35 protein-coding genes and 1 tRNA gene are annotated in these 43592 nt (G+C 39.1%); 27 read left to right on the top strand and 9 right to left on the bottom strand.

What is annotated here, in order from left to right:
- The 12 genes from BN67_RS12035 to BN67_RS08985 form a co-directional block, all read left to right on the top strand.
- Positions 1-364: EF-Tu C-terminal domain-related protein (locus BN67_RS12035; protein ID WP_019222540.1), on the top strand; the 364-nt coding region annotated here is incomplete at its 5' end.
- A 55-nt stretch (positions 365-419) separates the two neighbouring features.
- Positions 420-495: transfer RNA gene (locus BN67_RS09045), tRNA-Trp, on the top strand.
- Between the two features lie 205 nt (positions 496-700).
- The gene (gene secE, locus BN67_RS09040; RefSeq protein WP_019223790.1) at positions 701-913 is read left to right on the top strand and encodes a preprotein translocase subunit SecE; all 213 of its coding nucleotides are present in this window, start codon (positions 701-703) and stop codon (positions 911-913) included.
- A gap of 20 nt (positions 914-933) precedes the next feature.
- Positions 934-1464 (top strand): transcription termination/antitermination protein NusG, encoded by a 531-nt coding sequence (nusG, locus tag BN67_RS09035; protein ID WP_019223789.1) that lies wholly within the window; start codon positions 934-936, stop codon positions 1462-1464.
- A gap of 142 nt (positions 1465-1606) precedes the next feature.
- Positions 1607-2035, top strand: a complete 429-nt coding sequence (rplK, locus tag BN67_RS09030) for a 50S ribosomal protein L11 (RefSeq protein WP_019223788.1) — start codon at positions 1607-1609, stop codon at positions 2033-2035.
- 4 nt (positions 2036-2039) lie between these two features.
- A complete protein-coding gene (gene rplA, locus BN67_RS09025) occupies positions 2040-2744 on the top strand; it encodes a 50S ribosomal protein L1 (protein WP_019223787.1) in 705 nt (234 codons plus the stop codon).
- Positions 2745-3106: 362 nt separating this feature from the next.
- Positions 3107-3625, top strand: coding sequence for a 50S ribosomal protein L10 (gene rplJ, locus BN67_RS09015; RefSeq protein ID WP_026088257.1), 519 nt, complete (start codon positions 3107-3109; stop codon positions 3623-3625).
- A 102-nt stretch (positions 3626-3727) separates the two neighbouring features.
- Positions 3728-4099 carry a 50S ribosomal protein L7/L12 gene (gene rplL, locus BN67_RS09010; protein WP_019223784.1) on the top strand — a complete coding sequence of 124 codons (372 nt, stop codon included), beginning with the start codon at positions 3728-3730 and terminating at the stop codon, positions 4097-4099.
- A gap of 285 nt (positions 4100-4384) precedes the next feature.
- Entirely contained in the window at positions 4385-8536 is a 4152-nt protein-coding gene (gene rpoB, locus BN67_RS09000; RefSeq protein ID WP_019223782.1) for a DNA-directed RNA polymerase subunit beta, read from the top strand.
- A 171-nt stretch (positions 8537-8707) separates the two neighbouring features.
- Positions 8708-12919 carry a DNA-directed RNA polymerase subunit beta' gene (rpoC, locus tag BN67_RS08995; protein WP_019223781.1) on the top strand — a complete coding sequence of 1404 codons (4212 nt, stop codon included), beginning with the start codon at positions 8708-8710 and terminating at the stop codon, positions 12917-12919.
- A 1550-nt stretch (positions 12920-14469) separates the two neighbouring features.
- Positions 14470-15147, top strand: coding sequence for a nitroreductase (locus BN67_RS08990; RefSeq protein ID WP_019223779.1), 678 nt, complete (start codon positions 14470-14472; stop codon positions 15145-15147).
- 353 nt (positions 15148-15500) lie between these two features.
- Positions 15501-16898 carry an L-serine ammonia-lyase gene (locus BN67_RS08985; protein ID WP_019223778.1) on the top strand — a complete coding sequence of 466 codons (1398 nt, stop codon included), beginning with the start codon at positions 15501-15503 and terminating at the stop codon, positions 16896-16898.
- A 1660-nt stretch (positions 16899-18558) separates the two neighbouring features.
- On the opposite strand, the gene BN67_RS08975 is transcribed toward BN67_RS08985, so the two are convergent.
- Positions 18559-18837, bottom strand: a complete 279-nt coding sequence (locus tag BN67_RS08975) for a hypothetical protein (RefSeq protein ID WP_019223776.1) — start codon at positions 18835-18837, stop codon at positions 18559-18561.
- 31 nt (positions 18838-18868) lie between these two features.
- Entirely contained in the window at positions 18869-20218 is a 1350-nt protein-coding gene (locus BN67_RS08970; protein ID WP_019223775.1) for a D-alanyl-D-alanine carboxypeptidase, read from the bottom strand.
- A 234-nt stretch (positions 20219-20452) separates the two neighbouring features.
- Here BN67_RS08970 and clpS point away from each other — a divergent pair, with 234 nt between their 5' ends.
- Together clpS and clpA are read left to right on the top strand one after the other, a co-directional pair.
- Positions 20453-20824, top strand: a complete 372-nt coding sequence (clpS, locus tag BN67_RS08965) for an ATP-dependent Clp protease adapter ClpS (protein ID WP_026088256.1) — start codon at positions 20453-20455, stop codon at positions 20822-20824.
- A 6-nt stretch (positions 20825-20830) separates the two neighbouring features.
- Positions 20831-23182 carry an ATP-dependent Clp protease ATP-binding subunit ClpA gene (clpA, locus tag BN67_RS08960; RefSeq protein WP_019223773.1) on the top strand — a complete coding sequence of 784 codons (2352 nt, stop codon included), beginning with the start codon at positions 20831-20833 and terminating at the stop codon, positions 23180-23182.
- Positions 23183-23189: 7 nt separating this feature from the next.
- Here clpA and BN67_RS08955 read toward each other — a convergent pair whose 3' ends face one another.
- Both BN67_RS08955 and BN67_RS08950 read right to left on the bottom strand, forming a co-directional pair.
- Positions 23190-23612 carry an HIT family protein gene (locus tag BN67_RS08955; protein ID WP_019223772.1) on the bottom strand — a complete coding sequence of 141 codons (423 nt, stop codon included), beginning with the start codon at positions 23610-23612 and terminating at the stop codon, positions 23190-23192.
- Between the two features lie 137 nt (positions 23613-23749).
- Positions 23750-24211 (bottom strand): RidA family protein, encoded by a 462-nt coding sequence (locus BN67_RS08950; protein WP_019223771.1) that lies wholly within the window; start codon positions 24209-24211, stop codon positions 23750-23752.
- Between the two features lie 143 nt (positions 24212-24354).
- Here BN67_RS08950 and BN67_RS08945 point away from each other — a divergent pair, with 143 nt between their 5' ends.
- The 13 genes from BN67_RS08945 to lpxB all read left to right on the top strand — a co-directional run bounded on the left by BN67_RS08945 (position 24355) and on the right by lpxB (position 38407).
- The gene (locus BN67_RS08945) at positions 24355-25179 is read left to right on the top strand and encodes a cell envelope integrity EipB family protein (RefSeq protein WP_019223770.1); all 825 of its coding nucleotides are present in this window, start codon (positions 24355-24357) and stop codon (positions 25177-25179) included.
- A 158-nt stretch (positions 25180-25337) separates the two neighbouring features.
- Positions 25338-26126 carry a 30S ribosomal protein S2 gene (rpsB, locus tag BN67_RS08940; protein WP_019223769.1) on the top strand — a complete coding sequence of 263 codons (789 nt, stop codon included), beginning with the start codon at positions 25338-25340 and terminating at the stop codon, positions 26124-26126.
- A gap of 105 nt (positions 26127-26231) precedes the next feature.
- Positions 26232-27155 (top strand): translation elongation factor Ts, encoded by a 924-nt coding sequence (gene tsf / locus BN67_RS08935; protein ID WP_019223768.1) that lies wholly within the window; start codon positions 26232-26234, stop codon positions 27153-27155.
- Between the two features lie 156 nt (positions 27156-27311).
- Positions 27312-28031, top strand: a complete 720-nt coding sequence (pyrH, locus tag BN67_RS08930) for a UMP kinase (protein WP_019223767.1) — start codon at positions 27312-27314, stop codon at positions 28029-28031.
- 37 nt (positions 28032-28068) lie between these two features.
- Positions 28069-28629, top strand: coding sequence for a ribosome recycling factor (gene frr / locus BN67_RS08925; protein ID WP_019223766.1), 561 nt, complete (start codon positions 28069-28071; stop codon positions 28627-28629).
- A 674-nt stretch (positions 28630-29303) separates the two neighbouring features.
- Entirely contained in the window at positions 29304-30119 is an 816-nt protein-coding gene (locus BN67_RS08915) for a phosphatidate cytidylyltransferase (RefSeq protein ID WP_026088255.1), read from the top strand.
- Positions 30120-30134: 15 nt separating this feature from the next.
- A complete protein-coding gene (gene rseP, locus BN67_RS08910) occupies positions 30135-31283 on the top strand; it encodes an RIP metalloprotease RseP (protein ID WP_019223763.1) in 1149 nt (382 codons plus the stop codon).
- A gap of 202 nt (positions 31284-31485) precedes the next feature.
- A complete protein-coding gene (gene bamA / locus BN67_RS08905) occupies positions 31486-33882 on the top strand; it encodes an outer membrane protein assembly factor BamA (RefSeq protein ID WP_019223762.1) in 2397 nt (798 codons plus the stop codon).
- A gap of 66 nt (positions 33883-33948) precedes the next feature.
- Entirely contained in the window at positions 33949-34995 is a 1047-nt protein-coding gene (gene lpxD, locus BN67_RS08900) for a UDP-3-O-(3-hydroxymyristoyl)glucosamine N-acyltransferase (protein ID WP_019223761.1), read from the top strand.
- Position 34996: 1 nt separating this feature from the next.
- Positions 34997-35464 carry a 3-hydroxyacyl-ACP dehydratase FabZ gene (fabZ, locus tag BN67_RS08895; RefSeq protein WP_019223760.1) on the top strand — a complete coding sequence of 156 codons (468 nt, stop codon included), beginning with the start codon at positions 34997-34999 and terminating at the stop codon, positions 35462-35464.
- A gap of 24 nt (positions 35465-35488) precedes the next feature.
- On the top strand, positions 35489-36313 hold the full coding sequence (gene lpxA / locus BN67_RS08890; protein ID WP_019223759.1) for an acyl-ACP--UDP-N-acetylglucosamine O-acyltransferase: 825 nt from the start codon (positions 35489-35491) through the stop codon (positions 36311-36313).
- 2 nt (positions 36314-36315) lie between these two features.
- Positions 36316-37188, top strand: coding sequence for an LpxI family protein (locus BN67_RS08885; protein ID WP_019223758.1), 873 nt, complete (start codon positions 36316-36318; stop codon positions 37186-37188).
- On the top strand, positions 37181-38407 hold the full coding sequence (gene lpxB, locus BN67_RS08880) for a lipid-A-disaccharide synthase (protein WP_019223757.1): 1227 nt from the start codon (positions 37181-37183) through the stop codon (positions 38405-38407). Before BN67_RS08885 ends, lpxB begins: the two co-directional genes overlap by 8 nt.
- Here the strand turns inward: lpxB and BN67_RS08875 are convergent.
- From BN67_RS08875 to BN67_RS08850, 5 genes are all read right to left on the bottom strand, one after another.
- Positions 38404-39177 carry an amino acid ABC transporter ATP-binding protein gene (locus BN67_RS08875; protein WP_019223756.1) on the bottom strand — a complete coding sequence of 258 codons (774 nt, stop codon included), beginning with the start codon at positions 39175-39177 and terminating at the stop codon, positions 38404-38406. The genes lpxB and BN67_RS08875 overlap by 4 nt on opposite strands.
- A 78-nt stretch (positions 39178-39255) precedes the next feature.
- The gene (locus BN67_RS08870) at positions 39256-39963 is read right to left on the bottom strand and encodes an ABC transporter permease (protein ID WP_019223755.1); all 708 of its coding nucleotides are present in this window, start codon (positions 39961-39963) and stop codon (positions 39256-39258) included.
- On the bottom strand, positions 39960-40682 hold the full coding sequence (locus tag BN67_RS08865) for an ABC transporter permease (protein WP_019223754.1): 723 nt from the start codon (positions 40680-40682) through the stop codon (positions 39960-39962). Before BN67_RS08865 ends, BN67_RS08870 begins: the two co-directional genes overlap by 4 nt.
- Positions 40683-40760: 78 nt before the next feature.
- Positions 40761-41513 carry a transporter substrate-binding domain-containing protein gene (locus tag BN67_RS08860; protein WP_019223753.1) on the bottom strand — a complete coding sequence of 251 codons (753 nt, stop codon included), beginning with the start codon at positions 41511-41513 and terminating at the stop codon, positions 40761-40763.
- 597 nt (positions 41514-42110) lie between these two features.
- Complete coding sequence (locus BN67_RS08850) at positions 42111-42884, bottom strand: transporter substrate-binding domain-containing protein (protein WP_019223751.1); 774 nt, start codon at positions 42882-42884, stop codon at positions 42111-42113.
- Positions 42885-43592 lie beyond the last annotated feature (708 nt).

Raw genomic sequence — 43592 nt, 5'->3', positions numbered from 1 at the left:
CATTGGAGCTCTTCTACGTGGTGTTGATCGTGAGGGGATTGAGCGTGGTCAAGTTTTGGCGAAGCCCGGTTCTGTTACGCCTCACACTCGTTTTAAAGCAGAAGCTTATATTTTGACGAAAGATGAAGGTGGTCGTCATACTCCGTTTTTCACGAATTATCGTCCACAATTTTATTTTCGTACAACGGATGTTACAGGAATTGTGACCCTTCCCGAGGGAACGGAGATGGTTATGCCAGGTGATAATGTTGCTATGGATGTTTCTTTGATTGTTCCGATTGCTATGGAAGAGAAGCTTCGTTTTGCTATTCGCGAAGGTGGTCGTACTGTTGGTGCAGGTATAGTTTCTAAGATCATTGAATAAAGAATGGTGAGTAAAAGACGTCTTTGTCGTTAAAGATGACTTAGTTTTGGAAGTTAGGGGTATAGCTCAGTTGGTAGAGCGGCGGTCTCCAAAACCGCAGGTCGCGGGTTCAAGTCCTGCTGCCCCTGCCAAAGGTAAGTAAGATTCTAACGATAAAGAGGTAGATTTTAATACCCTTTTTCGCTTTTTTCTGTATAGGGCTTGTTTTTTTGTATGTGAATCGGTATTGAATAATGAATGAGGAAGCTGTAGAAGGCTAAGGGTTAGCTTTTCGCATTTTTTCGTATTCATTTTGTTGTGTGATACAATAAAGCTAGAAAGAGTATAGTGTGACCGATGGCATCTAAAACCAATCCAATTGCCTTTTTAAAGCAAGTTTATGCAGAAACAGCTAAGGTGAAGTGGCCAACGCGTCGTGAAACGGTGATTTCCACTGTGATGGTGTTGTTTGTGACGCTATTGGCTTCAGCTTTCTTTTTTGTTGTGGATCAGGCTATGCATTTTGGTGTTTGGCGAGGTATTGATTTTTTAAAATATCTTTTCGGTTGATAGTGCAAGGAAGTGTGACTGTGACTGCTCGTTGGTATATTGTTCAAGCTTATTCAAATTTTGAAAAGAAAGTAGCTGAAGCTATTGAAAAAGAGGCTGCACAAAAAGGGCTTGAACATCTTTTTGAAAAAATTCTTGTTCCGACGGAGCGTGTTGTTGAGGTTCGTCGTGGACGCAAAGTTGATACCGAGCGGAAATTTTTTCCTGGTTATATTCTTGTTCGTGCTGATTTAACAGATGAAGTTTATCATCTCATTAAGAATACGCCTAAGGTGACAGGCTTTTTAGGTTCAGATTCGCGTCCTGTTCCTATTTCTGATCGGGAAGTTGAGCAAATTCTGAAACAGGTTCAAGAAGGTATTGAAAGCCCTAAATCTTCTGTCATGTTTGAAGTGGGGGAGCAAGTTCGCGTTGCGGATGGTCCTTTTATTTCATTTAATGGGATTGTTCAAGAAGTTGAGGAAGAACGTTCTCGTCTTAAAGTAGAAGTGTTGATTTTTGGGCGTCCTACGCCTGTTGATTTGGAGTTTGGTCAAGTTGAAAAACTCTAGTAGAGCTTAAGGTGGTGTTATCACTTTAAGAAATTAGTGGGAGATAAGTTATGGCTTTTGTCGGCTTAATGAATCGAACCACTCAACTGCAGCCGGTAGCGGATAAGTTGTTCTCTACCAGTGAAATAGAAGGCAGATTATTATGGCAAAAAAAAGTATAGGTCAGCTCAAGTTGCAGGTTCCTGCAGGAGCGGCTACTCCGTCTCCACCAATTGGTCCTGCCCTTGGTCAGCGCGGTATTAATATCATGGAGTTCTGCAAGGCGTTTAATGCCGCTACGCAGGAAATGGAAAAGGGTGCACCAATTCCAGTCGTTATCACTTATTATCAAGATAAGTCTTTTACTTTTTCTCTCAAGACGCCTCCTGTATCGTTTTTCTTGAAAAAAGAAGCGAATTTGAAGTCTGGTTCGAAAGAGCCAGGCAAAGTGTCTGTAGGAAGCATTTCTCGTGATAAGGTTCGTTCGATTGCAGAAGCAAAGATGAAGGATCTGAATGCAAATGACATTGAAGCGGCGATGCGTATGGTTGAAGGTTCTGCCCGCTCTATGGGCTTAGAAGTGGTGGGCTAGTGTTATGGGAAAAGTAGCAAAAAGAATAAAAAATATTCGCAAAAATATTGATTTTAATGAACTTTATGCTTTAAAAGATGCCGTTTCAATGGTTAAAGAGCGTGCAGTTGCCAAGTTTGATGAAACAATTGAAATTTCAATGAATTTGGGTGTTGATCCTCGCCATGCGGATCAAATGGTTCGAGGCGTTGCTCATTTGCCTAATGGGACAGGTCGGAATATTCGCGTTGCTGTTTTTGCACGTGGAGATAAAGCTGAGGAAGCTAAGGCTGCTGGTGCTGATATTGTGGGGGCTGAAGATTTGTTTGAAAGCATTAATGGTGGGACGGTTGATTTTGATCGTTGTATTGCGACACCAGATATGATGCCTCTTGTTGGTCGTCTTGGTAAAATCCTTGGTCCGCGGAGTTTAATGCCAAATCCAAAAGTTGGTACTGTGACGCTTGATGTTGCGAGTGCTGTTAAGGCTTCTAAGGGTGGTGCTGTTGAATTTCGTGTTGAAAAAGCTGGTATTGTGCATGCTGGTATTGGGAAGGCTTCTTTTGGGGTTGAGAAAATAGTGGAAAATATTAAAGCTTTTGCTGGTGCTGTTATTAAAGCTAAGCCACAAGGCGCAAAAGGTGAATATATTAAACATGTTGCTGTTTCTTCGACTATGGGAGTTGGAATTAAAGTCGATCCTGCAACAGTTCGTTCAGAGCAGGTGTGAAGGGAGTTGTAATTTTGTTGTGAGGTGTGTGAATAACAAAATTGTACTTACTAGTGTCGGTTTTTGTCGGCACTTGGCTATCTAAGCTCTATTGAGCTTGGGTTGTAGCGGAAGAAATTCCGGAATATCCTGTCCGAGATTGTGGGTGATGCTATTTGGGCATCTTAATCAAAAAAACCTGCATGAGACTGGGGTAAGAACTGTAGAGTTAAAAGACTTTAAAGGGTTTGAGCCAGGGTTGCCTTTGATCGCTGTGGCGTGAAAAAGGGGACAGGATCCTCATCGGTAACATAGAATATTTTATGTTATCAAAGGTAACCAACGGGTTTGTGTTAAACAAATCTGTTAAATGGAGAGAGACAGTGAATAGAGCGGAAAAACGCGAATTTGTTACATGGCTTAACGAGGCTTTTCAAAGGTCTGGTTCCGTTATTGTTGCACACTATTCCGGTCTGACAGTTTCACAAATGAACGACCTTCGTTCGAAAATGAGTGAAGCTGGTGGTGCCGTAAAAGTCGCCAAAAACCGTCTTGCTAAAATCGCTCTTCAGGGCACGGATTCTGAATCAATGGTGGGTTTGTTTACTGGGCAGACGCTTATTGCTTATTCAGAAGACCCAATCACAGCACCGAAAGTTGCTGTTGATTTTGCAAAAAGCAATGACAAATTTATCATCCTTGGCGGTACAATGGGTGCAACGAGTTTGAGTGTAGATGCTGTGAAGTCTTTGGCTTCGTTGCCTTCACTCAATGAGTTGCGGGCGAAGCTCGTGGGTATGATTTCTACCCCCGCGACTCGTATCGTACAGGTTGTTAATGCGCCCGCTGGTCAGGTTGCTCGTGTTATTGGTGCATATGCTCAGGAGGATAAGGCGGCTTAAGGCTGTTTTTATTCACGTTTATGGAAGAGTTTTTATGCTTTTCTGTTTTGTTGAATAAATTTTTAACAATGGTTCAAATCTTTTTATTGAAGGAATTTTAAAATGGCAGATCTAGCGAAGATCGTAGAAGACCTTTCTAACTTAACCCTTTTGGAAGCTGCTGAGCTTTCTAAATTGCTTGAAGAAAAATGGGGCGTTTCGGCTGCAGCTCCTGTAGCAGTTGCTGCTGTTGCTGGTGCTGCTGCTTCGGCTGTTGAAGAAAAAACAGAATTTGATGTTGTTCTTGTTGAGGGTGGTGCGCAGAAAATTAATGTTATTAAGGAAGTTCGTGCTATTACTGGACTTGGTCTTAAAGAAGCGAAAGATCTTGTTGAGGGAGCGCCTAAACCTATTAAAGAAGGTGCTTCTAAGGAAGAAGCTGAAAAAATTAAATCTCAACTCGAAGCAGCTGGTGCTAAAGTTGAACTTAAGTGAATTTTATGTGATCGGCGGGCATATATGTTCGCCGCTTTCCTTTCTCTTTAAGAAAAGGGAGATGATGAATGAGGGCTTTTCCCAACGCTTTTGTAGCTGTAATGGGGGTGGCTTTTACTCTTAGTTTTTTCACTAGAGCCAAGCAAAGAGATGGCTTATGTGAGTGGGATAGAGTAATAATACCCATTATCGGGTATCAAAGTGAACTGGTCTGCATGTGCAGGTTAATGACATAAGGTTTTCAAGGTTTAGTCTACCTTGAAGAGTAAAAATCAAGGAGCGACGATGGCTCAGACCCCAGCGATGATGTCTCAATTTAATGGTCGTAAGCGCGTACGCAAGTTTTTTGGTAAGATTCCTGAAGTAGCAGAAATGCCGAATCTTATTGAGGTTCAAAAAGCGTCATACGATCAGTTTCTCATGATTGAGGAACCAAAAGGTGGACGACCAGATGAAGGTTTGCAGGCTGTTTTTAAATCGGTGTTTCCTATTTCGGATTTTTCCGGTACGGCTATGCTTGAGTTTGTTGGTTATGAATTTGATTTACCAAAATTTGATGTTGAAGAATGTCGTCAGCGTGATTTAACCTATGCTGCACCGTTAAAAGTGATATTGCGTTTGATCGTTTTTGATCTTGATGAAGATACTGGTTCAAAAGATATCAAAGACATTAAAGAGCAGGGCGTTTATATGGGTGATATGCCCTTAATGACGACGAATGGTACTTTTATTGTTAATGGTACAGAGCGTGTGATTGTTTCACAAATGCATCGTTCTCCTGGTGTTTTCTTTGACCATGATAAAGGAAAATCGCATTCATCGGGAAAGTTTCTTTTTGCTGCTCGTGTGATTCCTTATCGTGGTTCATGGCTGGATATTGAGTTTGATGCTAAGGATATCATCTATGCACGTATTGACCGGCGACGTAAGATTCCTGTGACAAGTCTTTTGATGGCATTAGGGATGGATGCTTCAGATATTTTGTCGACTTTTTATAATAAGGTGACTTATGAACGAGATGGAGATGGATGGCGTATTCCTTATTCTGTTGATCGCTTTAAAGGAATGAAGCTTGTTTCTGATCTCATAGATGCAGACAGTGGTGAAGTTGTTGCCGAAGCTGGTAAAAAGCTCACGGTTCGTGTCGCAAAGGCTTTGGCTGAAAAAGGTCTAAAGTCTATTAAAGTCAGTGAGGATGATTTATTAGGATCCTATCTAGCGGAAGATATAGTCAATTATCAAACGGGTGAGATTTATCTTGAAGCTGGTGATGAAATTGACGAAAAAATATTAAAGATTTTGTTTGAAGTGAATGCGGATCAAATTAATATCCTCGATATTGATCACATGAATATTGGGGCTTATATCCGCAACACCTTAAAGGTTGATAAGAACGAAAGTCGGCAAGATGCGTTATTTGATATTTATCGCGTGATGCGTCCAGGTGAGCCACCAACAATGGATACAGCAGAAGCTATGTTCCATTCGTTATTTTTTGATCCAGAGCGTTATGATCTTTCCGCTGTTGGCCGTGTGAAGATGAATTTGCGTATGGATCTTGATTGTCCAGACACAGTGCGTATTTTGCGCCAAGAGGATATTCTTGCTGTTGTTAAGATGCTGGTTGAATTGCGTGATGGTCGTGGTGAAATTGATGATATTGACAATCTTGGCAATCGTCGTGTTCGTTCTGTTGGGGAATTGATGGAAAATCAATACCGTGTTGGCTTGCTGCGAATGGAGCGTGCAATAAAGGAGCGTATGTCGTCGGTTGAAATTGATACAGTCATGCCTCAGGATTTGATAAATGCAAAACCTGCGGCGGCAGCGGTTCGTGAATTTTTTGGATCTTCGCAATTATCACAGTTTATGGATCAAACCAATCCGTTGTCAGAGATTACCCATAAGCGCCGTCTATCTGCTCTTGGTCCGGGGGGCTTGACACGTGAACGTGCAGGTTTTGAAGTTCGTGACGTGCATCCTACGCATTATGGGCGTATTTGTCCGATTGAAACGCCAGAAGGTCCTAATATTGGTTTGATTAATTCTTTAGCGACATTTGCGCGGGTTAATAAATATGGTTTTATCGAAAGTCCATACCGCAAAATTATTGATGGAAAAGTAACAACAGAAGTTATTTATCTATCAGCTATGGAAGAATCAAAACATTATGTAGCGCAAGCCAATTCTTCATTAGATTCGGAAGGACGCTTTATAGAAGAATTTGTTGTTTGTCGTCATGCTGGTGAAGTCTTGATGGCACCGCGCGATCATGTGGATTTGATGGATGTTTCGCCAAAGCAGTTGGTCTCTGTTGCAGCAGCTCTTATTCCGTTTTTGGAGAATGATGATGCGAATCGTGCGTTGATGGGATCAAACATGCAGCGTCAAGCCGTTCCGCTTGTACGTGCTGAAGCGCCGTTTGTTGGTACGGGAATGGAATCTGTAGTTGCTCGTGATTCAGGAGCCGCTGTAAGCGCGAAGCGTGCTGGTATTGTAGACCAGGTTGATGCAACGCGTATCGTTATTCGTGCGACAGAAGATTTGGATCCTTCAAAATCTGGTGTTGATATTTATCGTTTACAAAAATTTCAGCGTTCTAATCAATCTACTTGCATTAATCAGCGTCCTCTCGTGCATGTTGGTGATCTGATAGAGAAGGGTGATATTATTGCCGATGGTCCTTCTACGGACCTTGGTGATTTAGCTTTAGGGCGGAATGTTCTTGTGGCGTTTATGCCTTGGAATGGATACAACTACGAAGATTCTATTTTGCTTTCCGAGCGTATCGTTGCTGACGATGTTTTTACTTCGATTCATATTGAAGAGTTTGAGGTTGCAGCGCGTGATACAAAGCTTGGTCCTGAAGAGATTACCCGCGATATCCCGAATGTTGCTGAAGAGGCGTTAAGGAACCTTGATGAAGCAGGTATCATCTATATCGGTGCTGAAGTTCAGCCTGGTGATATTCTGGTTGGAAAGATTACGCCCAAAGGTGAAAGCCCCATGACACCGGAAGAGAAGCTTCTGCGTGCAATTTTTGGGGAGAAGGCTTCGGATGTTCGTGATACTTCTATGCGAATGCCTCCTGGAACTTTTGGAACTGTAGTGGAAGTGCGTGTCTTTAATCGCCATGGTGTGGAAAAAGATGAACGTGCGATGGCCATTGAGCGTGAGGAAATTGAACGTTTAGCGAAGGATCGTGACGATGAACAGTCAATTCTTGATCGCAATGTTTATGCGCGTCTTTCTGATATGTTGGTCGGAAAAGTTGCTGTAGAGGGGCCAAAAGGCTTTTCGGGAAGCAAGGAGCTTGATCCAACAATAATAAGTCAATACCCACGATCGCAGTGGTGGCAATTTGCTTTTGAGGACGAAAAGTTTCAGAATGAAATTGAAGCTTTACGGAAGCAATATGATGAGTCAAAAGAAGCATTGCAGCGTCGCTTTATGGATAAAGTTGAAAAGGTCCAAAGAGGTGATGAAATGCCTCCGGGCGTGATGAAAATGGTGAAGGTTTTTGTGGCTGTAAAACGCAAAATCCAACCAGGTGATAAGATGGCAGGACGCCATGGTAATAAGGGGGTTGTATCACGTATTCTGCCAGTGGAAGATATGCCGTTTCTTGAAGATGGAACCCATGCTGATATCGTGTTGAATCCGCTTGGTGTACCGAGTCGTATGAATGTGGGGCAGATTCTTGAAACACATCTTGGTTGGGCGTGTGCTGGTATGGGCAAGAAAATTGGTGATTTGCTAGAGCTATACCAAGAGACGGGGGATATACTTCCTTTGCGTCAGCGTATTGAGAATCTCATGCCTGATAATGATCATAATGAACCAGTGCGTCAGTATGATAATGAAAGCCTTTACAAATTGGCACAGCAGATGAAGAAAGGTGTTTCGATTGCGACCCCTGTTTTTGATGGTGCACATGAAACTGATATTAATATGATGCTAGAAGATGCTGGTTTAGATAGTTCAGGGCAAGTCATACTTTATGATGGTCGTACTGGGGAACCTTTTGATCGTCCGGTGACGGTAGGCTATATTTACATGTTGAAATTGCATCATCTTGTGGATGATAAGATTCATGCGCGCTCTATTGGTCCCTATTCACTTGTTACGCAACAGCCATTAGGTGGGAAAGCACAATTTGGTGGTCAGCGTTTTGGTGAAATGGAGGTTTGGGCACTGGAGGCTTATGGTGCTGCATACACATTGCAGGAAATGTTAACAGTCAAATCGGATGATGTGGCTGGTCGAACAAAGGTCTATGAGGCGATTGTACGCGGTGACGATACATTTGAGGCTGGCATACCTGAAAGCTTTAATGTGTTGGTGAAGGAAATGCGTTCACTTGCTCTTAATGTGGAACTTGATGATGCGCGTGAACTTATTGCGCAAAGAGCATTAGCTGATACAATGGAACAATAACGCAATGAGCGCGCTGACAAAGAGTGCGCTCTGATTGTTCTAAAAGGATAAAAGAAATTTCTATTAAAGTAGAGCAGACAGTCTAAGAAGTAGAAATAGGTTTTAAATAGATCTGTAATAAAATAATTAAGATATTACAACAGGTTCTAAGAATCTTTTAAGGAGAACAGCATGAACCACGAGGTCATGAATCTTTTCAATCCTCAAGCGCCAGCGCAAACATTTGACTCTATTCGTATTTCTATTGCGAGTCCTGAGAAGATTTTGTCTTGGTCGTATGGTGAGATCAAGAAGCCTGAGACTATTAACTATCGGACTTTTAAGCCAGAGCGTGATGGTCTTTTTTGCGCTCGTATATTTGGTCCGATTAAAGATTATGAGTGCCTATGCGGTAAATATAAACGCATGAAATATAAGGGTATTATCTGTGAGAAATGTGGCGTAGAGGTTACTCTTTCGCGTGTGCGTCGTGAGCGTATGGGGCATATTGAGCTTGCAGCACCTGTTGCGCATATTTGGTTTCTTAAATCACTGCCTGGGCGTATTTCCACACTTTTAGATTTAACTTTAAAGGATATTGAACGGGTTCTTTACTTTGAGAACTATATTGTCACAGAACCAGGATTAACCTCTCTTAAGCTTCATCAGCTTCTTTCTGAAGAAGAATATATGCTTGCTGTTGATGAATTTGGAGAAGATCAGTTTACAGCTATGATTGGTGCTGAGGCTATTTATGAGCTTCTCGCGAGTATGGAGTTAGAAAAAGTTGCGAATGATCTACGTGTCGAATTAGCGGAAACGACTTCGGAGTTAAAGCAGAAAAAACTGATTAAGCGGCTTAAAATTGTTGAGAACTTTCTTGAATCTGGCAATAAGCCAGAGTGGATGATTATGAAGACGATACCAGTCATTCCACCAGATTTACGTCCATTGGTTCCGCTTGATGGTGGACGTTTTGCAACGTCCGATCTGAATGATCTTTATCGCCGTGTCATCAATCGTAATAATCGCTTGAAGCGGTTGATTGAGTTGCGTGCTCCTGGAATTATTGTGCGCAATGAGAAGCGCATGGTGCAAGAAGCTGTTGATGCATTATTTGATAATGGCCGGCGTGGACGTGTGATTACTGGAGCAAATAAGCGTCCGTTAAAGTCTCTTTCAGATATGCTAAAGGGTAAGCAAGGGCGTTTCCGTCAAAACCTGCTTGGAAAGCGTGTTGATTATTCAGGGCGTTCTGTTATCGTGACAGGTCCTGAATTAAAGTTGCATCAATGTGGTCTTCCCAAAAAAATGGCTCTTGAATTATTTAAGCCATTTATTTATGCGCGACTTGATGCGAAGGGGTATTCATCAACTGTAAAACAGGCAAAAAAGCTTGTTGAAAAAGAGCATCCGGAAGTTTGGGATATTTTGGATGAGGTTATTCGTGAACACCCAGTTTTACTGAATCGTGCGCCCACATTGCACCGTTTGGGGATTCAGGCTTTTGAACCTATCCTCATTGAAGGAAAGGCTATCCAGCTTCATCCATTGGTATGTACTGCTTTTAACGCAGATTTTGATGGTGATCAGATGGCAGTTCACGTTCCGCTTTCCCTTGAAGCGCAGCTTGAAGCCCGTGTTTTGATGATGTCAACCAATAATATTCTTCATCCAGCCAATGGTGCACCAATTATCGTTCCATCACAGGATATGGTTCTTGGTCTTTATTATCTTTCGCTTCTTTCTGAAAAAGAACCAGGTGAGGGGATGGCTTTTTCTGATATAGGTGAACTTCATCACGCTCTGGAAAATAAGGTTGTAACTCTTCATACGAAGATTAAAGGCCGTGTTAAAAACATGGAACGGGATGGGAAAGAAAAAGCCAAACTTTATGATACAACACCTGGACGTTTAATTATTGGGGAGCTCTTACCTAAAAATCCAAATATCCCATTTGATATTGTCAATCAAGAAATGACTAAAAAGAATATTTCTAAAATGATTGATCAGGTTTATCGGCACTGTGGGCAAAAAGAGACGGTTATTTTTTGTGACCGTATTATGCAACTTGGCTTTTCTTATGCTTGTCGTGCAGGGATTTCCTTTGGTAAGGATGACATGGTTATTCCTGATAGCAAGTCACGTTTGGTTACAGAAACAGAATCTTTGGCTAAAGAATATGAACAGCAATATAATGATGGTTTGATTACGCAAGGTGAGAAGTACAACAAAGTTGTAGATGCTTGGGGGAAATGTACAGATCGTGTTGCTGATGAGATGATGAAACGTATTCAGGCTGTTGAATTTGATCCTAAAACAGGTCGTCAGCGCCCAATGAACTCGATTTATATGATGTCACATTCGGGTGCGCGTGGTTCTGCTAATCAGATGAAGCAGTTGGCTGGTATGCGTGGTCTTATGGCAAAACCATCAGGTGAAATTATTGAAACACCAATCATCTCGAATTTTAAAGAAGGTTTGACCGTTAACGAGTACTTCAATTCGACTCATGGTGCTCGTAAAGGGCTTGCTGATACTGCGTTAAAAACAGCCAACTCTGGTTATTTAACACGGCGTCTTGTTGATGTTGCACAAGATGCTATTATCTCAGCAGTTGATTGTGGTACTGCAAAAGGGCTTACTATGCAGCCGATTGTTGATGCAGGACAAATCGTTGCGTCTCTTGGACAAAGGATTCTTGGTCGTACAGCGCTTGTTGATATTTTACACCCTGTTTCTGGAGAGGTTATCCTTGAAGGCGGGGCGATGATCGAGGAGGCTGATGTTATTAAGATTGACGAGGCTGGTATTCAGTCTGTTCAAATTCGCTCTGCTTTGACATGTGAAACACGCTTTGGTGTTTGTGCGAAATGCTACGGTCGTGATTTGGCGCGCGGAACACCGGTTAATCAGGGTGAGGCCGTTGGTGTTATTGCTGCTCAGTCTATTGGTGAGCCGGGAACACAACTTACTATGCGTACTTTCCATTTAGGTGGAACAGCGCAAGTTGTTGATTCATCTTATTTAGAATCCTCTTATGAAGGCACTGTTGAGATTCGTAATCGCAATGTCGTCCGCAATTCTGAAGGACATTTGGTGGTTATGGGGCGTAATATGGCTGTCCTTATTAAGGATGAGACAGGGAAAGAGCGCGTTGTGCACCGTGTGAGCTATGGTTCACATGTTTTTGTTGATGATGGTGATATAGTAAAACGTGGTCAACGTATAGCGGAATGGGATCCTTACACACGGCCAATCTTGACTGAAGTTGAAGGGTATGTAGGCTTTGAAGATATGATTGATGGTTTATCAGTGACTGAAACAGCCGATGAATCTACGGGCATTACGAAGCGCTTGGTGATTGATTGGCGTGCTAATCCGCGTGGTGCTGATCTCAAACCAGCTATTATTATCCATGCAGACAGTAAAGGTGAAAACATTGCGAAATTGTATAAGGGAGGTGAAGCCCGTTATATGATGTCCGTGGAAACCATTCTTTCTGTTGAACCTGGTTCTCATGTTAAAGCTGGTGATGTTATTGCACGCCTGCCAATGGAAAGCGCTAAGACAAAAGATATTACAGGTGGTCTGCCACGTGTGGCTGAGCTTTTTGAAGCACGACGTCCAAAAGATCATGCGATTATTGCCGAAGTGAGTGGTACAATTCGATTTGGTCGTGGTTATAAGAATAAGCGTCGTGTTATTATTGAACCAAATGATGAAACTCTTGAAGCAGTAGAATATTTGATTCCAAAAGGTAAGTTATTTCACTTCCAGGAAGGAGACCAAATTGAAAAAGGAGATTATATCCTTGATGGTAATCCCGCTCCTCATGATATCTTGGCAATTAAGGGTGTTGAAGCTTTGGCTTCTTATCTTGTGAATGAAATTCAGGAAGTTTATCGTTTGCAAGGGGTTTTAATTAATGACAAGCATATTGAAGTGATTGTTCGTCAGATGTTACAAAAGGTTGAGATTACCGAATCTGGTGATTCTGGTTATATCCCAGGCGATAATGTTGACCGTATTGAGCTTGATGAAATCAACGATAATTTGATTGCAGAAGGGAAAAAACCCGCATCTGGTAATCCTATCCTTTTAGGGATTACAAAAGCCTCTCTTCAAACACCTTCCTTTATTTCGGCAGCATCGTTTCAGGAAACAACAAGAGTTCTTACTGAGGCGGCGGTTTCTGGAAAAATTGATACTTTGCAAGGGCTTAAGGAGAATGTTATTGTTGGTCGTCTCATTCCTGCGGGGACAGGTGGTACGATTGCTCAAATCCGCCGTATTGCTGCAGTTCGTGATGATTTAATTGTTGATGAACAGCGAAAGTCTAGTAGTAATGAGATGGCTAAAGCTATGTTGACACATACGGCAACAGGATCTGTTTCTGAATAGTTTGAATATATATAAGATTATAGAAGAACGCCTGCATATGAGATCCGGGCGTTTTTTAATTTTAAGGTATGGAAGAAAGAGTCTGTTTTTTGTAACAAGTTCTGTAAAAATTGAAGATGATGATCGTTTTAATTCTCTTTGAGGAGGTATTGTCTTTTATCTATAAGAGAATCAATGTGTTATTGCTTGGTTGCTAGTGAAATGGAGAGCTTATTTTCAATATATTGAAGTCATAAATTGTATAAGATAACAGACGGTTCTTTGTTAATACAACATATTGATTTATAAGGATAGTTTATTGTTTCTTACCTTAATAATTCCGAATACTCGTAAGATTCTTACATTTCAAACCTATGTATGTTGAAGCAATTTTGTTCACTTGTCTGTATACTATCAGCGGGGTTGGCGTGTGGATAAAAATTATAAAAGAAAAGAGGAAAAATGCCTTTCATGAACCGCCTTCATGCAAGGGATGTCGTGACACCCATGTGCTGGTAAATAGAGTGACGGTACCAGCTTGTATCTTTATAACCAGCTTGTATCTTTATAATAAGTGTAAAGATGGTGGTGCGCAATGAATTTATCGGTATATAATTCATCCACAAGTCTGGGAAATGGGCTTAGGGTCTCTAAGACATGTCTCTTTAAAACAGGTTCGTGAATATGCAATACGGTGGCATTCTGTTTTACGTGAAGTTCGTGCCCCATTAAAGAAAAAGGAGGGATAAGCTCAAACAAGAGGGGCGCTTCATTTTGAATATTTCTAATTTTTGAAATGTCATTTTCTATGAAAGTCGAAAAGCCGTTATAATAAACTGTCAGAATTTTTTTGTAATCTCAAAATAACCCGTTTTTTGCTGTACTATGTTTCTTTATTTCCTCATCTTTAAAAGGATAAAAAAATAGAGGGGAGAATGCCACTAAAGTTTGAGTAAGAATGGTTAGGCTTTTGATAACGTTATGATTTTACGAAAACAAAGTGATAGAATATACAGATATTATTCAATTGGGAAGAGATATAAGAGTTTTCAATAAGAATCGAGATTTTCACTCTTATAAGGAAGAAAGACTTCTCGTGCCTATTCCGGTGAGAGAGGTTTTATATGCAAATAGATAGTATAAATTAAAACAGATGTCGCATGCTAAAAGAATTAAATTTTTTTTGTCTGAAATATCTGATACGTTAACTGCTAAAGAGCTACCTTGTGATGCGAAAAAGCTTGAAAAATTCGTTGTGTAGGGATCAATAAAATGGGCATTTTTATATAAATGCGGCGTGATATTGATTGTTTTTACATAATTTGGAATGCAGAGAGGAAACTTTTTAAGAGTTTAGCCAAATGAGGGAAAACATTAATTTTAAAGTTTATTTCCTTTTCATTGAGAGAGGAAGGTTCTATTGTTCATTCCATGATAGGTATGAATGGAACATTGCATATATAAGCCATTTGGAAATGTCAGAATTTACTGAGGTCTCAGGGGAACACATTGCTTTGAATGTGCAAACAGCGATATGAGGATTCATTTTTTCATAAAAGAAAGTAAAAATAATGACAGTTTCTTCGATGAGTATTTTTCAGTCCATTTTGTCACGAAAGTCAATTCGTGCTTTTACTAACCAACCTGTTTCACAGGAAACGATTAAAGAAATTTTAAATCTTGCAGCACGTGCGCCGTCTGGAACAAATATTCAGCCATGGCAGGTCATTGTTCTTACAGGAGAGATATTACAAAAATTGGGGCAAGAGCTTTCACAACTTTCTCTCTCAGGTGTAAAAGGAGAGCGTGAATATCATTATTATCCACGTCAATGGCGTGAACCGTATCTTTCAAGACGAAAAAAGGCTGGTTTGAATCTTTATAAGAGCCTTGGAATTCAAAAAGATGAGCAGGAAAGAATGCAGCGTCAGAGGGCGCGAAATTTCTCATTTTTTGGTGCACCTGTAGGGCTTTTGTTTACGATGGATCACGACATGGAAAGAGGAAGTTGGCTTGATTTAGGCATGTTTATGCAGACTGTTATGTTAGCAGCGCGTGGGTTTGGTTTAGACACTTGTGCCCAGGCTGCTTTTGCTAATTATCATAAACAAATTCGTACGCTTTTATCTGTACCTTCTGATCGGAATATTATCTGTGGTATGGCACTTGGCTATCGAGATACGAATGCTCCAGAAAACAATTTTGAGTCTGGACGCGAACCAATTGAGAGTTTTGTACGCTTTATGTAATCGTATTCATTATGAGTGTTTTGCTATTGAAGTGAGCATAAATTGAAAAAAGCTTGAGATATGATAAAAATATTTCGGTGAGAATCTTTATTCCTATTGAATTTTGAATTGCATGTTAAAATTTATTTTACTACGTTTAAACATTATCAAGAATGATTTTCTAAGATCATTATTTGTTTGAAAGTTGGCTATGGAAAGCGCTGTAGAAAGAAAGTGTTGGGTAGTAGCAAGACGAGCGACATTCGTGTTTATTGCTGTCATTGTTTTAGCTTATCTCATGATTTGATTTTAAATGGGACAAATGTGATAAAAAGGTGTATACCCGAATCCTAATTTAGTTTTGAGGTGGTGGGTTGTTTTTATCTATTTTTGAACTTTTTAAAATTGGTGTTGGTCCTTCGAGTTCACATACGATGGGGCCAATGGTGGCAGCTAATATGTTTTTGCAAGAAATTGTCGCTTGGAATCTTTACCAAGGATCTTCTGCTGAGGTTTCTCGTATACGTGTTTATCTTTATGGATCTTTGGCTTTTACAGGGGTTGGTCATGCTACAGATAAAGCCGTGATACTTGGTCTTTTAGGAGAAAGAGCTGCTACTATTGATCCTGATTGCATGGAGGAGCTCTTAGAAAAGGTTGCACGTGAGAAAAAAGTGCAACCAGAAGGTCATCCAGCTTATCAGTTTGATCGGCGAAGTGATCTTATTTTTGAACGAAAAAAAGTTCTCCCTGGACATACTAATGGGCTTGCGTTTGAAGGGTGTGATTCTAACGGAAACGTTCTTTTGCGGCAGGTTTATTATTCTATCGGCGGCGGATTTGTTGTAACTGAAGATGAATTGAACCGTATGAATGATAATACAGAACAGGAAATGCCCGAGGTACCCTATCCTTTTCATTCTGCGCGTGAAATGTTATCAATGGCAGAGAAGTCAGGACTTTCAATTGCCGAAATGAAACGCATAAATGAAGAAACGAGGATGGAACGTTCTGCTCTTGATACAGGACTTGATGAAATTTTTTCAACTATGGCGAATTGTATTGATAGAGGTCTTTCACAAGAGGGTGAGTTACCAGGTGGTTTGCGTGTTCAAAGGCGTGCTAAAAGGTTATACGAAACGCTTTTGGAAAATCAAAAGAAAAATCATAATTATCCATTGTGGGCAAATGATTGGCTTTCCGTATATGCCATAGCTGTGAATGAAGAAAATGCTGCTGGAAGTCGTGTTGTTACGGCACCAACCAATGGTGCGGCTGGAGTTGTTCCTGCAGTTTTGCGTTACTATCTTCAATTTAATGATGATGCAGATCGCGAGGGAGTCCATAAATTTTTGTTAACCGCAGCAGCTATTGGTGGGGTCATTAAACATAATGCATCTATTTCTGGTGCAGAAGTAGGCTGTCAAGGTGAAGTTGGGACAGCATCTTCAATGGCAGCTGCAGGATTAACGGCAGCGTTAGGGGGGACACCAGCACAAATTGAAAATGCAGCAGAGATTGCCCTTGAACATCATTTAGGAATGACATGTGATCCGGTTGCAGGTCTTGTGCAGATTCCTTGTATTGAGCGCAATGCAATGGGTGCAGTGAAGGCAGTGACAGCTTCTTCTCTTGCATTACATAGTAATGGGGATCATTTTGTTTCTCTCGATGCTTGTATAGAAACCATGCGTCAGACTGGGCATGATATGAGTGAACGTTATAAAGAGACAAGTCAGGCTGGTCTCGCGGTTAATGCAATATCTTGTTAATGCGTTACAATATGTTGATTTATAAAAATTTTTTAATAGTTCACTGAATGAAAAACTCAATATTGTAAGTTTTTCTCATTTTAAACCTGTTTTATTGTGAAGCAAACAGGCTATTCGCTTGCACAATAAGGGGGTATGTGGGTATAAACTATAGAGGAGACGAAAAATGCCTCTCGTGAACTGCCTGATCATGAACTATCTGAATGCAAAGGCTGTTGCAATACCATTGCGTTGCATGTTTACAGGCTTGTTTTAAAGAGATCTCTTTTAGTACTCTGAAGCGCACTTCACGATGGTGTGGGTGAATTGTATAATGATAAATCCATTGAGCACTACCATCTTCACGTTTATAAAGGTACAAGCGGGCACCATCATGATATTTACCATATCCCCAATATATTGACCAGCTTATGGTATGCGACAGCCTTTGCATGAGGGTGGTTCATGAGAGGCATTTTTCCTCCTTTCTTCACTCATTTTTATACATATGCTAATCCCGTTGATAGTGTAAAGCCAAGTGAACAAAATTGATTCAACATAAAAAGGTTTGAAATGAGAGAATCTTACGGGGATTCGGGATTGTGATTCAAGCTAGACAACGATAAATAATCATTATAAATCAAGCTGTTGTTATGAGTTAGCAAACGAGTGATGATACTGGTTTTTCTTTTATAATAAGATGATGAATTGTTCTCACACTGTATCATACATGGATGCTATCCATGAAAGAGGTTTTGACGCACTAAGAGAATAGGCATGTCAATTTACCACATAAGGTTTTCGTTTTGTGAGGAGGGTGCAGAAACTCTATGAAATCTGATAAATGTTTTGCGCATTATTCATCGATGAGAAAGTTATATTTTGGTATTTTTTTGTTTTTTGAAAAGAACACAAGTTCAAAAAAAGATTTAGAAAATTCTGTGCAACGTTTAGATTACTTGGATGAATTTATGATCCTTGAAGTTTTTTTCTGCATTAAGGTGTCCACGATAACCTTCAGGAAGAAAAATCTTGTATTTAGTGAAAATATGAAAAGTACTCGAGAATAATCTTTAAGCTTTAATCTAAAATAAGCCAATATCGAATATTGTCTATCTTTTTAAAAGGATGTTTTTTTTTAAATTGCTGAAAATATTTATTTGAGAGATTTTGACAAGAAATTGCCCTGCAAATCTTATGAAATTTAAGAAAAGGGTGTCATTTGCGTTGCACATTCACGGGCTTGTTTTAAAGAAATATCTCTTAAAGTTCCTAAGGCCATTTTGCGTCGTCATGGATGAATTATACCAATAAATCCATTAAGTATCACCATCTTCACGCTTATAAAGGCACAAGGCGGTACCATCATTTTTTTACCAGCTCATAGTGTTGTGACATTTCTTGCATGAAGACAGTTCATGAAAGGCATTTTTTTATAATTTCATCCTCATGCTAATCCCACGTATGGTGCACAAACAAGCGAATAAAACTGATTCAATATTAAAGAGATTTGAAATGAGAGGGTTCTACAATGTTTGGGGTTATGATTCAAGGTAAAAAATGACAAATAATCCTTATCAATCAACGTACTGATATTGAAGATTATAGAAATTGAAAGATTATAGAAAATCTATGAAGATTCTTGATGAACAAAATGATTCTTGCAAAAATTGTCTATAAATTAAATATTCGTTGCACCTAAATGGATTTTAATAGGTACGTTGCCGGTTTGGCTTGCAACACGCAAATGAATGCGTACAGGAGGCATTGTGAGACGGCGATTGCGCGTTGTTTGGCAAATGAGAAGTTTAACAAGAGACTGTGTATCTAAGGTTGCAGGAGCATATTTTAAGCTGGCAAATTTTATTGCAGCATCGTGAAGAGAACGCAGTGAGAGCAAAAATGATTGCTTCAATAATTTTTCTTTTTCAGAGGATGAAGCAAGAGCATTATGTGTCATGATACTATCCTTAACGCAAATCCAAAAACTTTCAGTAAGCTACAGTATAGCAGTTAAAATTTGCTTTCTTTAATGTAGAACAGGCATGGAATGCAGCTTTTTTTGATTGAAACCCTATAAATCGTGCACGGTAATAACGATGTCCGCTTTTTTCAAACAGCTGCATATGTGAAGATGTATTTTTTAAAGCAGAATATGCTGTACTTTTCGCTTTTAAAAGCAAAGTTTTTGCTTGTTTCTTACTTGGAAGAGAACCAATTTGAACAGCCCAACCAGCATTTGTAGATAAAGAGGCTGTAATAACTTTATTTGTTTCAACGGAGACTGTTTTTTGAGGATTAGGAATTGGTATAATGACCTGATTGACAGCGGCTATTGCAGTATTTGAGTTTTTAGGTTGTTCTGTGAATGCCGTTAACATATTAGAAACATCGTCATCGAAATGCGTTGGATCATTTTTAATGGTTGGTATAGGAATATGAGCACCAGTAGGGAGGCGATAGTGTGCTGAAGCCATTAAATGTTTACCACTTTTCGTACGACTTGCTTTAGGGAGATATTTGTACAATAAGCTAGCCATATGTTCATCACGTGCGGTAGATGATTTTCCTCCCATAACAACAGCCACAATAGAGCGTCCTTCAAGACACATCGAAGTCGCTAAGTTAAAACCTGACATTTGTGTGTAACCTGTTTTAATTCCATCAACACCCTTCATGATTTTAACCAGTTTATTGTGGCTGTTAATTTTGTGTCCACGGAACGTAAAGCTTTTTATTTTGAACAGTTTATATTGTTTTGGAAAATGTTTTCGTAGGGCTAATGACAAAGTAGCCATATCTCGTGCTGTGGAATAATTATGGACATCTGGAAGCCCTGAAGCATTTGCAAAATGTGTATGTGTCATGCCGAGCTTTCGGGCTTTAGCTGTCATCATTCGAGCGAATTTTTTTTCACTCCCACCGAGATATTCTGCAATGGCAACAGCAACATCATTTGCTGATCTTGTAATAAGTGCTTTAGCCGCAGCTTCTGCAGAAATCGTTTGGCCTACTTTAAAACCGATTTTTGTTGGTGGGCGTGTTGCTGCATAATGTGAAACAGGGATTGGTGTATTTGGTGTTACTCGGCCCAGATGCATAGACTCAAAGAGCAGGTACAACGTCATTGCTTTTGTTAAAGAAGCAGGATAACGCTTTAGCGTTGCGTTAGCTTGAAAGAGCGTTTTCCCTGTATTTGCATCTATAACAATAGCAGCATATTTATCAGGATATGCCTCTTTGGGAGTAGCAAACGCCCAAGAGTAAGAAAGCACTAAAGCAACAAAAGCAATTGTTGTTTTTTTATATAAACGAACGATTTTCTGGCAATTAATGTACACTTGTGATACCCTATTTCTCCATTTACTTTGAAAATTTTATAAAGCATTTGTTTTGTAGCTTATTGGTACAACTTAGACGAATGATATTACCAATTTGTTTACAGAAATTATTTTGTAAGCCTTTATTTGATTTAAACCCAAACATAAAGAAAAGCTTTCTTCTTTCCATAAAAAGGCATTACAATAGTTATGAAAGAACTTAAGATTAACAAAAATTGTGCTCCACGGAAAACAATGGGACAAAAGCCATTAGCAAATCGTATGACCCATATTATGCACAACAAAAAGGGCAAAAATTGGGATGAAAGCAGATACGATTCTCTTATAATTCCAAGAATAACAACAAAACTTCAACAGCCTCCGTTATATCGAGTTCTTTTACTTAATGATGATTATACGCCTATGGATTTTGTTGTTTTTATTTTGAAAAAATTTTTTCAAAAGAAATTCGAAGAAGCAACACGTATTATGTTAAATGTTCATCAAAATGGGGTAGGAGAATGCGGAACTTACAGTTATGAAGTTGCTGAAATGAAAATAGTACAAGTGAGGGAATGTGCACGTCAAAATGAACATCCACTACAATGTGTAATGGAACGGAAGTGAGGAATTATGCCATCTTTTACACCTAGTCTTGAAGAAGTTTTGCACCGTGCCTTAACAATTGCGACGCAAGCACAACATGAATATGCAACGTTAGAGCATCTTTTACTCGCTTTGCTAGATGATGTCGATGCAAACTCAGTTATTCAGGCCTGTCAGGTAGATGTGGAAGAATTGCGAGAGCGTTTAATAAATTATATCCAGTCAGAATTAGATGCGCAGATTAGAACGGATGAGGATACAAAACCAACACCATTTTTCCAGCGTGTTATCCAACGTGCTGTTATCCACGCGCAATCAGCAGGAAAAGACGAAGTGTCAGGAGCAAATGTTCTCGTTGCAATTTTTTCTGAACATGAAAGTCATGCGGCATATTTTCTTCAAGAGATGGGAATGACACGCTATGATGCTTTGCGTTTTATTTCCCATGGGATCACACAGGATGAGGGATTATCCATGTTGCTGGAAGGGCTTGAAGAGCAATTAGATCAACAGATCTCTGAAAACGGCGAAAAGCAAACGAGTGCATTGACCAGTTATTGTGTTGATCTGAACGCTAAAGCACGCGAGGGAAAAATTGATTTATTAATTGGTCGTGAAGTAGAAATTTCACGTATGATTCAAATTTTATGCAGAAGATCAAAAAATAATCCACTTTTGGTTGGTGATCCTGGAGTGGGAAAAACGGCTATCATTGAAGGCTTAGCAAAGCGTATTGTTGATAAGCAAGTGCCTGAAGTTTTGTCAAATGTAACGATATTTTCTCTTGATATGGGGGGGCTTGTTGCTGGTACGCGTTATCGTGGTGATTTTGAAGAACGGTTAAAGCAAGTTGTTAGAGAATTTGAGCAATATCCAGCTGCTGTTTTATTTATTGATGAAATTCATACCTTAATTGGAGCAGGAGCTACAGTGGGAGGAAATATGGATGCGGCAAACCTTTTAAAACCTGCGTTATCTTCAGGAACCATTCGATGTATAGGTTCAACAACCTATAAAGAATATCGTAAGATTTTTGAACAAGACCGTGCTTTGGAGCGCCGCTTTCAGAAAATTGATATTAACGAACCTTCTATTGCTGATGCAATTAAGATTTTGCAAGGATTGAAGCCTTATTTTGAATCCTTTCATCAGATTAAATATACGGATCAGGCAATGAAGGCATCCGTAGAATTATCTTCACGTTATATGATTGATCGTCGGTTGCCTGATAAGGCAATTGATGTTGTTGATGAAAGTGGTGCAGCACAAAAGCTTTTGCCAAAAAAACAACGAAAAAAAACGATAGGTATTAAAGAAATTGAGGCGACTGTTGCTACGATGGCAAGGATTCCACCAAAAACAATTTCTGGTGATGATCAAAAAGTGCTTGTCAAGCTTGAAGAAGAACTCAAGCATGTTGTTTATGGCCAAGACCAGGCAATTTCTGCATTAGTGTCGTCTATTAAATTAGCGCGAGCAGGTTTGCGTGAACCAGAAAAACCAATAGGAAGTTACTTATTTTCAGGACCAACCGGGGTCGGAAAAACTGAGGTTGCAAAACAGCTTGCGTCTTCTTTAGGTGTTGAGCTTTTACGTTTTGATATGTCAGAATATATGGAGCGGCATACGGTGGCGCGCTTAATCGGAGCGCCTCCGGGCTACGTTGGGTTTGATCAAGGAGGTCTCCTGACAGATGCGGTTGATCAGAAACCGCACGCAGTTTTGCTGCTTGATGAGATTGAGAAAGCACATCCAGAACTGTTTAATATTTTATTGCAAGTGATGGATTATGGGAGGCTAACAGACCATAATGGCAAAAAAATTGATTTCCGTAATATCATTTTAATTATGACAACCAATGCTGGTGCTTCAGATATGGCAAAATTAGCAATCGGATTTGGAAAAGCGCATCGTGAAGAGAGTGATATTGAAGAAATTAATCGACTTTTTACGCCAGAATTTCGTAACCGGCTGGATGCGATTATTCCATTTGCGCCTCTCACTCCATTCATTGTCAATCAGATTGTACAAAAATTTATTTTTCAGCTTGAAGCGCAATTAGCTGATCGAGGAGTTTGTTTTGAATTAAGCTCTTCTGCGATGTCCTGGTTTGTTCATAAAGGATATGATTCTCAGATGGGGGCACGCCCATTGAGTCGTATTATACAAGAACATATTAAGAAGCCATTGGCTGACGAAATTTTATTTGGAAAGTTGCGCAATGGTGGCATGGTTCGCGTGTTGACACAAAAATCAAACGGGGAAAAAGAAAGATTGCAGCTCAAAATTTCATCTTCCGATGTGTCTGTTGCTTCAAAGCACAACACAACAACGTCTCTTACAAAAAAACGTGTAAGAAAAAAAAGCTCAACCACTTAAAAATGCTTTAAAGGGCAGAACGGATTTTTTTTGCGTGCTCTTCAAGTATTTCTGTGGGTGTAATAACGCCATGATGGAGAGAAAGTTCTACTCCTTCCATACGTGGAATAACATGGAAATGAAGATGATAAACGGTTTGTTGACTGGCAGATTCATTAAATTGCATCACCGTTATACCATCTGCTTGAAAGGCTTTTTGGGCAGCGTTGGCAATTTTTTGAACAGCTTTAATAACAGGAAATAATGTTTCAGTCTCCGCATCCAGAAGATTTCTAGAGCCTTTTCGAGGAATAACCAGCGTATGGCCTGGTGCTTGTGGCATGATATCCATGAATGCAATGACATCATCATCTTCATACACACGAACAGAAGGGATTTCATTACGAATCAATTGAGCAAAAATATTATTATTATCATAAGTTTTTTTCATACCAATATTTCCTTTCATGAAAGTTTTAAAGTTTTAATTTTAAGATGGAAGAATGCAAACCAATGGTATATTTAAAGAGATTTGGTATTCAGTTATCATTTTATGTAAGTGTGCAAGCATGCTGCCGTTGATGATATTTAGATTTCGATGATGGCTTCAACTTCCGTTGGGACGTCCATAGGAAGAGAGGCAACACCAATAGCAGAACGGGCATGTTTGCCGGCTTCACCAAGGGCATTAACAAGCAAATCAGAAGCACCATTGGCAACAAGAAGAATATCGGTAAAATGGGGATCTACGGCGGTGAAAACGGTGATTTTTACCACACGTTTTATTCTTTTTAAATCACCAAGAGCTGCCTTGGCTTGAGCAAGAATGTTGAGAGCACAGATTTGGGCTGCTTTTTTTGCTTGTTCAGCACTAACGGTTGCACCAACTTTACCGGTTGCTATCAGCTTTCCATTAAAAAGAGGAAGCTGTCCAGAAATGAAGAGCTGGTTGCCGCTTTGTGAGGCCGTTACGTAATTAGCAATGGGCTGCGTTGCTTCAGGAAGAGAGATTCCCAGCTCCTTTAGGCGGTTTTCAATTGCGTTGGTCATAATTTAAACTCCGTCGCTACTTTAAATATTATCCATTGCATAAACTATTTTTTGGTTTAAGGAAATTGTGGTTAACTGAGAAGCGAGACTTTTTTGCCTGATTGGATGATGTTACGCAACAGGGATAGAATCGGAAATTAAGAATGATGAGATCATTATTTGTAATAATTTTGTATATTGCTTTTTTAGGTACGGTGAGGGCAGAAGAAAGCATCTTTCTTGCGCCGCATCGAGCGATTTATGATTTTCAACTGGATAGTGTTTCTCATGAAATGACAGTTTCAGGGATGTCAGGGCGAATGGTTTACGAACTAACAGGTTCCGTATGTCAGGGGTATACTACCCGTTTTCGTTTTATTCACCGTCTTCATATTGAAGATATGCCGGTGCGTTTAACGGATCAACAGACAACGAGTTATGAAACAGGTGACAGCCGTAGATTTCATTTTAATGTTACAGATCAAATTGAGCAAGAAGTGATCCACCATTCTGAAGGGATTGCTGAGCGTTTTCAAGATGAGATTATTGTTAAACTAAAAAAGCCAAAGGAAAAAGAATATAAGCTGGAAATAGCTGAGTTTCCAATTATGCAACTGAAAAATATCATCCGTCATGCAAAAGCAGGCGATCATTTCTACAATGTTTCCGTTTTTGATGGGACAGATAAAGCAGATAAAGTGATAAAAGAAAGTGTTGTCATTGGGGAAAAAGGCATGCAGCTCTCTGATGCTGAAACAACAAAAATGGGAAAATTAGCTGAAGAGGAATTTTGGCCGGTTACGATTTCTTATTTTGATGATGTAGAAAGAAAGGATGGTTTACCAGTTTATCGGATCAGTTTTCTTTTATATGATAACGGTGTTATGCGTGATATTCATATAGATTATGGAGCTTTTTCAGTGCGTGCAAAATTGAATAGCCTTGAATTTCTCGAGAATGAAAAAAATCTTGGTCAATGTAAGCATTAAAAGACTTTAGAAAAAAGCTTGAAAAAGAGTAAAATATTAGTATATTGGCGTCATTTCACACGCGGATTTTGGGTGTTTGCAAGAAAAGTCGAGCAAATGTCCGCCGGTAGTAGTTTTCTCTACTTTTTCCGCGGAGGCTAAACCGGAAAGGATAAACTATGGCACTACCAGATTTTACTATGCAGCAGCTTTTAGAAGCTGGTGTACATTTTGGGCACCAGACTCATCGCTGGAATCCAAAAATGACTCCTTATATTTATGGTCAACGTAATAATATTCATATTATTGATCTTGCTCAAACAGTTCCTCTTTTACACCAAGCGCTTAAACTTGTTTCAGATACAGTTGCGCGGGGTGGGCGCATTCTCTTTGTTGGGACTAAGCGGCAGGCATCTGATATTATTGCTGATGCGGCGAATCGTTCAGCGCAATATTATGTAAATGCACGTTGGCTTGGCGGTATGCTTACAAACTGGAAAACGATTTCCCATTCGATACGCCGTTTACGAAAGTTGGATAAAATTCTCGCTGCTGAGGCGCAGGGCTTTACCAAAAAAGAACGTTTAAATCTTGAACGCGATCGTGAAAAGCTGAATCGTGCGCTTGGTGGTATTAAGGATATGGGATCTGTTCCAGATCTTATCTTTGTTATTGATACGAATAAAGAAAATATTGCTATCCAAGAAGCAAAACGTTTGAATATTCCAGTTATTGCTATCATTGATACCAATTGTGATCCTGATAATGTGACGCATCCGATTCCGGGGAATGATGATGCTTCTCGTGCAATTTCTCTTTATTGTGATCTTTTCGCGCGTGCAGCTCTTGATGGTATTGCTCGTCAACAAGGTGCGATGGGTGTCGATCTAGGAGCACAGGCTGATGCGCCTGTGGAACCCATTTTAGAAACTGAGGCTGCAGAAAGTGCGCTTTCAGTTTCTGAGTGATAATTTAAACGCCTATTTAAGGTACTTATTTTCTAAAGAAAAGGTTGTAGGCGTGCATAGTTTTTTTCTTGCACACTTTCACCATGAGAGAACAAAGAGGAAAATATGAACATTACTGCTGCACAAGTAAAAGAACTTCGGGAATTATCGGGCGCTGGTATGATGGATTGTAAAGCTGCCCTTGCAGAGACGAATGGTGATATGGAAGCTGCTGTTGATTGGTTGCGTAAAAGGGGTATAGCAAAAGCAGATAAAAAGGCTGGGCGTACAGCGGCTGAAGGGTTGATAGGAGTTGTGTCAAAAGATTCAAGCGCGGTTTTAGTTGAGATTAATTCCGAAACAGACTTTGTTGCGCGCAATGAAGTATTCCAGGATATTGTACGCAATGTTGCAACAGCTGCGCTGAATACACAAGGAAATGTAGAAACTGTTTCCGTCTCTCTTTATCCTGGTTCTGAAAAGACTGTCGAATCTACAATTAAGGATGCCATTGGGACTATTGGCGAAAATATGACATTTCGCCGTTCTGCTAAACTTTCTGTTGAAGATGGTGTTGTTGCGACTTATATACACAACAGTATGGCTGATGGGCTCGGTAAACTTGGTGTTTTGGTTGCTATTGAAACTACAGGAAATAAGGAAGCAGCTGTTGCTTTTGGTCGGCAAATTGCGATGCATATTGCTGCAACTAATCCGTTGGCACTAAAGGCAGAAGATGTTGATTCCAGTGCGATTGAGCGTGAAAAAGCGATTTTTTCAGATCAGGCGCGTCAATCTGGAAAGCCTGAAAATATCATTGAAAAAATGGTGGAAGGGCGTATGCGTAAGTTTTTTGAAGAAGTTGTTTTGCTTTCTCAGGCTTTTGTCATGAATCCTGATATGAGTGTTGAAGCTGCTTTAAAGGATGCTGAAAAAATGATTGGTGCACCGGCAAAAATCACAGGCTTTATCCGTTTCGCGCTAGGGGAGGGCTTGGAAAAAGAGGAGTCTGATTTTGCGGCAGAGGTTGCAGCGGCTGTAAAAGGGTAGTTGCTTATAGGTAATTTTTAGAGATTTGAACACATATCATTGAGTGTAGAATCTTGATATGGGAAGTTATAGTTGTTGAAAGGGCGTCACGTGGCAAAGTGGTGCCCTTAGTGGTGTCAAAAGTGAAGAGTACTTGTGCTTTTTGGGAGTTAATCAATGACATTAGCGCTTCAATATAAACGTATTCTTTTAAAAGTTTCAGGTGAAGCTCTTATGGGGGGGCAAAGTTTTGGAATTGATGTTGCCGTTGTAGATCGTATTGCTGCTGATATTGCAGAAGTGCGGGAAATGGGGGTAGAGGTTGCTGTTGTTATAGGTGGAGGCAATATTTTTCGCGGAGTTGCTGTTGCTTCACATGGTGGTGATCGTGTAACAGGCGATCACATGGGAATGCTTGCAACTGCTATTAATTCTTTAGCATTAAGAACATCATTGACAAAATTGGGTATTGAAACAGTTGTGCTTTCTGCGGTCGCTATGCCACAAATTTGTGAAAGTTTTTCACAGCGTAAAGCAATAGGTTACGTGAATCAAGGAAAAGTCGTTATTTTTGCTGGTGGTACAGGTAATCCGTTTTTTACCACTGATTCTGCAGCGACTTTACGCGCAGCAGAAATAGGTGCAGATGTTCTTCTAAAAGGAACACAAGTGGATGGTATTTATTCGGCGGATCCAAAGATAGATCCTACGGCTAAACGTTTTAGTCAATTAACGCATGTTGAGATTTTGCAATGGGGATTGTCTGTGATGGATACAACTGCGGTTACTTTAGCACGCGAGAACAATGTGCCAATTATTGTGTACTCCATTCATGAAAAAGGTGGCTTAGCTAAAGTATTAAATGGAACTGGACGGTTTACAATAGTATCGGAATGAGGATAATCTTCAAATCGTAATTGAAGGAGACGGAACTATGAATGTTACATCGATTATGGATGATTTGAAGCGTCGCATGGATGGTGCTATTGCGGCTTTTAAGCATGAGTTAGGTGGTTTGCGGACGGGGCGGGCTTCGGCGAGTTTATTAGAGCCGCTGATGATAGAGGCTTATGGTTCTACCGTACATATAAACCAAGTTGCGAATATTTCAGTTCCGGAACCGCGTATGCTTTCGGTTTCTGTATGGGATAAAACGATGGTAGGGGCTGTGGAGCGTGCTATTCGTGATTCTGGACTTGGTTTAAATCCTATTACGGATGGTGTAAATTTACGTATTCCTTTACCTGAATTGAATGAAGAACGCCGTAAAGAACTTGTAAAAATTGCGCATCAATATGCAGAACAAGCGCGTGTTGCAACCCGCCATGTTCGTCGTGATGGTATGGATAATTTGAAAAAACTAGAAAAAGAAGGTGAAATGAGTCAAGATGAAGCACACAGCTTCTCCGAAAAAGTTCAAAAACTCACGGATGAAACCATTGCTGACATTGATAAGATTTTATCTGTGAAAGAAGCTGAAATTATGCGTGTTTAAACGATTTTGTTGCTAAGGAAGGCATATTATATCTCGTATCTCATGTCACATTATTTTTGTGGAAAAGAGCAGAAAGAGTCTGTTTTTTAAGATGATATTGTGATACTTAGGATGGTTGTATTCTTCGGCTATATGCTGAGAGGTTTATTTGAAAGAAGGGATGCTTTTAGGACTTTGATGAGGGATTCTGTTATTCTGTGAGTGCAAATCTTAAGAAAGACAGTGGGAGTGTCTCAACGTATTTTTCATATTGTGGATGGCATTGCTGCTATCCTTAAGGTTTTTAAATATTCCATAGAAAAGACAAGGCAAAGGATGTAAAAAGAAAGGTCATGCCTTAATTTTGCTATGACTTCCCATTATAAAGGATACAATGGAATAGTCTAAGATTTGTTATTCATGTTTTTTCATTTTCAATGATCCTTTGTTTTTTGAAAAAAAATGACAGATTCTTTGGGTGGAAAAATGCTCTTACAGAGAGCAGGTAGTGCATTTAAGCTTCAACATTGATAGGGGCAATGAAGCGCAGCTTTTTCATTTTACGGCTGAATCTTGGTATATTGAATGTTTTATGATAAATTATAAAGAAGATTTGCAAGAGTTTGGGTATAAAGTAGAGCAGAGAAAATTTTTGCTCCGGTTTTTGAGTTTGTATTCTTTGTTTGGATAGTGTTTTGTCTAATCTTGTTTATCGTACTTTAACAGCTTTTGTTTTTGGCATTATTGCTTTGTATTTGACGTGGGTTGGAAGCACTTTATTTTTTTTGTTTGCTTGGGTTATTGGTGGTTTTATTCTTTATGAGTGGATAAGTATCACTAAAGAGAAGTGGCGTGTTTCACAAAAGATATTCGCGAGCATTTTTTATTTAGTTTTCGGTTCTTTTTTGATATCTGGTGTATCTGCTTTCGTGATTTTTGGTGTTTTGATCGTTTTTGCAGTATTGTTAGCGATTGGTCCTGTGAAAAAGAGTGGGTGGGTTTTCTTTGGCTTTTTATATGCATCTTTTCCGGTTGTCGCTTTATCCTTTTTGCGGGGACATGAGTCCTCAGGATTTCAAGTTGTTGTCTTCTTGTTTACGATTGTGTGGGGAACAGATATTGCTGGCTATTTTAGCGGGCGTACGTTTGGGGGGGCCAAATTAGCACCAAGGTTTTCTCCTAATAAAACGTGGGCAGGGGCAATTGGTGGCACAGTTGTCGGGGTTTTGGGCGGTGCATTGGTTGCTTTTCAATTTTTTGAAGTAACTTTAAACAGTTTTTTTGTACTGTTCCTTGCGCTTACTTTATCAATTGTTTCACAATTGAGTGATTTGGGGCAGTCATGGCTAAAAAGGCATTTCTTTGTTAAAGATTCGAGTGCTTTACTTCCTGGACACGGTGGTTTTATGGATCGTATGGATGGATTGGTAGGGGCTGCTTTTCTGCTTTATTTAATTTGTTCGTTTATGTTTGATATGGATACACCTTTTAAGCTCTCTTGTATAGTTTAGTGAGGAGAGGATATTTTGGAGCTTTTAAATCATATAATAGAGGGGGGGAATTTTCTTTTAAGAAGTTTGAGTATTCTTTTTGTTATTATGCTGATCATTTTTGTTCATGAAATGGGGCATTATTTAATTGGACGTTGGTGTGGTATTAAAGCATTGGTTTTTTCGCTTGGGTTTGGCCCAAAACTATTTGGTTATACAGATAAATATGGAACACAGTGGCGTTTAGGACTCATTCCTTTAGGGGGATATGTAAAGTTTATTGGAGAGGGAGAAAAAGTGGGGGGGGCATCATCTCAGTTTTCTTCGATTGTTGACGGTTCATTTGCTTGTGCCCATGCTTGGAAAAAAGCAGCAACTGTCTTTGCTGGTCCTTTTTTCAATGCTCTTTTTACTGTTGTTATTTTAACATTTTTTTTCTTTATTTATGGTCGTGCAGTCATTGAGCCAGTTGTTGGTTCTTTGGCAAAAGATTCTCCAGCTGTTCAAGCTGGTTTGAAATTAGGTGACCGATTCATTGAACTGGATGGACAACAAGTTGAGAGTTTTGAAGATTTGATGAGCTATGTCACTTTTCATGGTGGAAGCCCTATAGAGTTCAAAGTAGAACGCATGGGGCGGGTGTTTACGACGGTAATTACACCCAAAATAGTTGAACGAGATGATGGGTTTGGTAATCGGATTCAAAGTGGTATGATAGGTGTAGGTGTGCCTGTTGATCCCAACAATCTTACACGTTTAGATCCGGCTTATGTAAAGCATATTCGTTATAATTTTATGGCAGCTGTAAAGGAAGCCTCAAAACGCGCTACATTTATTGTCACACAAACAGTTCTTTTTATGAGTCGTTTAATCGGTGGAAAAGAAGATCACTGCCAGTTAAGCGGACCTTCCAAAACTGTTAAAATTGCTTGGAAAATTAGCGAGACAGGTTTTATCTCTTTGTTGAATTTTGCGGCTTTTCTTTCGATAGGTATTGGACTTATTAATCTTTTTCCGATACCGCCACTTGACGGTGGGCATTTATTATTTCACGTTATTGAGATTTTTACGAGAAGACCAATATCTGCTAAAATTCAAGAGATTATTTTTCGCTTAGGTTTTTGTGTTCTCATCCTATTTATGCTTTTTGCGTTCTTTAATGATTATTTTTGTTGGTTTAGCTAATAAATTATGGAAAACATTTTATAAATTGAGTATGAGTGGAGAGATAAATTTAAAGTCGTTTACCATGTCCACAAAATGTGGTGGCGTTGTATGCTGTAATCAGTAAATAAGGGGTGAAAAGTTCTTCTGTAAATAAAGTCATTATAGCAGTTAGCTTTTTGAGGCATAATGTTCAGGGAATAAGATAAGGTAAAAAAAGCCAATGACTACGAGTTCAAAGTTTTTAAGTGCAGCATCTGTGTTGGTATTAGGGTTTGGGGGTGTTGTTCCAACAACAGTCGTTATGTCAGTTACGATGGTTGGAGTGGCACAGGCGTCTGTCGTTCATTCTATTGAGGTTCGGGGAAATAAATTTGTGAGTGCTCAGGCAGTTCGCGACAATATAGACATTAAAGCTGGACAGAGTGTTTCCAGTAGTGATGTAGATGCTGCAGTAAAGCGTCTTTTCGGGTTAGGTTTATTTTATGATGTTAAAATAAATCAGGTTGGTAATAAATTGATTGTGTTTGTCAAAGAGTATGAGGTAGTCAATCAGGTATTGTTTCAAGGAAATAAGTCTCTTAAGGACCCTGATCTTAAACGGTTTATTTCCTTAAAGCCGAATGAGCCTTTTAATTCTGCTAAACTTTCAGCGGATATTAAGACGATTCACGAAGCTTATAAAATTGTTGGCCGTCATAGTGTCGCTGTTAAGGTTCAGACCATTAACCTGGGAAAAGGGCGTGTAAATGTGGTCTTTAATATTGTTGAGGGTAGGAAAACAAAGATTAGAAATATCACGTTTAAGGGAAATAATGTTTTTGGAAGCAGTCGTTTGCGTGATGTTATTTTAACGAAACCTTCTGGAATATTCTCATTATTATTGGGAGGTGATGTTTACAGTGAAGAGCGTTTAGCGGCTGATGAAGAGGCTCTTCGTCGCTTTTATTATAATCATGGTTATGCGGATTTCCGGATTGTTTCTTCTAAAGCAACTTTTGATGAGGCAAGTAACGCGTATAAAATTGATTTTGTTCTTGATGAGGGGGCGCGCTATAAAATTGGTGATATTCAGGTTGAAAGTGATATCGATGGAATTGATATTCAGTCTGTAAAAAACGTACTGAAAACGCGAACAGGTGATGTCTACAGCGCAGAGAATATTGAACAGTCTGTTGCAATTATTAACAATAAAGCTGCTGATTCGGGTTATGCTTTTGCTAAAGTTGAGCCGCGGGGAAATCGTGATTTGGCAAATCATACAATTTCGATTTTGTATAATATTGAGCAAGGTTCGCGGGCTTATATTCAGCGCATTGAAATACGTGGCAATGAAAAGACACGGGATTATGTTATTCGCCGTGAGATTGATTTGAATGAAGGGGATGCTTACAATCAAACTTTGATACAGCGTGCAAAGCGCCGTCTGGAAAGTTTGGGTTTTTTTAAAGCGGTTAATATTTCAATGGTTCCAACCGATCAGTCTGATCAGGTTGTTTTGGTTATAGATGTTGTTGAAGCGCCAACAGGAGATCTGTCCCTTTCTGGAGGGTATACAACCGGTGGTACGAGCCCTGGTATGTCGCTTGAGGTCTCTGTGACTGAGCGTAATCTGGGAGGGCGTGGTCAGTATGTCCGTTTAGGCTTAGGAGCTGGGCAAGAGAAATCTCGTAATTATAATTTGTCATTTGTTGATCCTTATTTTTTGGGTTACCGCTTATCTGCAGGTATTGATGTTTTTCGGAGTACTTACCGCGCTGATAAAGCATATGATGTGCGCCAGACGGGTGGATCACTTCGGTTTGCTTTGCCGATTAATGATCAATTATCTGCTAATTTAGCTTATTCTTATGTGCAGGAAGAATATGACTTTGGTGGGGATTATGATTTCGATAAAGAGTCTGACCTAAGAGAGTTATACGAGAAATATTCTGGTGCAATTGTTCAAGCTGCAAAGCATAGCCCTTGGAGACGTTCATCGGTTAGTTATGGTCTTACCTATAATACTATTGATAATATGGCAAATCCACATGATGGGTTGTATGCGCGTGTTACTCAGGAATTTGCAGGGCTTGGTGGAAGCGCGAAATTCTTGAAGACGACGGGTAAAGCGATGATGTACAAGACCCTTTCTGAGCGGATGGACCTTGTTGGTTTGCTTTCCTTTGGTGGTGGTTATATTCATGAAATAGGTCACGATGGTGTTCGTATCTTCGATATGTTTAAAGTCAATACCGATATGATCCGTGGTTTCAAATATAATGGAATAGGTCCGCGTCAGGTTTCTAATAAAGGTGAGGTTTACTTCTTAGGGGGAACGACCTATATGAATGCGACTGCTGAAGTACAATTCCCTATACCTATTGTGCCTGAGGGAATGGGATTGCGTGGTGCTTTATTTGCAGATGCTGCAACGCTTTATGGTAATAATTACAAGCCCGTTGTTCAAGGTGAAGCACCTGTTATATATACTAAAAGTGCATGGCGTTCATCTGTAGGTGTGAGTTTGATGTGGGATTCGCCGTTTGGTCCATTGCGTTTTGATTATGCTTGGCCAATAAGAAAGCAGGAAGGTGATCTTTTGCAGAAATTGAATTTTGGTATTTCTACGAAGTTCTAATTTAAATTTCCTTGAAGAAGGACAAAGTTGAAGCGAATGGGTTAGGCTGGGAGAGAAAGTATTTTGATGGCGGATACATTTTTTTTTACGCCGTCCCGGCGGTTGACGGTTGCTAATATTGCAGAGTTGACGGGTGCTAAACTTCTTAATCCAGAGTTTTCTAACACGGTTATCAATACTCTTTCTTCGCTTGAAAGTGCTAAAGAAGGTTCTCTTGTGTTTGTGGAGCATCGGAAGTTTTCTGATGCTCTTTTAGGAAGTTCTGCTATCGCTGTTTTTTGTACGAGTGAAATTGTTTTTAAAGTTCCTAAATCTATGGCGATTTTGGTGACATCTACACCGCAGCGTGATTTTGCTCAGATTGGTCGTATTTTATTTCCTGATTCTGTTAAGCCAGTCCCTTGGTTTGGAGAGAGAGGAATTTCGCCGCATGCGCATATTCATCCAAGTGCTAAACTCGCACAGGATGTGTGTGTTGAAGCAGGAGCTATCATTGGTAAAAATGTTGAAATTGGTGCGAGGACACTTATTTCCTCTACTGCTGTTATTGGTGAAAATTGTCGTATTGGGCGTGACTGTTATGTTGCTCCTAAGGTAACAATTCAATACTCTTTAATAGGGGATAGAGTTCAGATTTACCCTGGTGTTTGCCTTGGACAAGACGGTTTTGGTTATGTTGGGAGCGTTTCTGGGATTGAAAAAGTTCCACAGCTTGGCCGTGTACTCATCGGGGATGGTGTAGAAATTGGTGCAAATACAACAATTGATCGTGGAACATTTGAAGATACCGTCATAGGTGAAGGAAGCAAAATTGATAATTTAGTACAGATTGCCCACAATGTGAAGATTGGTCGCTATTGTTTGATTGCTGCACAGTGTGGGATTGCTGGGAGTACATCCATAGGGGATATGTCTCAACTTGGTGGGAGCGTTGGTGTGGCGGATCATATTGTTATAGGTAAATGTGTTCAGATTGCTGCTGGTAGTGGTGTAATGAATGATATTCCGGATGGAGAAAAGTGGGGAGGAAGTCCAGCACGACCATTTAAACAATGGTTTCGTGAAGTGTCGGCGTTGCGTAGTATTGGCAAAGTTAAAAAGGAGAAAGGCTAATATGGTCAACACCGGAGAAATGAAAAATTTAGAGGCTTTGGACATTGAAAAGTTGCTCTCAATATTACCACATCGTTATCCATTTTTGTTGATTGATCGTATAGTGAGAATTGATGATGAGCAAGAAGCGATTGGTGTTAAAAATGTAACCGTTAATGAACCACATTTCGTGGGACATTTTCCTGAAAAGCCAGTAATGCCTGGGGTTTTAATTTTAGAAGCTATGGCGCAAACAGCGGGTGCTATTGCACTTTTAAGATTAGGAAATAAGAAAACGAATTTAGTTTATCTTATAACTGTTGATAATGCAAAGTTTCGTAGACCAGTGGTGCCTGGTGACCAGTTAAAGATTCATGTTCAGCTTTTAAAAAAGAGAGCGAACATGAGGCGTTTTTCATGTGTTGCAAAAGTAGACGATGTCTGCGTCGCTGAAGCGAAAATTGCTGCGATGATTATTGAAGAAGAGTAAACTATATTAATTGGGGATTTAAAAATGTCCGGTACAAAAATTCATCCAACTGCTCTTGTAGAGAAAGGAGCACAGCTTGGTGAGAATGTACAAGTTGGGCCGTTTTGTCATATTAGTTCAGAGGCTATTATTGGTGATGAATGCAATTTGATGAGTCATGTTGTAATAATGGGGAGGACAACATTAGGAGCCAATAGTAAAGTATTTTCGCATGCAGTTTTGGGAGCAGAACCACAAAATAATAAACATAAGGGAGGCCCTACAACTCTTTCTATTGGTAGAAATTGCACGATTCGTGAAGGTGTGACCATGCATAGAGGTTCCGATTCGAGTGTAGGAATGACGATTGTTGGCGATAACTGCCAATTTTTTTGTTATGCGCATATTGCTCATGATTGTTATGTGGGGAATCATGTAACATTTGCCAATAATGTAATGATTGCTGGTCATGTTACTATTGGTGATTATGTTATTATTGGTGGTGGTGCTGCCATTCATCAATTTGTTCGTGTTGGACATCATGCATTTGTAGGGGGGGTTGCTGCACTAGTTGGTGATTTGATTCCTTACGGAACCGCTGTTGGTGTGCAGGCAAAACTTGCTGGGTTAAATATTATTGGTATGAAGCGCGCAGGGTTTGCGCGTACAGATATTCATGCATTACGCCATGCCGTTTCTATGCTTTTTGATCGTAGCAAGCCATTTAAAGAGCGTGTTGATGATGTTTCTTCTTGTTATTCCAGTTCTCAGTCTGTGGTTGATATCATTAATTTTATTAAGGAAGAGGGAAAACGTTTTTATTGTACACCAAAGTTTGAAGCTGATAGAATAAAAGAACATAAGGATTAAAAATGTCTGTTTTTCGTGTCAGAAGTTGTTTTTCCAACCGTACTGCTATTATAGCAGGAAATGGTGTTCTTCCCATCACTATTGCTCAAGAACTTGAGAAGAATGGACAGAGCCCTTTTCTTGTTCTTTTGCGTGGTGAGGCAGATGCAGTGCTTTATCGTTATGAGCATTGTGAATTATCAGTGGTGGAATTATCTCGACTTGTTAAAGTTTTAAAAACAGCAGGAGTTTCTCATATCGTTTTGGCAGGTGGTGTGAAAAAACGGCCCCTGCTTACGCAGTTGCAATTTGATTGGACAACATTTTTAGCTCTACCTAAGCTCATTGGGGCTCTGAGAGGGGGGGATGATGCACTTTTGAGAGCTTTTATAAAGATTATTGAAGCACATGGTTTTTGTGTTATTGGTGCTCATGAGATAGTGCCAGATCTTTTAGCTCCAAAAGCTTTTAATCTTACGTCACGGCGCGCTACTCCAAAGGAAAAAAAAGATATTTTTTTAGCGGCAGAAGCAGCAAAGCTTTTAGGTCAATTAGATATTGGGCAAGCAGCGGTAGCTATTAATGGAAGGGTGGTTGCGGTTGAGGGAGCAGAGGGGACCGATAATATGCTGTGGCGGGTTTGTGAAATGCGAGAAAGAGGACAAGTTTCACCTAAAGGGGGTGTTCTTGTTAAATGTGCAAAACCACAACAAGATCACCGTGTTGATTTGCCATCAATTGGGCCTGTAACAATCATGAATATTGCAAAAAGTAAATTGTTTGGCATTGCTGTAGAGGCAAATAAAAGTCTGATATTATCGGCGAAAACAACAATAGAAAAAGCGAACAAATATTCTCTCTTTATAGAAACATTTGAAAGGTTTGATCATGAATGATTGTTTCTTAAAAATTGCAGTTGTGGCAGGCGAAGAATCAGGTGATTTGCTAGGAGCAGATTTGATTTCTTGTTTAGCACAACAGACAGGATGTAATATCCATTTAATTGGCGTTGGTGGGAGACATTTGAAGGCGTTAGGTTTAGAAAGTTTTTTCGATTCTCATGATATTGCTTTAATAGGTTTAGGGGCAGTCTTAAAAAAGCTGCCGTCATTGTTGAGGCATATTCGCAATTTATCGAAATTTCTTGCGCAAGAACAGCCCGATTGTTTAATACTTATTGATAGTCCTGATTTTACCCACCGTGTTGCAAAAAAAGTGCGAGCTTTAGCACCTTCTATTCCTATTGTTAAATATGTTGCACCAACCGTTTGGGCATGGCGTCCAGAACGGGCTAAAGCTATGCACAAATTTGTTGACCATGTTTTAGCAATTTTTCCGTTTGAAGAAAAGGTTATGAAGGATTTGGGAGGTCCTGCTACTACCTATGTTGGACATCGTCTTCTAACTTATCCTCCGCTCTTGACGGTCCAATCAGAAAAAAAGCGCCTATTAGGGAAGAAAGATTTTTCGCTTAAACATGCCTCATCGCCTACACTCGTTATATTGCCAGGATCTCGTAATTCAGAGATTCGTTCTTTAATGCCTATTTTTAGAGAAGCAGTCAAAATTCTTGCACAACAGATACCTCATTTACACATTATTTTGCCAACTTTGCCGCATTTGGAGAATGAAATTCGCGATTTCGTACAAGGCTGGACAAGCAAGGTGGAAATTGTTGTTGGTGAAGAGGAAAAATGGCGCGCTTTTACTGAGGCAGATGTTGCACTGGCAGCGCTTGGGACAGTTTCACTTGAATTAGCACTCGCAAAGATTCCTATGGTTCTTTGCTATAAACTGGATTTTTTTTCTAAATTCTTTCTTTTTCCAAAAATCACGTTATGGACTGCTGCTCTTCCAAATATTATTTCTGATAAAGCTATTGTGCCGGAGTATTTTAATGAATTCTTACGACCTGGCATGTTGGCAAGACAAATAGAACAACTTTTGTATAATCCTTTATTGCGGCAAGCACAGCTTGAAGCTTTTGAGGTGGTGAAACAAAAAATGAAGACGACAATGCCATCGGGAGTCGTTGCTGCACAAACGATTATAAATATATTGAAAGAAAAATTAGGACATTTAAAATTGTGCGAATGCGATAATATGGACGATTAATGTTTAATTTTAGCAAGAAACTCACGAGCACGTTGGCATTTAGGATTGGTAAAAAACGCCTCAGATTCTGTATCTTCAAGAATTTTTCCATTTTCTAAAAAGAGTATTCTTTCTGAAACTTCGCGTGCAAACCCCATTTCATGAGTCACACAAAGCATTGTCATGCCTGTATTTGCTAATTGAACCATAACTTCTAAGACTTCTCCGACACTTTCTGGATCAAGAGCTGATGTTGGCTCATCAAAAAGCATCACTTCAGGTTCCATACAAAGTGCACGAGCAATTGCAACACGTTGTTGTTGTCCACCGGAGAGTTGTAAAGGATATTTTTCAGAATGTTTTTCGATTCCAACATCTGTAAGATAACGCATTGCCCGTTCTTTTGCTTGTTGTTTAGAAAGTCCTTGAACTGTCATAGGGGCTAAAATACAATTTTGTATAACGCTCATATGGGGAAATAAATTAAAATTCTGAAAAACCATTCCTATTTTACGCAAAACATGTTTTTGCTGTTGCAGGGGAGCAGCGTGAATATCAATATTATGAACACAAATCGAACCTTCTTGCGCTATTTCTAATTGATTAATACAACGAATTAAGGTTGACTTTCCTGATCCCGAAGGCCCGCAGACAACAATGCGTTCACCGGCTTTAACATCAACATTAATATCATAGAGTACTTGAAAATCTCCGTACCACTTATTCAAATTCCGGATAGAAATCACGGAGTCTTTAACTCTATGGACAGATTGAATATTTTCTAAATTCATTTTGTTGTATTCTTTCACGGATAAATTAATTGATTCATTTAACATTTGAGGTGACAAAGTTTTTTATCATTATTTTCTTCATCGTAAATATCGGGTGAGGCGATATTCAATAAAAACAATAAAACGATGAATAAGCTCAACAATAAAGAGATAGAGAAGAGCAGCCCAAACATAAACTTGAAAATCGAATGTGCGGGAATAAGTAAGTTTGGCAATCCCCATTAAATCATAAACAGTGACTAGTGAGGCAATGGCACTGGATTTAATCATTAAAATCGACTCATTTCCCAAGGGACGTAATGCTAAAACCATTGCTTGTGGAAGGATAATTCTCAAAAATGTTACAGAGCGGCTCAGTCCTAATGCTTTTGATGCTTCACGTTGTTCTGTTGTTACAGATAGAAAGCTTCCCTTAAGGATTTCGGATTGATAAGCAGCAGAATTGAGTGCAAAAATGAAAAGACAACAATGCCAAGCATTTTGAAAAAACCACCATAAACCAACTTGTTGCCAAAAATCACTCATTGAACCAAGTCCATAGTAAAACAGAAAAAGTTGGGCTAATAATGGCGATCCACGGAAAAAATAGACATAAGCCTGCGAAAAATATTGTAAAAACTTATTCTTTGACAAACGTGCACATGCGATAAACATACCAAGAATAAAACCAAGAGAACAAGAAAGAAAAACGAGTTCAATGGTAACAATAAAGCCCTCAATAAATTTGGGGCCATAACGGTTGAGAAGAGCAGGGTTAAAAAGGAAATGAAGCCACTCAGGAATCATGTGTCCAACACCTTTCGATATCCTGTTTGCGTGTATGTTTCAAGGGAGCGCAGGATTGCAGAAAAGAACGATGAAAATAATAAATAGAGGAAGCATGTCACTAGATAAAACAGTATTGGTTTATCGGTAGCAGCAACTGCCAGATTTGTTTGTCGCATGAGGTCTACAAGTGAAATCGTTGATACAAGAGAGGTGTCTTTAAGTAAAGTAAGCCAATTATTAGAAAGTCCTGGCAATGCATTTTGAATGAGCTGAGGAAAGATCACACGAAAAAATGTGGTTGAGCGTGAAAGTCCTAAAGTTTTGGCCGCTTCATATTGGCCTTTATCAAAGATATTAAATGCTCCAAGCCAAACTTCACAAGAAAAAGCTGCAAGAACCATACTGAGTGCAAGGACTCCGGCCAAAAAAGCGCTAATGCTGAATACGACTTCAATATTAAAATAATCAAGAACAATTTGAATAATATTTTGTAAGCCATAGTAAACTAAAAATAAAGTTAAAAGCTCTGGCAATCCACGGAACACGGATGAAAAGAGGGTTGCTATGGTTTTAACTACTTTAATATTGGATCGAATCATTAAAGCTGTAAGAAGACCTAAAGGAAGTCCTAAAAGCCCACAGCACAAAGCCAATGATAGTGTTACCCCGGCACTAGAAAGTATAACCATTCCCCATCCTCCATTGCTAAAGGACAGCAATGCTAAATTTTCAATCATTCTTATGCTCCTCATAAAGCGTTAGATAATAGGGTTCTAGAAATGGAAAATGTGCTTAATTTTAGTACATATTAATATTTAATAAATATCGAATGTAAAATATTTTTTCATAATTTTTTCATAAGTTCCGTCCCTATGAATCTCTTTTATTGCTTCATTGAACTTATTTTTAAGAGTGTTATTATTTTGACGCAGAGCAATTGCAATAGGAAATTTTGTTTTTTCAAGAACTCCTAGCAGTTGACAACAATCTTTTCCTTCTTTTTCGAGCCAGTTTAGTGCTTGTAATTTATCGACAATAACGGCATCAAGTCGATGGCTTAAAAGATCACGATTCACTTCTATGGTTGTGGGATAAAGTTTAATATTCACCCCTTTAGAGGCGTAATGGTCTTCTGCATAGGCTGCTTGTGTTGTGTTTGATTGCACGCCAAGATTTTTACCTTTAAAGGATTCCGTAGAGATTTCTTTAATTTCTGAATTTTTGCTAACAATCACAGCGAGTGCTGTATTATAGTAGGGATTTGTGAAATCGATTTTTTGCAAGCGCTCTTGTGTTGGAGCCAGTGAGGCAATGATTGCATCGTATTTTTTTGCAAGAAGACCAGGAATCATTCCCTCCAAATCTTGAGTGATGATCGTACACGTAACATTCATTTTTTTACAAAGTGCATAAGATATATCAATATCAAAGCCTTGGAGTTCATTATTTGAATCAATGTAACTAAATGGAGGATAAGATCCTTCACTCGCAATTTTCAGCGTTTGCGCATTGGCTGACTGAAAAAAGAGTGTTGCACTTGTTATGAGAGCGACTGTTAATAATTTCATTATGTTCTCCTATTGGATAAGCGGGAAAATATGAGATCATTCAAGTGTTTTTATAATCTGTAAGCTCTCCTAGGAGCAATGTGAAAATTCATGGTGCTTATTTCGCGCTCAATGATAGTGGATATTATGATCAAAAAATATCTGTTTTTATGAACGATATGTATAATAAGGTGAGAGACAAAAGAACTGTCGCATTAGCTATATGAGTGAATCTTTTACCACAGGATCATTCATTTTCACTATTTTCTTCAAAGATAACCTTTGAAAAAAGACCACGCATTTAAGCATAAAAAAATTGAGACTTTAGGAAGATACAAAGAAAATATTTTTGTTGTTAGGGAAAATATTTTTTGTTAGGTTTCCAATTATTGCTTTTCAAGAATTTGATACTGATAGATCACAGGTATAACCGTCATAAAAATGAGATGTTGAAAAATACGCAAACAGACAAATTATCTCAAAGAGAAAAGACATTCTTGTGAAAAGAGGTTTGTTTCTCACAAAAAATGATAAAAATATTAAATATCGGACATTCTTACGTTCCTCACGAAAGAGTTCAGATAATGATTTTCTAAAAATTAAAAATAAAGAGCCTCTTTAATTTTGTACATATGATCTTTCATGAATATCGAATGTAAAATATTTTTTCATAATTTTATCGTAGGTCCCGTCCATATGGATTTCCTTTATGGCTTTATTGAACTTATTTTTAAGGTCATTGTTATTTTTGCGTAGAGCAATTGCAATAGGAGATTTTGTTTTTTCAAGAGTTCCTAAAAGCTTGCAACAATCTTTTCCTTCCTTTTCAAGCCAATTGAGCGCTTGAATTTTATCACAGATCATCATATCAAGCCGATGGCTTAAAAGATCACGATTCACTTCTATTATTGTCGGATAGAGTTTGACATTTACCCCTTCAGAAGCATAATGATCTTCTGCATAGGCAGCCTGTGTTGTATTTGATTGCACACCAAGATTCCTCCCTTTAAAAGCTTGTGCGATCATTTCTTTAATTCCTGAATCCTTCGTAACAATAAGAGCTAATTCTGTATGATAATAGGGATCAGTGAAATCAATTTTTTGTAAGCGTTCTTGTGTAGGTGCAAGGGAAGAAATAATAGCATCGTATTTTTTTGCAAGAAGGCCGGGAATCATTCCCTCAAAATCTTGAGTCATAATTGTACACGTGACATTCATTTTTTTACAAAGTGCATGGGATATATCAATATCAAAACCCTGAAGTTCGTTATTTGAGTCAATGTAACTAAAAGGAGGGTAAGAAGCATCACTCGCAATTTTCAGCGTTTGCGCATTGGCTGACTGAAAAAAGAGCGTTGCACCCGTTATGAGAGCGACTGTTAATAATTTCATTATGTTCTCCTATTGGATAAGCGGGAAAATATGAGATCATTCAAGTGTTTTTATAATCTTTAAGCTCTCCTGGAAGCAATGTGAAAATTCATGGTGCTTATTTTGCGCTCAATAATGACGGGTATCATGATCAACAAAATGCTCCTTCTATCTCTATTTCGGCATAATATCAAAAAACACAATAAAGTCAATAGTTTGTATGCAATTATTTTATATGAATCCACTTAAGAATCCACACTTTTATACGTGATTCAATTGACCATTTTTTATATAAGATTGCTATGTATGAATAGACCATAAAAAGCAAATCATGACACAAATCTTATAACGCATGTGAGCATTCAAAAGCAGTAATCATTCATAACAATTCATAATACGTTTTGATTATAAAATCGATAGTTACTATTAGACGCAATCGTTTGAATTATCCAATCAACATATTGCATGTGTTTAAATCATATCTTAACAAACGTTAAAAATCGTTATAGCTCTAAACAACGCCTCCAAAATTGGAGCAGTTAATTTTGCTAGCTAAAAGAGAAGCGGCTTTTGATAGATATTCCCAAAATTGAGGTTATCTACTTTAGAAGTATAATTTTAAGTATCTCTTATATCGCGCATAAGTGACACTGAAATTACTCATCTCAAATTCGAGAGCGTTAAATTCTCAAACATTCTCTTGATATCATGACTAGGCATAGTTGAAAC

Source organism: Bartonella rattaustraliani AUST/NH4 (assembly GCF_000312565.1).
Lineage (GTDB): Bacteria > Pseudomonadota > Alphaproteobacteria > Rhizobiales > Rhizobiaceae > Bartonella > Bartonella rattaustraliani.
This window is presented reverse-complemented; position numbering and strand designations above follow the sequence as displayed.

Bases quoted from the DNA above. Each gene is read 5' to 3' on its own strand.
- rpsB (WP_019223769.1), top strand. From the start codon at position 25,338: ATGGCACTACCAGATTTTACTATGCAGCAGCTTTTAGAAGCTGGTGTA.
- BN67_RS08885 (WP_019223758.1), top strand. From the start codon at position 36,316: ATGTCTGTTTTTCGTGTCAGAAGTTGTTTTTCCAACCGTACTGCTATT.
- BN67_RS08860 (WP_019223753.1), bottom strand. From the start codon at position 41,513: ATGAAATTATTAACAGTCGCTCTCATAACAAGTGCAACACTCTTTTTT.
- rpoB (WP_019223782.1), top strand. From the start codon at position 4,385: ATGGCTCAGACCCCAGCGATGATGTCTCAATTTAATGGTCGTAAGCGC.
- bamA (WP_019223762.1), top strand. From the start codon at position 31,486: ATGACTACGAGTTCAAAGTTTTTAAGTGCAGCATCTGTGTTGGTATTA.
- fabZ (WP_019223760.1), top strand. From the start codon at position 34,997: ATGGTCAACACCGGAGAAATGAAAAATTTAGAGGCTTTGGACATTGAA.
- BN67_RS08850 (WP_019223751.1), bottom strand. From the start codon at position 42,884: ATGAAATTATTAACAGTCGCTCTCATAACGGGTGCAACGCTCTTTTTT.
- BN67_RS08990 (WP_019223779.1), top strand. From the start codon at position 14,470: ATGACAGTTTCTTCGATGAGTATTTTTCAGTCCATTTTGTCACGAAAG.
- BN67_RS08875 (WP_019223756.1), bottom strand. From the start codon at position 39,177: ATGAATTTAGAAAATATTCAATCTGTCCATAGAGTTAAAGACTCCGTG.
- pyrH (WP_019223767.1), top strand. From the start codon at position 27,312: ATGACATTAGCGCTTCAATATAAACGTATTCTTTTAAAAGTTTCAGGT.
- BN67_RS08865 (WP_019223754.1), bottom strand. From the start codon at position 40,682: ATGATTGAAAATTTAGCATTGCTGTCCTTTAGCAATGGAGGATGGGGA.
- frr (WP_019223766.1), top strand. From the start codon at position 28,069: ATGAATGTTACATCGATTATGGATGATTTGAAGCGTCGCATGGATGGT.
- BN67_RS08950 (WP_019223771.1), bottom strand. From the start codon at position 24,211: ATGACCAACGCAATTGAAAACCGCCTAAAGGAGCTGGGAATCTCTCTT.
- BN67_RS08945 (WP_019223770.1), top strand. From the start codon at position 24,355: ATGATGAGATCATTATTTGTAATAATTTTGTATATTGCTTTTTTAGGT.
- rpoC (WP_019223781.1), top strand. From the start codon at position 8,708: ATGAACCACGAGGTCATGAATCTTTTCAATCCTCAAGCGCCAGCGCAA.
- BN67_RS08870 (WP_019223755.1), bottom strand. From the start codon at position 39,963: ATGATTCCTGAGTGGCTTCATTTCCTTTTTAACCCTGCTCTTCTCAAC.
- lpxB (WP_019223757.1), top strand. From the start codon at position 37,181: ATGAATGATTGTTTCTTAAAAATTGCAGTTGTGGCAGGCGAAGAATCA.
- BN67_RS08975 (WP_019223776.1), bottom strand. From the start codon at position 18,837: ATGACACATAATGCTCTTGCTTCATCCTCTGAAAAAGAAAAATTATTG.
- BN67_RS08955 (WP_019223772.1), bottom strand. From the start codon at position 23,612: ATGAAAAAAACTTATGATAATAATAATATTTTTGCTCAATTGATTCGT.
- secE (WP_019223790.1), top strand. From the start codon at position 701: ATGGCATCTAAAACCAATCCAATTGCCTTTTTAAAGCAAGTTTATGCA.
- lpxA (WP_019223759.1), top strand. From the start codon at position 35,489: ATGTCCGGTACAAAAATTCATCCAACTGCTCTTGTAGAGAAAGGAGCA.
- clpS (WP_026088256.1), top strand. From the start codon at position 20,453: ATGGGACAAAAGCCATTAGCAAATCGTATGACCCATATTATGCACAAC.
- rplK (WP_019223788.1), top strand. From the start codon at position 1,607: ATGGCAAAAAAAAGTATAGGTCAGCTCAAGTTGCAGGTTCCTGCAGGA.
- rplA (WP_019223787.1), top strand. From the start codon at position 2,040: ATGGGAAAAGTAGCAAAAAGAATAAAAAATATTCGCAAAAATATTGAT.
- lpxD (WP_019223761.1), top strand. From the start codon at position 33,949: ATGGCGGATACATTTTTTTTTACGCCGTCCCGGCGGTTGACGGTTGCT.
- clpA (WP_019223773.1), top strand. From the start codon at position 20,831: ATGCCATCTTTTACACCTAGTCTTGAAGAAGTTTTGCACCGTGCCTTA.
- rplL (WP_019223784.1), top strand. From the start codon at position 3,728: ATGGCAGATCTAGCGAAGATCGTAGAAGACCTTTCTAACTTAACCCTT.
- tsf (WP_019223768.1), top strand. From the start codon at position 26,232: ATGAACATTACTGCTGCACAAGTAAAAGAACTTCGGGAATTATCGGGC.